This is a genomic window from Vibrio sp. V12_P9A6T4, from assembly GCF_963874835.1.
Taxonomy (GTDB): domain Bacteria; phylum Pseudomonadota; class Gammaproteobacteria; order Enterobacterales; family Vibrionaceae; genus Vibrio; species Vibrio anguillarum.
Genome location: NZ_CAWNJO010000047.1, coordinates 1 through 46098, shown reverse-complemented (window position 1 = coordinate 46098; position 46098 = coordinate 1). Strand labels below are relative to the sequence as shown.

The window sequence follows — 46098 nt, the reverse complement described above, 5'->3', positions numbered from 1 at the left end:
TCGCGGTCAGCCCATTGTGGGTTTTGTGGGTTATGGTTTAAGTGGCTACGCCAAAGCACTTCAGCGATATCCGCCATACCCATCGGTGCACCAGGGTGACCAGAGTTAGCTTGTTGAACACCGTCCATACTAAGAGCACGGATGGCATTGGCTAATTGTTTACGTTCCATAATAATTACCGACAAATAATAGAGTTAGAAAGGAAAGGGGAACGTTAATCGTTCCCCAAATTTTAATTCGTAAGTGGATTACAACTTGGCTGCAATCATGACTTCAAGTTTGCCTTGGTCAATGGCAAAGTTACGGATGCCTTCCGCTAATTTTTCTACGGCCATTGGGTCTTGGTTATGTTCCCATAGGAACTCTGCATGGGTCATTGCTGAAGGGCGTTCTTTGTTACCTTGAGAGTCAACCAGTTTTTCAACCACTTCACCTTCAGCTGCTTCGAGTTCTGCCAGTAAAGAAGGGGCAATAGTCAAACGATCACAGCCTGCTAGCTCTAAAATTTCACCAATATTACGGAAGCTTGCGCCCATCACGACTGTCTTGTAGCCATGCTCTTTGTAGTAATTGTAAATAGCAGTCACGGACAATACACCAGGATCTTCTTGCGGTGCAAAATCACGGCCTTCTTTGGCTTTATACCAATCCATAATGCGGCCGACGAATGGAGAAATCAGGAATACGCCTGCTTCTGCACACGCGCGTGCTTGAGCAAAGGAGAATAATAGAGTCAGGTTACAGTTGATGCCTTCTTTTTCAAGGATCTCTGCTGCGCGAATACCTTCCCAGGTTGAAGCCAGCTTGATCAAAATACGGTCGTTAGTAATGCCAGCATCGTTGTACATTTTGATCAGTTGGCGCGCTTTTGTCACGCTACCTTCCATATCATAAGAGAGGCGAGCATCGACCTCGGTAGAAATACGGCCCGGAATCGTTTTTAGGATCTCTTTACCGATATTGACAGCAAGCATGTCACAAGTATCTTGAACTTGTTGAGCCTTGTCTGAGCTCTGTGTTTTTGCGTATGCGATAGAAGCATCAATCAGTGGCGCGTATTCTGCAATTTGAGCCGCTTTAAGAATGAGAGATGGGTTAGTGGTCGCATCTTCTGGTTGGTATTTTTTGATTGCGTCAATTTCACCAGTGTCAGCAACAACAGTCGTCATTTTACGAAGTTGCTCTAATTTATTGCTCATATCGATCATCCTATTTCTTTGGGCCAAGCCAGATTTTGAGTTTGCTGGGCATTTGCAAGCGGGTTAGCAATCACATAGTCATGTCTTACACATGCCAGAAAAGCTAACTCAATTATTTCCAGCGACCGAACATTTGCGTTGAACATTTGCTCGATCGTTGAGTAAATGATGTAGCCATATTTATCTTATCCACTGGGAAAGTCAATCGCTGTTCTGAGGTTATAGTGATATCAATCAACTATTTTTTTGTGAATTAATCTAAGTGCTGATAAATAAACGTTTGCTTAGATTTATCAAGGGTTGAAAGCGAACGTTACTGTGCATTGATTAGAGTGAGAAAATGTAATTTCCGTGAGCAAATGTTGCAAAGTAAATGAGGCTTAACCTATGCTAGGTCAATGAGCAAATGCTCAATTGTCGTTATTCTGCGCACAATATTGACCATGAGATCCCGTATGACCACTCCCAATCAAGATATTTCTATCGAAAATACTGACTTATTAACTGAAATTTCAGTGGCTTATTACCAAGATGGTGCAACTCAAGAAGAGATTTCGAAAAAGTTTTCTCTTTCACGAGCCAAAGTAGGACGAATGCTTAAACAGGCACGCGATGAAGGGATTGTCGAAATTACGGTGAAATATCACCCTGTTTTTAGTGCCAAAATTGAGCAGCGACTGATTGAACGCTTTGGCGTCAAACGTGCGCTGGTTGCACTTGACCAACCTAGCGAAGAGTTGCAGCGCCAACAAGTGGCGGGGTTGGTTTCCAGTTACCTGACCAGTACGCTAAAAAACGGCATGGTTGTGACCGTTGGTCAAGGCCGAAATGTATCGGCCGTTGCGCGTCATATTGGCGTGATCACACCGCGAGAGTGTAAGTTTGTCTGTAGTATTGGTGGCATTCACCCAAGAGGTGGGATGTTTAATGCGGATCATATCTGTCGGCAACTGGCCAAAAAATACGGTGGAAGCTCTGAAACGCTTTATGCGCCTGCCTATGCTGAAAATCGCGAACAAAAATTAGCGTTTATGCAAAATGCAACCGTCAAACAAACCTTAGATTTAGCACGTAAGGCAGACATTGCGTTAGTGGGTATTGGGGATATGAGTGAAAACAGCTACATGGTCGACCTCGGTTGGTTTACCGCCGATGAAGTGGTGCAGTCGCGTTTACAGCAAGGTGTGGTAGGGGATTTCGCTGGTTATGATTTTTTTGATATCCACGGTAAAGCTGCCAATACGGTGATGAGCGATCGTGTGATTGGCTTAGGGATTGACGAATTTCGACCGATTGCTGAGGTGATCGCTATCGCGGCTGAAAACAGCAAACCTTTAGCGCTGCTTGGGGCGCTACGCACCGGTGCAATTGATGTGATTGCCACCAGCGTAAGCAACGCGTTAACGGTATTGAATTTAGATGAGCAGATACAAACCGTCATTGGTTAGTGGATTCAGGTTAGTGAATTTAGGCTCATAAATTAATCTGCAATAACTGTAACGTGATTTTAAGATCTGAGTTTGGCTCGCATTGGCTGATTATTTTGAAACTTAAAATATATTTCTCTGCTGTATTGACGCAAACCCAAGGAGAAACTTATGAACAAGTTGATGATCGCCCTTCTCGTTGTTGCGTCATTTAACGCCACCGCAGAGACAACCAAACCCGTCGTGGCGGGCTACTTTGCTGATTGGCAATATGAAAATGAGCAAAACCCCTACACAGTTAAAGATATTCCAGCAGAGAACTTGACTCATGTTATTTACGCCTTTTTGAGTATGTGTGGCCCCCATTCTGGAGCCAGTGAAACCGTACAAAAGCAAATCGCTAAGCAATGTGAAGGAAAAGCACCATTTAGTGCGATTGTTGTTGATACTAAATCCGCACTAGAAAAAGAGTTTGGCGCAGTCAATGTACCAGTTCCTTACAAAGGTCACTTCGCTCAACTTGCACAAATGAAGAAAGACTATCCGACGCTTAAGATTCTGCCTTCATTTGGCGGCTGGACAATGTCTGAACCGTTCCACGCAATGATAAAAGATCCTGCTACGATCAAGCATTTTTCCAAAACAGCGGTTGAACTTATAGAGCAGTACGCCTTTTTTGACGGTATCGATATCGATTGGGAATATCCGGGTGGTGGCGGTTTAACTACTTCGCCTTGGAATCCGGATACGAAATTAACCGACGAACAAAAAGAAGCAGAAAAACAGGCCTATACCGAGCTGATGAAAACATTACGTGCTGATTTGGATGCGTTGAGTAAAAAGACGGCTCGCCACTATGAACTTTCTACTGCTGTTGGTGTTGGAGCGAAAGCGGCTCAGATAGATTGGCCCGCCGTATCCCCTTATTTAACCAATATGTTTGCGATGACTTATGATTTTCTGGGTGGTTGGGGAACGCAAACGGGCCATTTAACCAATTTACATGCGACGGATCGCAGTTGGTGGGGAATGGGAGCCGATGTGTTTATCAATCAAATGATCGAATTGGGTATACCAAGCGAGAAATTGGTTATTGGCGCGGCGTTTTATGGACGTGGTTGGCAAGGCACTCAAGATTATGAGGGTGGTTTGCCTACGGCTGATCTTGTGTCTGAGCAGGGAGCGCCGTTTGGGACCGGTGAAAATGGCTATTTCATGTTCTGGGATTTGATGAAAAATTATCGCGCGGCACAAGGGTATCAATATGGTTACGATCAAGAATCGCAAGCACCATATTTATGGAATGCAGAAAAGAAAGTATTTATCTCGTATGAAGATGAACGTTCAGTGCGCGCCAAAGCCAAATGGGCAAAATCAGCGAAGCTAGGGGGAATTTTTACATGGGAACTTTCAGGTGATCCTTCAGGTGAATTGATCAAAGCAATGGCTGATGAGTTGAAATAGCACGCTTTGTAAAACATGATCAAATCCCCACAATGGTGGGGATTTGATTCAGAGACTAAAGCTCAATAGGCAGCTCAGTGCGCTGCCCCCATTCTGTCCACGAACCATCGTAAACGCACAGTTTTTCGTAGCCGCAAATTTGCGCAGCCAGCAGCACAATGCAGGCGGTTACGCCTGAGCCACAACTGAAAATGTATTGCTCTTTTCCAGCAGTCAGCGTTGCTTGAATAATAGGTTGTAGATCTTGCGGTGATTTAAGCTTATGCCCATTCATCAACTCTGTAAAAGGTAAGCAAATAGAGTGAGGAATATGGCCGCTACGTACGCCTTCTCTTGGTTCTTTCACTTGACCCAAAAAACGGGCTTGTGAACGTGCATCAACAGTTAAGCTCTCTGGGTTCTCTATTTGTGCAAGCACATAGTCTGCGTTCACAAAATAGCGAGGATCGAGCGTGCCATGGAAGTTTCCGTGTCTAAAGGCGTGTGTGTACTCTTTTACAACGGGTAAACCTTGGCGTTTCCATTCGGTTAATCCACCATCAAGAACGTATACCGACGCATGTCCCATCGCTTTGAGCATCCACCATGCCCTCGGTGATGCAAACGTTCCGCTATTGTCATAGACAACGACGATCGAATCGTGGTTTAAACCGATCGATTGTCCTAATTGATTAAAGCGCTCTTCACTAGGCATCATATGAGGTAGTGGCGATTGTAGGTCACAAAATTCACCATCATAATCAAAGCGGCGAGCGCCGGGAATGTTATGCAGAGTATCTTTCTCAGTTTCACTGGGAATTTGGAATTCAATACTGCAATCAAGAATAACGGTGCGCGGGTCGCCTAACTTTTGTGCTAGCCATTGGGGGGAGACGAGTGGTGACATGAGTTTAACTCTCCTATTGTGTGGGCTGATGCGGTGGACGAACGAGAAAGATATTATTGAGTCTTTGCCGTTCATTTACTGGCAAGTCTGGCAGTGAGCGAGTTTGATTAAGTTCATTTCTCTCCACGTCATTGAAAGAGCGTCCAATATCAAAATTTTGCCTTGTTTTACCTGCCCATATTGGGCGATCACTTTGATCGCTTCCATCGCTTGTACCGCGCCAATAATCCCGACGACAGGGGCCATTACGCCCGCTTCGACACAAGTGAGTACGTTACTACCAAAAAGAGCGCTTAAACATTGGTAACAGGGCTCGTCTGGGTGTTGATACATAAACACGCTGACTTGCCCTTCCATACGAATCGCAGCACCAGATACCAGTGGTGTTTTAGTTTGAAAGCAGAGTTTATTCAATTGGTTACGAGTATCAAGGTTATCTGATGCATCCAGCACCAAAGAATGCTGTTCAATTAATGCTTTCAATTGTGCATCTTCAAGGCGTTGATCAACGGTATTTACCGTTAAATACGGGTTAAGCATACGCAGTGACTCTGCCGCTGAGTCTACTTTTTTACGTCCAATATCGGCATCACTATGCAGCACTTGGCGCTGTAAATTAGAGAGCTCAACCACATCATCATCGATGAGCGTGAGTGAACCAACACCTGCCGTGGCAAGGTATTGGCTTGCAGCGCAGCCCAATCCTCCTGCGCCAAGAATTAAAATAGAGCTTTGTTTAAGTGCTTCTTGTCCTTCAAAATCAAACTGTTTGAGAATGATTTGTCGGTTGTAACGCAGTAGCTCTTGATCAGATAGGATCTCCATAGTGATCCTTAATACAAGCTGGGATTAAAAAGTTGGATATTGACGGTTTCGCCCACTTCCACTCGGCCACGATCTTGTTCTAACACCACAAAACAGTTGGCGAGACTCATCGAACGAAATGCCCCCGAACTTTGGTTTCCGGTAGTTTCAACAACAAACTGGCCATTTTCAATTGTGTAAATACCGCGTTGATAGTCAGTACGGCCCGGTGATTTTTTAAAGGCATTTTTAGTGATGGCTGGAATGGACTCCGGTGCTTTCCAGTGAGTGTGTCCAGCCAATTTAGCCAGCATAGGTTGCACCAAGACGTATAGGGTTAATACGGCTGAAACGGGGTTGCCAGGTAAGCCACAGAACCAAGCATGATCTAATGTTCCAAATGCAAACGGTTTGCCCGGTTTTATTGCCAGTTTCCAAAAACCGATTTCTCCGAGTTCTTGCAAAATATCTTTGGTATAGTCAGCTTCGCCTACACTTACGCCGCCAGAAGTAATAACCACATCGGCCAAATGTTGAGCTTTATCAAAGGTAGCTTTTAAAGTGGCAGGGCAATCAGCAATGATCCCAAGATCAATCGCTTCACAACCAAAATTCTCAATTAATGGTTTAATGCCATAACGATTGCTGTCATAGATTTGCCCCTCAGCAAGAGGTTCACCGAGTGGTTTTAGCTCATCTCCAGTTGAGAAAAAGGCCACTTTGGGTTTACGAAAAACGGTCACATGGCTGATGCCGAGTGTGGCAATCATTGGGATATCACGCGAAGTCAAGCGAGCCCCTTTATGTAGCACTACATCGCCTTGTTTGATGTCATCACCAGTGGGGCGAATATTTTGCTGAGGCTTTGCATTCGGCTGTAGAAAGCAGATACCATTTTCGTTTTCGGTCGTTTGCTCTTGCATGATCACCGCGTCGCAACCAGCTGGAATTTTCGCGCCAGTCATAATTCGCACGCAACTGTTGGCTGGCCACGGCCCTTCAAATGGAAGACCGGCAAAAGATTTGCCAGCCAGCGGCAGGGTGGTTGACTGTTGCAGATCAGCTAATCGAATAGCGTATCCATCCATCGCTGAGTTATCGAAAGGCGGCACAAAAATGGGTGAGAGTAACTCTTCAGCCAACACATAGCCTAACGCGTCGGCTAGCGGTAGTTTCAGCGTCGTTTGGATGGGTTTGATATTCGCTAGCATTGTCTCTAACGCTTGTTCGATAGGCATTAAGCCCGGTGAATCACAACAGCCCATGGTCGGTTCCTATAGCTTTTTTCTTTGCGAGGACTTTATCATACATTGCTTACGGGCAATAATGACCATCCTTAAAATATGGATGTAATTATTCAAAATTCCGAGTATCCTTGTCTGCCATCCGAAAGGGGTAAAAAGTAAGAGGAATCGGAATGCTAGGTCTTAGCGAATCAGCAAAGTTGGTCAAAGATGCGCTAGAGAGCCGAGGTTTGGAAACGCCTATGCGTCCAAATGAGGTTACTCGTGAAGAAAAGAAAGAAAAAATCGAACACCATATGCGTGAGATCCTCACACTACTCGGTCTTGACCTGACCGACGACAGTTTAGAAGAGACGCCCCATCGAATTGCGAAAATGTATGTGGATGAAGTGTTTTCTGGCCTCGATTATCAAAACTTCCCCAAAATTACTGTGATCGAAAACAAGATGAACGTCAGTGAAATGGTGCGCGTAAAAGAGATTACCGTGACCAGCACCTGTGAGCATCATCTAGTGACTATCGATGGTAAAGCTGCGGTGGCGTATATCCCAAGAGGCAAGATAATTGGTCTTTCTAAGATTAACCGTATTGTACGTTTTTTTGCTCAGCGCCCCCAAGTTCAAGAGCGAATGACACAGCAGATTCTGGTGGCTTTGCAAACCTTACTCGGTTCGGACGATGTCGCGGTCACCATTGATGCCACTCATTACTGCGTTAAGTCACGTGGTGTCATGGATGCGACCAGTGAAACGACCACCACAGCATTAGGCGGTATTTTTAAATCTAACCCTGCCACCCGCGCCGAATTTTTCCATGGTTTACATTAATCGAATCTCAGTTGAGTCCATCGATTAATGTTGATCAACTAAAAAAGCCCTCGCAAGTGAAGCCGAGGGCTTTTTCGTTTTACCACGCACTCTTTATTGAAACAGAGCCAAATTTTATTTAAACAGAACCAAGTACTCGCCATAGCCTTCAGCTTGCATCGCCTCTTTTGGTACAAATCGCATCGCGGCAGAGTTCATGCAGTAGCGTAAGCCGGTTGGTGCTGGTCCATCCTCAAAGACATGACCTAGGTGAGAATCTGCAAAACGGCTGCGCACTTCGGTTCTGGTATAAAAAAGCCGAGAATCGCTTTTGGTCGCAATATACGCTTCATTAATTGGCCGAGTAAAACTGGGCCAGCCTGTACCAGAACGGTATTTGTCGGTAGAAGAGAATAATGGCTCTCCGCTGACCACATCGACATAAATACCATCGGCTTTGTTATCCCAATACTCATTGTTAAATGCGCGTTCAGTACCTTCTTCTTGCGTCACGTAATATTGCAAATCAGTCAATTTGGCGCGTATCTTTTCATTAGAAGGTTTGGTGTATACCTTAACGTTGTTTTGCATTTTTTGCGCTTCGAGCAATTGACGTAAGGTTTTTGGATGCTCATTACGGTCTTTACCGAAGATGGTATCAAGATATTGGTCACGTCCGGAAGCATGACGATAGTAGGTGTAACGTACTTTGCTCTTTTTATAAAAGTCTTGGTGGTACTCTTCAGCAGGCCAAAATTGGCTGTATTGAATCAGCTCTGTTTTGAGCGGCTTTTTGAAGATCCCTAGCGCATCGATTTCTTGCATAAAGCGCTGCGCGGTCTGCTTCTGTTCACTGTTGTGATAAAAAATGGCAGGCCGATACGGTGGGCCTCTATCAACAAACGAGCCTTGATCATCCGTTGGATCAATGTGGCGGAAAAAATGATCCAATACATTTTCGTAGCTGACAACTTGCGGATCAAAGGTCACTTGAATCACTTCAATGTGGCCCGATTTTCCTGATGAGACTTGTTTATAGGTTGGATTTTCAAGGCTGCCACCCGCATAACCAGAAACAACGCTAATGACACCGTTGAGTTTTTCAAGATCAGATTCTGTACACCAAAAACAGCCCCCAGCTAATGTCGCGATTTGCTGATTACCAATGCTGGGCATGGTTTTAGACTGAGTTTCTGCTTGGCTAAATAGCGAAAACAGAATAGGCACAATAAGCGCTATTGAGAATATAAAGGGAGTAAAACGTTTCATAACCGACCTTACTTATTTTTTATTGATACTGGTAAAGAACGGTGAAAAGCGCAAAAAATTACAGAGAAAGAAAACAAATAGCGTGAAGAAAGCCTTTATGAGCCCGAAGATTTGCGCTCATAAAGGTTAATTTCGAACAATAATATCAGGTTAGGCCGATAATATTTCCTTTAGAATCAATGTCTAAATACATGAAGGCGGGTTTTTCAGGAAGACCCGGCATGGTCATCACGTTGCCGCATAGCGCATAGATAAAGCCAGCACCCGCACAGAGCTTTAATTCGCGGATCGGTACATCAAAACCTTTTGGTGCGCCTTTAATCGCAGCGTTGGTTGAAATTGAAAGCGGCGTCTTCGCCAAACAGACAGCAAGCTTCCCGTAACCTTGCTCTTGCATGTTGTGCATTTGACGTCGTGCTTTATCACTAAAAGTGACGCTTGCCGCGCCATAGCCCTTTTTCGCTACGGCGTTGATCTTATCTTCGATCGTCTGCTGTGCTTGGTATAACGGTGTGAACGTACTCACTTTTTGACACTGCTTAATGACTTTGGAAGCAAGCTCAGTCGTCCCTTCTCCTCCAAGAGCAAAACCTTCACTCAGTGCAACCTCAACCTGGTAGGGTAGTGCGTGAATCATCATTGTGAGCTGCTCAAGCTCTTCTTGGCTGTCTTGTGGAAAGCGGTTAATGGCAACCACGGCGGGTATTCCATACTTACTCACATTCTCAATATGCCATTTGAGATTTTCAAAACCGGACACCAGCGCGGCATGGTCTGGCTGAAATAGAGTGTCGGGAACTGGTTGGCCGGGACGCAATTCATACAGACCAGAGTTCGCTTTTAAGCCGCGAAGTGTGGTGACGATAACGGCGCAATCTGGCGCTTTCCCAGATGTCGCGGCTTTAATATTGCACGCCTTTTCAAATCCCATATCAGAGCCAAAGCCGCCTTCTGTTACAGTAAATTCGGCTAACCTTGTGGCGATGTCATCAGCGATAATAGAAGAGTTACCGTGCGCGATATTGGCAAAAGGCCCGGCGTGAATCAGTGTCGGTACGCCTTCTAACGTTTGCATTAATGTAGGTTCAATCGCCTCTTTCATACTGACAGCCATCGCCCCAGCGACTTGTAAATCTTCGGTGGTAATCGGTGTACCATGGTGACTATAGGCGACGACAATCCGCCCAATCCGTTGACGCAGAACGTTTAAGTTTTTGGCTAATGCAAGAATCGCCATCAGCTCAGAAGCCGCTGAAATATCAAAACCGTCTTCACGTTCAAAGCCATTGATTGATTTATCCGTTTCATTTCGGCCCACGGTGACCATGCGCAGTGCGCGATCGTTGTGATCCATCACTCGCTTCCAAACCACATTATTCGGGTCGATACGCAGTGCTTTCATTGCGGTGCGCTGCTCGAAATCGTCATAACCAAGGCGCTGTTCGTGATAGATCCGGGCATCTATCGCCGCTGCCGCAAGGTTATGCGCGGCTGTTACGGCGTGGATATCGCCAGTGAGATGCAAATTGAGCTCTTCCATTGGTGCCACTTGTGAATAACCGCCGCCAGCGGCTCCGCCCTTAACACCAAAGATTGGTCCCATTGAGGGTTGACGAATACATGCCATCACCGAATGACCCAATTTTGCCATTCCTTGTGATAGGCCTATGGTCGTGACGGTTTTTCCTTCCCCTAATGGCGTTGGGGTAATGGCAGTCACAAGGATTAACTTTCCAACCGTTTGTGTTTGCAAACGTTCAAGGCAACTTAATGAAATTTTCGCCTTAAAGCGGCCTTGGCTGTGGAATTCGCTGGCGGTGAATCCTGCTTTGTTAGCGATAGCCTCTATGGAGGTTAATGAAGTGGCGCGGCAAATTTCAATATCAGGCAGCATAAAACCCTCATTATTTAGTATTGTACGGGTTGGGGAAACGTTTGCGTCGCGATAATAACGTCAAAAAATGGGTTGTAAAGTTATTTAATGAGTGGATTATAAACTAATGTCTGAGCTTTTAGCTCGATTCTTCGTTCTCTTTTGTGTCATTGTCGTTGGGCTCTTTATGATGATCATCTTCAAGTTGATCACTATCTTGTTGATCATAATGCTTGACGACAAAGGGGGTTAACATAACGGAAGAGGGAAGAAAACGTTTCATATGGATTTCCTTGTTTGTTAGTAACTGAACATATGGTATTGAAACTCGACTTACACTGCTTTAGCTCTGGCGGCCTTTACTCTATAATGCGGCGTTTTTACTAGGCCAACCTTACCTCACTGCGGATATTTTATGATTTCAAAAAACCAACTGAAACTACTTCGTGCTTTAGGCCAAAAGAAACAGCGCAAGGCTCATGGCCTGTTTTTAGTGCAAGGCGAAAAGAACGTGTTGGAATTGATTAACAGCCAACTGACGGTAAAGCAGGTTTTTGCCACTGCGGAGTTTATCGCACAAAACCGCGTTGAGCTTAGTGTTTTTGAATGCATTGAGGCCACATTAGATGACTTAACCAAAGCCAGCACTTTGGTGAGCAATAATGCGGCAATCGCAGTCGTTGAGATCCCCGAAGTGACGGTGCCTGAAGCGAAAGGATTGATGATCGCTCTCGATGGTGTTTCTGACCCCGGTAATTTAGGGACGATTATCCGTGTCGCTGATTGGTATGGCATTAAACACATTGTCGCTAGCCACGATTGCGCCGATCCATACAATCCAAAGACCATCAGTGCCACCATGGGTAGCTTTGGGCGTGTTACGGTGAGCCAAGTGGATTTGAGCGCTTATTTACAGAGTTCAAATCTACCTGTTTATGGGGCTTTTTTAGAAGGTGAGAACGTTCATCATACGAAATTTGCAGCAGAAGGGATTTTATTGATGGGCAGTGAATCGCATGGTATTCGTGCCGAAGCGGCTCAATATGTCACCGACAAAATCACCATTCCCGCCTTCGGGGGAGCTGAGTCACTTAACGTAGCAATGGCTACGGGTATTATTTTGGATAACCTGCGCCGCCAACATCACTAGATCAAACCAAGATCACTCGATCAATAAGTAAAGCTTGAAAGTTGTTGCTTTGGATTGTCGTCAAAAAGCGTGATAACGGATGCCGTGTTTGCGCTTTTTTTATAACGCTTAGTTATAAGAAGAAAAGACTACTTCTCTAACATCCCCAGTTTGTTTGGCACGCCATTCCATTTTTCAGCATCATCCATGGCTGGTTTGACTTCGGTTTGCACCGGCCATATGTCGGCAAGCTCAGCATTGAGTTCGATGTAAATCTTCTGATCTTCTGGGAGTTCATCTTCTTGAAAGATAGCTTGAGCTGCACATTCAGGAACACATAAACCGCAATCAATGCATTCAATGGGGTTGATCACCATAAAATTGGGGCCTTCGTGAAAGGCATCTGCAGGGCATACCGCGACACAGTCAGTAAATTTACATTGGATGCAATTATCCGTTACGACAAACGCCATGATGATCAGCTCTTAGTTAGTCAAAAATGAAGAATGGGGATAATACGCATCCCAAGTTAAATTTCAACATCCAACGCTATGAATATCTAGCGTAACGTGTGATGAATTCGGGATTTAGTATGACAGATAACGCCATTTCCCGTAAAATGCGCGCCATTGTGAGCGGGCCGCTTGCGGCTTTGGCTAAGACACCGACTAAAACGAGACACCGACATGATACGTTTAACCGAAATTAAACTTCCTTTGGACCACGAGGAAGGGGCAATTTTTGCTGCTATTACTGAAAAACTTGGTATTGCTGATGAACAAGTTCTTTCATTCAATATGTTTAAACGTGGCTACGATGCTCGTAAGAAAACGAAAATCATGCTGATTTACACGCTAGATGTGAGCGTGGAGAATGAAACGGAGTTGCTTGCTCAGTTTGCTGATGATCCGCATGTGAAAGTGACGCCGGATATGGAGTACAAATTCGTTGCTCAAGCGCCAGCGAATCTTACTGAGCGCCCAGTGGTGATAGGCTTTGGCCCTTGTGGTCTATTCGCAGGACTGATTCTTGCTCAAATGGGGTTTAACCCAATCATTGTCGAGCGTGGTAAAGAAGTGCGCGAACGCACCAAAGATACCTTTGGTTTTTGGCGTAAACGTACATTGAATACTGAATCTAACGTGCAGTTTGGCGAAGGTGGAGCGGGGACTTTTTCTGATGGAAAACTCTATAGCCAAGTGAAAGATCCTAACTTCTATGGCCGTAAGGTCACTACAGAATTTGTCGCTGCGGGCGCACCTGCTGAAATCATGTACGTGAGCAAGCCGCATATTGGTACGTTCAAATTGGTGACCATGATTGAAAAAATGCGTGCCAAAATCATCGAATTAGGCGGTGAAATTCGTTTTAGTACTCGCGTTGATGACATTCACATCGAAGAAGGGCAAATTACCGGGCTTACGCTGTCAAATGGTGAGGAAATTAAAACGCGTCATGTTGTCCTTGCGGTCGGTCATAGTGCACGTGATACCTTTGAAATGCTGCATGAACGTGGCGTTTATATGGAAGCCAAACCCTTTTCAGTAGGGTTCCGTATTGAACATAAACAATCAATGATTGATGAAGCGCGTTTTGGTTCGAATGCGGGTAACCCCATTCTTGGCGCGGCGGACTACAAATTGGTTCACCACTGTAAGAATGGCCGCACCGTTTATAGCTTCTGCATGTGCCCCGGTGGCACGGTAGTGGCGGCTACTTCTGAAGAGGGGCGCGTTGTGACCAATGGCATGAGCCAATATTCTCGCGCAGAACGTAATGCTAACAGTGCGATTGTAGTGGGTATTGATCCTGAACGTGATTATCCCGGTGATCCGCTAGCGGGCGTGCGCTTCCAACGTGAACTTGAATCACGAGCTTATCAACTTGGCGGCGAAAACTACGATGCGCCAGCACAAAAAATTGGTGACTTTTTACAAGGTCGTGATCCGAGTGCGTTAGGTGATGTCGAACCCTCTTTTACACCCGGCATCAAGTTGACAGATATTTCAAAAGCGTTGCCTGATTTTGCCATTGAAGCCATTCGTGAAGCGATCCCAGCGTTTGATAAGCAGATCAAAGGATTTGCCTCTGAGGATGGTTTGTTAACTGGAGTAGAAACTCGCACGTCATCACCCATTTGCATTAAACGGGGTAAAGATTTCCAAAGCATCAACCTGAAAGGCTTTTATCCGGCAGGTGAAGGTGCAGGTTATGCGGGCGGGATTTTATCAGCAGGCATTGATGGTATTAAAGCGGCCGAAGCATTGGCGCTTTCTATGGTTAACGAAGCTGAAAAAGCATCATAATTTGCAATATTAAGCATAAGAAAAGGCTCATTGGAGCCTTTTTTATTACAGGGACGATTAGATTCGTTATCACATTGAATTTTAAAAGTTTCTTCTGATAGAGATTATCATTTAACTAAAAACAATCTAAACTAGCCCGAACATTATGAGGAGAGATCATGAAGTACGACTGGATTTTATTTGACGCTGACGAGACCTTGTTTCATTTTGATGCTTTCAAAGGTATGCAGCTGATGTTTGAGCGCAAAGGAGTGTTGTTTACTGAACAAGATTTTGCGCAGTACCAAGAAGTTAATAAACCACTGTGGGTCGATTACCAAAATGGTGATATCACGGCGGCGCAGTTGAAGCATACTCGTTTTGCAGAGTGGGCAGAAAAGCTCGCGACGACAACCACGGAATTAAACAGCGCATTTCTTGAAGCCATGGCTGATATCTGCACTCCACTACCAGGAGCAAAAGAGTTATTGGATGCCCTTACAGGTCGAGCGAAACTTGGCATCATTACTAATGGTTTTACCGAACTTCAAGCGATTCGTTTGCAAAGAACGGGGATGAGTGAATACTTTGACCACGTGATTATTTCAGAAGAGGTTGGTGTAGCGAAACCCGATCACGGGATTTTTGCCTACGCGTTAGACAAAATGGGCAACCCTGCTAAAAATCGTGTATTGATGGTAGGGGATAACCCGCATTCCGATATTCTAGGTGGCTTGAATTTTGGTATTGAGACCTGTTGGCTAAACTCTACTGGCGCAAGTGCTGTTGAGGGTATCGAGCCACACTACCATGTGCGTTCATTGCACGAACTTAAAGATATTTTGGTCGCATAATTATTTACAATGATGTGGCTTGGGGTGTGGAGTGATGATATCGACCTCCACACCAACAAATAGATTCGTTAGCGGTTGAATTCACCGTCACGCTCAGGTTGATAAACTACATCAAGAATCTCAATCACTCTTTCTCTACCACCTGGCATTGGCCAACTGAGCTGTTGACCAACAGCTAGGCCCAACAATGCACTGCCTACTGGGGCAAAAACAGAGATATCTTGACTGCTTTTCACTTCATGCGGATACACAAGATTTTTTTCGATCACTTCATCACTGTCGATAAACTTGAAGCGTACGGTCGAATTCATGCTCACCACATTATTTGGCATCTCTTGTGGGGCGACAATGGTGGCTCTATCCAACTCAGCCTCGAGCTTTTCTAACTCTGGCGTTAGTTTAGGCATGCCATCCAGTAATGCGGATATTCTGTCCATATCAAGGCTTGAAACTAAGACAGGTGCTAAGTTTGACATTTTTAATACTCCAAAAAGAAATACCGCCCAAAAGCTAGGCGGTATAAAAATTAACGTCAATGTTATTGCGATTCAGGCTATGACATTAATCTTGTTCGACATAGAATGCAAATAATACGGTATCAGTTTGTTATAAATTTGGCATGCACGTATTTAGGCTGGGAGTGGATGTTGTGCAGTACGTAAAAATTAAAGATGTGATTGTTGAACAAATCGATGCTGGCATGCTTGCCCCTCGTCAAAAATTACCTTCTGAACGAAAACTTGCAGAGTCGTTTAATACCACACGCGTTACCCTGCGTGAGGCTTTGTCTCTGTTGGAAGCGGATGGCAAGATCTACCGAGAAGATCGGCGAGGTTGGTTTATTTCTCCCGAGCCGATACGTTACGACCCAACCCAAACTCTGAATTTTACCAACATGGCTTTAGCACAAAACCGAGTACCAAAAACGGAACTGATGAGGGCAAAAGCGCTATTAGCCAATAAACAAGCATCGCTCTTATTGGGATTAAAGCCATTTTCGGATGTTTACCAAATTGATCGTGTGCGTTATTTAGAAGATCGCCCCGTGGTCTATGTGACGAATTACGTGCGCCCTGAATTGTTTCCCAACTTGCTGACTTTCGATTTGTCTCAATCACTGACGGATATTTATCGCGACCATTTTGCCGTGGAGTATCAAACAGTCCGTTATCGAATTACCACTAGCTCTTTGCTTGGTCATATGGCGCAAGCGCTACGCGCTACATCAGGCACTCCGGCGATGGTCGTTGAGCGCATTAATTATAATCAACAGGGTGAACTGATCGATTGTGGCATCGAATACTGGCGACATGACGCGATTTGTATTGAGTCGTTAGCCAAGCTCACTGTGGCCCGCTGAGGCTATGTCCGTTAAAGCTAGGTTTGTTAAAGCTAGGTCTGTTAAAGCTATGTTCGTTGAAAATTGAGCGCATTCAATGAAAAAGGCGACCTCTATTAAGTCACCTTTTTACTGTGTTATTGCTGTTTATGACTGAGTTTGTGCATCCGTTTGTTTGAGCTGTTTATGCCCATCTTCACTGACGCCACGTTTCCAGTAGCTGCTGATATAAATATAGTCTTTGGCTATCTCTTTTTCATTGCGAAAATACTCTCTTAGCGCGCGCATGGTATCAAATTCACACGCACACCATACCGAGCCATTCTCACCCAGCCAATTTTTCTCGATAACCGAAGTCGCCAAATTGGTGCTGCTGTCTTTCACGACCCAAGAGATCTCTATGTTCTCCGGAGCCTGTAGTGCCTGTTTGTCATCCACATGCTCAATTTCAATTACTGCATAACCTTTTGCATCACGTGGTAAGCGTTTTAATTGAGCTGCAAGAGCAGGGATCGCGGTCATGTCAGCGGCTAAGAAAAACCATTTCCCATTGGGATTCAACCCTTGAGCTTTACCTGGGCCAGCGATTGAAATTGTATCACCAATGGCCGTATGCATCGCCCATCTGACTGCAAATCCGCACTGCTTATCTTCCGCTTCGTGCCGTACAAAATCGATTTCAATGCGATTGTTGGTCGCATCAAAACTTCGAATGGTATAAGTGCGCATTATTGGGCGCTGATCAGGGGTTAACCGTGACAAATCAGTGCCACCATCTTCACTAAACAACAGCTTGATATAATCGCCTTCGTTTTCAAGTGTAAAATGCTCAATTGAGTCACCCTGTAACGTAATGCGTTGCAGGGAAGGCGAAATCTGCTGACTACCCACAACCGTGAGTGGATAGAAAGAGCGTTTAGGTTCTGTTTCTTTTTTCATTAGTCTCTAGATTACCGTTTTGTCTTTTGTAGGTATAACCTTAAACTGAGTGCTCAATTGATTCAATGATAATAACTATCATTTACGTTATTTTACTTTGAAGAGATGGGAATATGTAACTTTGCAGATAAAAAGCCCCATACGCATAATGGTATGAGGCTTAATAATGCTCACATTTTGCTGATGTTTAAACTTCGTTAGGTGCAACTTCTGTAAGTTCATCCCGTTCGTTCATTTTTGATGCTTCAAGCATTTGTCGAACAACCAATGAAGCGACGATGGCCACTGCTACCATCACTACGGCTAAGATCGTGAGCATTTTAAAGTAGTCGCCATAAACGCTTTGGACGATATGCTGACTGATCACTTGACCTTTTTCTAATGCGATGGAGGTTGAGAACACCGCACCCACAATGCCGCTTAAGGCGATGGCGACTGAAAAGAGGCTAACCGAAAAGTTTTCGATGTGCTTGGGAGCCACTGACAAAATGAAGGCCACTACTAAACTACCAACAATGACTTCCGCAAAAGCTTGGAAGAAGTGGATCACCAAAAAGACTTCTGGTCTGATGACAACATCAGCACCAATATTCATGACTGCCATGGTTAAAATGCCAAATGCAATGGCGGTAAAGATGAATGCAAAGCCAATTTTAGTGGCTGTTGAAAAATTAATGCCTCGCTTTTCCAGTGAAGAGAAAGTCATAGCAATGACTGGCCCAGCAACAATGCACCACAGTGGGTTCATCGCCATTGATGCTTCAGGAGCGATTGGAATTAATCCAAATAAGTCACCACGCATCGTATTAATGGTTACCATGGTCATGGAGGTCATCATTTGCCCGTAATAGACAAAGAAACAGGTGGTGAGCACCGTCATGATAAGAATAGTGCCCATTTTCAAGGTATCGGATCGATTCGCTTTAAACATCAAAAAGATGAAGTAAAAAATGGCAGCCGCACCAATGGCATAAACGATGTTTTGACCGATGTCCATATTAGAAAACATGAAGAAAACTAGCCCAACCATCGCGCATGATACTGCACAAAAGGCGAGCCAGTTTTTCACGCTTACGGGAGCTTGATCAATCTCAGCTGCAGCATTCACTAATGATTTGTTAAACACAATTAAAGTGGCAAAGGCGAACGCTGCCAAAATGGCTGAGAGCATAAAACTACCGTGAAAACCGATCACTAAAACAAACATCGGGAATAAATATTGACCAAGTAGTGCCCCCACATTGTTTACCGAATAATTGACAGGGTAACAGTTTTCAAAATGTTCTTGGGAGCTAAAAGTGCGTTTATATAAACTGGGGTAAGAAGGAGACATTAATCCGCGTGCGTAGCTCGCTAAAGCGATGCCTGCTAATGCCATCGCGACGTTGGTTGTTGAGGCACCCAGCACCAGTAGTGTGTAACCAAGAGCAAAAGCGCCGTAGGCAATGGTTAATGAACGATAAGCGCCAAGGAACTTATCGGCAATAAAACCACCAGCGATCGCAAAAAGGGGGCCAATGGATGAAAATGCTCCTACCACCATCATGGTATCGGCTTCGTTATAATCCAAATCTTCTAGAAAAAAACGGGTTAGGATAACCATTACCCCGTAAAATGATAAGCCAAACATCATTTGGCAGAACATCATTGATTTATTGAGTTTATTCCACATATTAATCTCTCCATGTAGTGGATTTTTAGAGTTTATTCCTGTGGATTTTATCATCGGTAGTTATAAATAAATTGAAGCAATTATCGCAGAAACCTTACTTTATGCACGAGCATTTCTAATGCGTGGCTATCGTTTGAGTAATGTTTAAAAAGCGATTGTTTATTTTATTTTTTGACTCAAGCACTATGCACATGTAGGAGTATTTACGTGTTACCAAACCATACGTTTTAATGCTGCTGCTTTCTTGGTGTCGATTGCTATGACACAAGTTTTATGGTGGCTGGAATGGAGAGAGAAAAATAACGATGGTAGCCGAGCATCTTTATATCGTATTGGGTAAACGACTTGTTGATCAGCAATTAACATTAGAAGGGCGTAGCCGTGTTGATGGCCTCGTTAAGGCGTTACAACGTCATGACATCGATCATAGTGTCATTGCTTTATGCGGTGGGCTCACGCTAGGGCAACAGATTTCTGAAGCCATTATCTTCAATCGGAACTTACTCGGCTCAATGTGTCACTTTCGAATAACCGCATTTTGCTGGAAGAGTACTCAACCAGCACGGTAGAAAATATCGAAAACGTCGCGTTAGAGCTGCAAAAAACGGTGGTATTGATACGCAAAAAACATTACCTGTCACTTTCATTTCTAACGACTATCACTTGCAGCGTATTTTTGAAATTCAGCAACTAATGGATGAACAAGGGTTACTGCGAGTGCTAAAACAACGCTGTGAAATGATGGAGATCACGCTGGCTATTTCACCGGATCTGCACGATCACCTAGCGGTGAAATACCCTTATACGCATTTAGCCGCGGAATTGTTTCTATTGGTCGATCAACTAACGACTTACCGTGTCTATCTTGAAGGTGTTGTAGCGGGCTCATTTTTGCGCGATCTCACGCAAGTGAGAGCCATTCCCTACCAAATCGCATATGAGGCTATTTTAGCGATCAACCATAAAATCGCAGACAACCCAAAGTGGGTTTTTGTTCGCTGCCTTACGGATTTATTGATGCAGTGTATCAATGCCACAAAGGGGGCGTTAAGTGTCAGTGAGATTCAACCTTATCTCATTTTGTTCGACAGCAACTTAACGTTATTGAATCGATATCTTGATCCTGAAAACCCATGCGTCGGACGCTGGTGGCGTCAGGGATAGTAACAAGCGAAATAGATGAATCAAAGAGACCCCGCAATGCGGGGCCTTTGCTTTTTAGTCAAGCGACTTATTTCCTGACCAAAAACCATTTTGAACAAAACAACGTGTTAAGCCGTTTCTAACGTACGCTCTTTGACCACGCTTAGACGCTCGCCATAAATTGGACGTAGTGCTGCCAGTACATGGTTACGAGTTAGCATACCGACAAACTTGCCATCTTCAAGGACGGGGAGATTTTGTGGTTTGTTCACTTTCATGCTTTTTGCGCGCTCTTCTAAAGAGAGTGAGCTAAAACGAGTAGCAATACCCATGCTAGTGGTAGGGTATAGCTGTTCTTTATCGATGCATAAAAACTCGGCGATATCAATCAGACGGTCAGATGCATCGATGGCGATAACATCGCGGCTCATAAGATCCACCACTTTTTGCCCTTCGGTAGGGAGGTAGTCTTGGCACCATAAATCCACCATGACATCGTGAGCTGAGAAAAACCCGACCAAACGACCAGCCACATCAACCACAGGAGCACTATCGAGCTGGTTATCCAGCAACATATCAATCGCTACTGCGGTTGGCATTTCCACGCCTAGAGTTACAGGTTGGGTGTTCATAATGTCTTTAACTGTAATTGCTTTATTCATTTTCGTTTCCTTCACTGACGTAATTGTTGCTGTTTCCGTAATAGTGCTAATGTTTGCGGCTTTAAGTTGTGGACGGCGGAAAATAGACCAGTTGGCGAGACCAACCAACACAGCACCGCCGACAATATTGCCCAAAGTCACTGGGATAAGGTTTGCCACCACAAATTGATGAATATTCAAATCTGCGTAATGAGTGGCACTGATACCGATCTGCTGCCAGAAGCTCTCTGGTGCAAAGTTTTGAATCACAATGCCTAAAGGGACCATAAACATGTTGGCTACGCAGTGCTCAAAGCCGCTAGAGACGAACATCGCCACAGGCAAAATTGTCATTGCGGCTTTGGTCATTGCATTGGCAGAGCTAAACGTTAACCAAATAGCAAGACAAACCAGTAAGTTACATAGCACCCCAAGAGAAAATGCTTGAACAGGTGTATGGTGCAGTTTGTGCTGTGCGATGTTCAGCGCATTCAACCCCCATTGACCATCATCCAACTGATAGAGACCAGCCCCAGTAACCAAAAGCAGTAAGAACATGGCACCAATGAAGTTACCGATATAAACCTTGCCCCAAATGGATAACATTTTGCTAAAGCTGATTTGTTTATTGGCCCAAGAAATGCTCGACAATACGGAACTGGTGAACAGTTCACCGCCACAAATCACGATTAAAATCAGCCCCATGCTAAAGGCTAAACCACCCGCTAACCGACTGAGCCCCCAACCTGCGTTAGCACTGCCTGTGGTGACAGTGATGTAGAACAAAAATGCTAAGCCGATAAAAGCACCAGCCATAATGGCAAGGCTCAGTGTCATACCGCTACTTTTCTTGGCTTTGCTTAATGCAAATTTCTCGGCTTCTGCCATCATCTCAATCGGTGAGAACAGCTGTTTATTTTCAGAGTAGGCTGCAGACATACACGCTCCCAAAGCTCAATTTCATAATTACCTCCCAAGTTCAAACAAAGCGTCATGCCTTGCTTCCCATACAGACTAACGAACGAGTCATGAAGTAGTAAAATTGATAATTTTTAGATTACTCATCAAATGAATTGATATGAATAAATGAAAGAGTAGAATGAAACCGTTTGCGCATATTAACTCCCTTGAAATTAAAGGTGTGGCGCGCAGTAGATGAAAGCTAAATAGGAAAAGCAGTGCGGTATTCACTCAAACAATTAGCAGTTTTCGATGCTGTTGCCGATAGTGGCAGCGTCAGTCAAGCTGCGGATAAATTAGCGTTAACTCAATCCGCGACCAGCATGTCGCTAGCACAATTGGAAAAAATGTTAGGTCGCCCTTTGTTCGAAAGACAAGGAAAGCAGATGGCATTAACTCATTGGGGAATGTGGCTTAGGCCGAAAGCGAAGCGTTTATTACAAGATGCTCAGCAGATCGAAATGGGCTTTTATGATCAGCACTTGCTTAGCGGTGAAATCAGTATGGGGGCCAGCCAGACCCCTGCCGAGCACCTCGTTCCAGACCTTATCAGCATTCTTGATAACGATTTCCCAGAGATGCGTATTGAGCTTGGTGTGAAAAGCACCAAAGGGGTGATCGATGGCATCCTCGACTACAAATATGACCTTGGTATCATTGAAGGTCGATGCGATGATAACCGTATTTCCCAAGAAGTGTGGTGTCGAGATCACCTAACAGTGATAGCTTCGGCTCATCATCCTTTTGCCAAATGTAAAACGGTGAGTCTTGCACAGCTTGAACAAGCTAAATGGGTGTTAAGAGAGCACGGTTCTGGCACTCGCAATATTTTTGATAGCTCGATTCACCATCTTATTTCCGATTTAGATGTGTGGCGAGAGTACGAACATGTTCCTGTGCTACGCAGTATGGTTGCGAATGGTCCGTACTTAACTTGTTTACCTTACCTCGATGTAGAACGCTTTATTGAGAATGGCCAACTGGTAGCGCTCAATGTGCCTGATCTGAATATGGAAAGAACCTTGTCGTTTATTTGGCGAGCAGATATGGCTGAAAACCCGTTGGTTGAGTGCATTAAGCGTGAAGGACTGCGCATGATGAAAGGACGACCAAGCGTACTTTAAGCTTGTTAATCTTGGTTATGATTTACTTTGTTACTTCTCAATATGGGGTGTGATAAGTGAAGCTGTTGAGTGTTCGCATTTAGCATCATGCTACACTCCCTCATCACCTAATCTAACGCTCATGCTTGATTAAAAAGCACTTCAAATGTGTTGATTTATCGTTTGCGTCAACATTTCAATGAAATAAGTGCAGTCATTGCATTTATTTCATGACTTAGGTCACTAGTCATCTGTGGTTGAAGCTTTTAATATCGGCACTTGATTTATTGATGTCGCTATAGCAACGGCTTGTTAAATGACAGGCAGATAGCGGCTAAATGAGGGCGCTATGAGCACACTATTTGCAATTTCACTAACGACAGGCATTCTTTCTGGTGTTTGGGGCTGGATAGCCGTTTCGTTAGGCTTACTATCATGGGCTGGCTTTTTAGGATGTACGAGTTATTTTGCCTCTCCAACCGAGGGTATTAAAGGTCTTGCAGAAAGTTTGATAACTAATATCAGTGGCGTTTTTTGGGCAATGGTCATTATTCATTCATCCAGCTTGGTGAGCTTGGATATTTTGGGTTACGTTGTCACTGCGGTAGTGGCATTTTTAATGTGCATTCAAGCGTCGAAAGCGTGGCTTGGTTATATCCCTGGAACCTTTATTGGCGCTTGTGCCACTTTTGCTGCGGGTGGAGATTGGCAACTGGTTATTCCATCACTTTTATTAGGTGGCCTTTTTGGTTTTGCGATGAAAACAAGTGGTATGTGGTTGCATCACCGATCTAGCCAGCCAACGCTGAGCGATAGCGTAACTGTTGAAACGCGCTCTAAATCCTCAACTTGTTAATTTGTGTTTAAGGCTAATGCTGGTGAAATCCGCATTGGTAAACGTTACCCCCAATTGATCCGTATCGATTCATCAAAATTGTTGATATACCCATTCAATATAAGATTAGTCACATATAGCTAAATGGAAATGATACGAGGCACACAATCATGTGTGCCTTTTTTACGTGTGGCCATTGGCCATCGTAATCACTCGTTTTAGTGTCCAGCGCAGCAGTACAGGAATAAAGTCCACACCTTGTTGTTCACAATGGGAAACGATGGCGAGCGCCAAATCAGGTTTCGCGTGTTTTTTCAGCACACGTGTGACCACTTTTTTCGCAGGGATTGGATGATCGTAAGGTATTTTAATCAAATCTTTGAAGAAGTGTTCAAAGCCATGAGAGTACAGAAAGTGTTCGATATCTCGATCGGGAAGTTCGGTCAGGCGATGCCGTTCTTGATCACCTGTCAGCATACCGCGTACTGTTGACGAATATTTTTTGCCAGCAGGATCGCCATCAGTCACGACATGCCAGTCAATGCCAAATGCTTTCGCCACTTTAATTAAGGACTTCAGACCAGACTGAGCAAATTCAACAATTTGTACTCCTTCGGCGGCTAGGTTATAGCCACACTGGCGAGCCAGCTCACTAAACAGCCACACCTCAGTTTCTCCTTCAACCAACAACCAACAGCGAGCAAAAAGCACCCCTGAGCGATGAAAGCGAATATGGAAACCGATACGTCGCAGTTCGTCCTTACTCAATCCACGGGAGATCATCGAAGTTGCAATGGTACGGTCAGAAGTACGCACCAAACGCCGAATCGAATGAAGGGGAACAGAGCCAAGCAGATCACCACTGTTCGTTGTGAGGATTTTTTGCATAGGCAATAGTTGAAGTAAACTCCAAGCACGTGCCAGATGAGTAGGGTGCAATCGACCTTCCGGATCTTCGATAATCAGCAGCGGCCTAGCGCAACGTCGTAGGTCGGTCGGGCCTTTGGCTTGGAGATAAGCATTGAGTAAACCCATCAACAGCAAACGAGTTTGCTTATTTTTAGTCTCTTCAACAAATTGGCTTATGTTTTTATCGGCGGCTGGGTTGGAATAGACTAAGCTGTCACGTTGCTGTCTTGGGTTTTTACGTGTCTGACTTTTGAATGAAAAATAGTGATCAACTAATACATTCATTGAGTTAAGGCTACTTCTCATTTCGCCTTTGTTGACATGCCCAGGGATGGCCAGTAAACGACGACAGGTATTATCAATGCGTTTTTCGGCGCGAGAATTTTTACCGTTACCATTAACGAAAGGTCGCTCGAAACGTCGTGAATCTTTCAAACGGATCACTGGGTGTAAGCTCATCAGCTCTTGTGCTAATTTTTCGGAATGATGCAGCGGTAGTGGATTGCCTTCGAGGTCTAAAAACAGGTAGCGAGTGGTAATATCATATCGCTCACGAGTGGCACTGATGCGATAGAATATCCGTTTCGTACCCGTTTCATCTTCAACCCAAATCGGCCTCAGCTTACGATAACGGCCGGATCGAGATTCATTTTTGTCTGTAGAAACAAAGCTTAAGACAATTTGTAAATGCTGAGTTTGAGGATGAGCGATAGAGTAATCGACGTGGAAATCTTGCATTTCAAATTGATAAGGTACACCGTTGGCTGGTAGCACTACTGATAAGGCGTCCAACAATGAGGACTTACCCCAAGTATTTTCACCGATCAATGTGGTGAGTTCATCAAAAGCGAGCGATAAACGTTTGATTCCTCTGAATCCGGAAATTTCAATTCGCTCTAGATGCATAGGCAGACTCCTTTTATAACTCAACAAGTTAGCTTCTCGCTGAGTCTGTTTTTCTTTAAGCATAATGGAAATTATGCAGATAAGTAGGCTGCTGGCTCACATATCAAGTGTTTATGTAGGGGCAGCCGAATGAGACAAAGGCTACAAAGCGTGATGAGGTTGACTTAGCGTAATTATATTTTCAAACTCGTTTCATAAAAGTCACGATTCTGTCATGATTCTTCAGCTAGGATAGAGTGGAAAAAGAAGAGAAAGATAAATGATGCATAAAAAGAATAGACCAGCATCAATTATGCTGGCACACATTAATGACACTCACTCATATTTTGAACCGACATCGCTGCAATTGACTCTCCACATCCAACAGCAGACTTTAACACCGTATGTAAGCGCTGGCGGCTTTGCACGAATTGCAACACGAGTTCAGCAATTGAAAGAAGATGCGGCGCGTATGAAGCGAGCCTTTGTATTTTTACACGCTGGGGATTGTTTCCAAGGCACGCTCTATTTCTCGCTATTTAAAGGTAAAGCCAATGCGGACATGCTCAACGCATTGAATCTTGATGCGATGGCATTAGGCAATCACGAACTGGATATGGGTAATGAACCCGTTGCCCATTTTGTTAAACGTATTCAATTTCCATTGCTAGCTGGCAATTGGGATCTCTCCAATGAAAGATCGAATAAGCCTTTTCCAATAGCCAGTAGCCCGCAAGTGATAAGTTATCAACCTCAAGGTAAATACGCTCGCTGGATAGAAAAACAGGCTGGTGATGAAACGGTTGCAATTTTCGGCTTGTCACTCGATAAAATGGCTGATATTGCCAACCCAGATCTCGATACTCCATTTATTAACGCTATCCAAACGGCGAAAAATACGGTTGCTGAAATACGCGCTAAAGGGATCAACAAAATTGTTCTACTTAGCCATTTAGGTTATGAAGCGGACATTGAGCTCGCACAGCAAGTGGAAGGCATTAGTGTTGTCGTCGGCGGGCATAGCCACCGATTACAAGGCGATTTTAGTGCACTAGGGCTGATGAAAGATGACGAGTATGGTTTAAGAATTAACGACACTTATGTCGTCCAATCCGGTTATCATTCTTTGAGCTTAGGTCATTGTTATATCGACTTTTCAGCCGATGGTAAAGTGGACAAATTTCAGGGTCGTAATGAACTGTTACTTGGCCGTCGACTGTTTCTTGATGCCAGCATGAGCGAAGCGGGCACCGATAACACCCATTTAGCGGCGTGCGAATTTTTAAGCCAGCACCCTAATGTGGTGGTGTGTAAGAAAGATCCGCAGGTCCAAGGAATATTGATCGATAAATACATGCCGCGAGTACGTCAGCTGCAACAAAATATTATCGCACATGCTGATCGTTTCTTAAGACACGTCAGAATTCCTGATGAAACTGGGCCGAGTGAGTTGGCTCCTTTGGTGGCTCAATCATTCGTCTATGCCATGCGGCAAAGAGGGCACCCCGTGCAGTTTGCAATACATAACGCTGGTGGAGTCAGAAACTCGCTCAACGCCGGACAAGTTTCGGTGGCAGACATTGCCGGAAATTTATTGCCTTTTGCCGTTCCTATTGGTGTCTACCGAGTGCAGGGAGAAACCTTAATTGAGATGCTTGAAGGGGCGATTAATAATGCGCTGGGCAATGGGGTCGACGGCACAGGTTCTGGCAGTTATCCTTACACCCACAATCTCTCGTTTACTTATGCCGCCGATCGGCCTGTAGGACAACGCATCACAAATGTGTTGTTATTTGATGAGCAAAAAGGTTGGCAACCAATTGATCTTAATCGTTATTATTGTGGAACCTCTTCGGCCTATACCATGAAAGGCAAAGAGGGATATGATGCGATACTGAAAATGAAGGGAGAAGGTTTTGTTTCGAATGTGTCAATGGCCGATGCGTTTATTGAACTGCTGACGGAAAAACCTGAAATACTTAACCACGCAGGAACTCAACCCCAACATCATTATCAGTAACTCGGTTTGACATAAATTTACTGGCATAGACTTTGCTTTTTAACTTTCAGTCTTAACGCATCTTCAACCCGATGAAGGTGCATGAAGATGTGAAAGGGGAAAGTATAATGTGGATTAGAGATTGGTTAGATGCTGCTGTCGTCGTTGCTTGGGTCAGTGCATGGTCTGTATTGGTGTATTTATTACCACTGGCAGGCGTATAAAAATCTAAGCTAAAAAGGAGCATAAATGGCTCCTTTTTTTGATCACGGCTATGGACCTTTGCATCCAATAGGCATAAAATCCGCGCTGATTGGGGAGTAGTCGCCTTTGTTTACTTATCGTCAGCTCGTTAAGCGCATGCTTATCCGGTAAGTATAAATAGCCTTCTGTTAAAAACGGAATGCTTATTTCGACGAGACCAACGCATTCAGCTCTGTTCATTATGATGAACAGCGGTTTTTGTTTGCGGAAGGTTTCGATCGGTTAATCCCATCTTATCCTTCCGCCTTTGGAGGATATATGACCCCAACAACCTATCTCAGCTTTGCAATTCTGACTCTATTTCTTGTTGTTATCGATATTTGGCAAACCCGTGGTGGTAAAGTCACGATCACTAAAGCTGCCGTTTGGAGCGTGATTTGGTTTATGTTGGCGTTTGCATTCGCCGCGAGTATCTATTTCTTTTGGGATAGTTACGCACCAACCAGTTCATACAGTGCCGAAAAGGCGACGATCTCGTTTATTACTGGTTACTTGTTAGAAAAATCGTTAAGTGTTGATAACTTATTCGTCTTTGCGATTATTTTTCATCAATACGCCGTCCCAGAGCATTTACGCCCGCGGGCTCTATTGTGGGGAGTGATCGGCGCTTTGTGTTTACGAGCGGTGATGATTGTGATTGGTGCGCAGCTGCTTGAACAATATCATTGGTTACTTTATGTGTTTGCATTATTTCTTATGTGGACCGGTATTCAACTTGCGCGTGAGAAAGGCGATGAACAGCTAAACCCAATGCCGGAGAAGCTGATTCGACGTTGGTTCAATGTGACGGATCATTACGAAGGGAATGCTTTGGTTGTGAGCCGCAATAAGCAATGGTTTGTGACTCCAATGATGATTGTGATTGGCGTGATTGCTTTTATGGATGTCATGTTCGCATTAGATTCAATACCGGCTATTTTTGCCGTGACCCGCGAACCCTTTTTAGTGTTAGCAGCGAACGTGTTTGCGTTACTTGGTTTGCGGTCTTTGTACTTTGTGTTGCAAGGGATGATGGATAAGTTTATTTACCTAAAACCAGCGCTTTCCTTCATCATGATCTTCATTGGTATTAAGATGATGCTAGTCGGTTCTGCGTGGGAAATTCCGACACCAGTCTCACTGGGCGTACTGTTAGTCACTATGATTATTGCGGTGTTGGCTTCTGTCTATAAGCAGAGAAGTCCATTACCTGCTACTCATAAGTCATAATATAAGTAAACAGAGGTAAGTGTTTGACAATACTTACCTCTCTCCTTTATTTATCCTTTATCTAACCGACGATAAAAATATTAATGTGAAAATTTTGTAAATAACCGGTGTTTTTGTTTTTCATTGCGATTTAAATTCGCCAAATCAAACTTAATGTGAATAAGTAGTCGATTATCGTGGATAATAAAAGCATGCGTTGTTATAGGTTTGTTTCATTAGAATAACTAATTTGAATGTGGAAAATTTGTCATTTTTTAACCAAAAAAATATCACCTAGAATTCATTTCAACAAAGTAAGTTATCGAATTAACAGAGAGGCTATCATGGCACAAGCAATGAATATGGGTACGATTACAGCACCTACCTCTATGGATAAAAAAACCTACGCGGTTAACTTCAAAGGATTGATTGCACATTTAGTTGATATTCTGTTTGTCGACCACAGCGAACCTCGCAGCTACTACGCGAATAATTTGTCTGGTCACATGCAGAAAGATATCGGTTTATACCGTTAATTCAATGTGTAGAGATGTAAAAGCCGACGGATTAAATAGTCGGCTTTTTTGTATTTAAAATTTACTAGTTTCACTGCTCATGAAAACAACGGTTTCCGAAAAACAAAGGCGCAAACTAAGTTGCGCCTTTGTTTTATTCGTCAATGGCTATTATTTTTTGCGACAGTATTCAGCAATGATATACATCGATTGGCCATTAGCTTTACCAGAGATCAACTTAGGATCGTCGCTTAAACTGATACCGCGAACCACAGTACCCTGTTTAATGACTTGGCTTGAGCCTTTGATAGGGAGATCTTTAATGATGGTTACGTCGTCGCCTTTTTTCAGTTCTACGCCATTCACATCACGAGGCTTTTCTGCATCATCATCCATACCAATTTCAGCCCATTTTGCAGCTTCTTCTTCAAGATACATCATATCAAGTAGGTCTTGAGCCCAACCCTCAGTGGCCGCAAGGCGCTTAAGTTGACGCCACGCCAGTACTTGAACGGGTTGTTCTTGGCTCCACATGCTGTCGTTCAAACAACGCCAATGGTTCACATCTACTGTTTCTGGGTTCTCAATTTGGCCTTTGCAGACATCACACAACATAACGGCATGGTCAACAGTAACCATAGTGTGTGGCGCTACCACAAATGGAGCTAATGGAGATTCTGATGAACAAAGCTCACATTTTGATTGGCTGCGTTCAAGTAAAGTTGCTTCAGTAGACATAGTACCCACCTTGTAAAAATATGTAAGCGCGTATTATCCACGTTACGACTGGAATTAAAAGGGGAGATGGCAAAAAGCTTGGTATTCGTGAGGGAATTGAACTAAGTCATCGTCAATAGTAAGAAAATGGGCATCGTGCTTTACGCTGTTATTGCCCAAAGGCATAATGAACGCCGTTTTTATGTTTGTATGTAGGTATCACTGTGGAACTCCTTTCCGCTCCATTTTTAGGAAAATCACTTCGTCTCGAAGGTTCAATGTCAGGCTGGCAGCAACTCTATTGGGATAATCAACTGGTCGCGCAATGCGATGCGACAGGGAATATCGAGGCGACAACGACCCATAGATTTCAGTTGTTAAGTGGTGAAACGCCGATCCAGTGTGAGCTGAATGTTAATCTGAGTTGGCAACCTTTTAAACTGAGTTATCAGGCATTGGTGAATGGTGACATTGTCACGCAGGGCGAGCGTTCAGAAAAAGACATTGAAAAACAAACACCTTATAGCCCGCCAAAGCCGGAGCGACGTTTTAGCCTTATCGGTCTAGTCTCACTTGGTATGAAAGCACTGAAAAGTGCCAAGCTGATTAAAGTTGTTCTGGCGTCAGCAAGTATCGCAGCCTATTCGTGGTTATTTTCCTTCCAGTTTGCTATGGCGCTTATTGCCTGTTTGGTGTTCCATGAATTTGGCCATATCAAAGCGATGAAGTATTTTGGTATGAAGACTAAAGGCATTTATCTCATTCCATTTCTTGGTGGCTTGGCATTAAGTGATGAAAAAATCAATACACGTTGGCAAGATGTAGTGATCTCAATTATGGGGCCATTTTTTGGTTTGCTGCTCTCGGTTGTGCTGGTTGTCGTGTACTGGATCACAGGAGAGATATTTTTTGCCGACCTTGCTGTTCTTAATGCCTTTCTCAATCTCTTCAATCTATTGCCTATATTGCCGCTTGATGGTGGTCACGTGTTAAAAAGCATCAGCTTTTCTATGAACAGCACTTTGGGGATTGCGTTGTGTGCTCTTGCGGCGATCGCTGGTGTCATTTTGAGCTATTGGCTTGGATTAACCCTGTTCGGCTTTTTATTGATTATGGGCAGCATTGAAATTGTAATGGAATGGAAGCAGCGTCATCAAAGTCATTTGCTACCTCTGAATCGATATGGACAAATTGTAGCTTCACTTTGGTATGTCAGTTTAGTGGCTGCGCTTATCGCTATTATTTGGGGTTTTGCAACGACAGGGGATGAGCTGCTACAACTGCCATTACGCATTTTAGGTACTTGAGTCGGTACGTTGACACTTGTAAGCCATGTATCAGAGCACTTTTTGTGCTCATCTTTAAGCGCTTAAATGACATCTTTGTATGAAGAGGCTTCTTAGCACCGATAAACGGCTAATGACAACACTGCAGTTAATATTTATGAGCGATCGGATCTGTCTCTAAAATGTTTAGTTGGCAGGATCTCAATCGCTGGAACTGACTGATTACTCGCTGCAAGTTGTTACCTTTTAAGTATAGAATGAATCTCTTTTACGATGAATGAGACAAAAAAGCATGGATATTTGGAAGAAGCCTATCGATTTAATAACATTAAACGCCACCTCCAAAAACACCTTGATAGAGCATCTCAATATTATTTATACCGATTATACTGATCACTCTTTGTCTGCGACCATGCCTGTTTGTCACTTTACCCATCAGCCGCTTGGTATGCTGCATGGTGGCGCCTCGGTGGTACTTGCGGAAACCCTAGGTTCAGTTGCCGCGAACTTCAGTGTGGATCAAGAACACTATTGTGTAGGGTTAGACATTAATGCTAATCATATTCGCGCCATGCGAGAGGGGATGGTTATAGGAACAGCGACACCTATCCATCTTGGTATTTCAACGCAAGTATGGCAAATCAATATCACTGATGAGCGCGAACGTTTGGTGTGCACCAGCCGTTTGACGGTCGCAGTACAAAAAATTCGTAACCGTTCTCAAGCTATCAAGGTTGATTTATAAAATGGTGATTGAATTTTCAGGTGGAAAAATCATCGTAACACCCCATGAATTAGTGGTACGAGTATTGGGTGATCTGGCCATCACGCTACAAGCCCAAGCCGATGCTGTTCAGCTCATTGGGAGAGGGGCGAATGTCATCTCTGTAAATTGCTCAGAAAGTAAATGGTCGATTAAGTTGGACAACGAAGAGCAAATTCAGCAACTTTCTCAACAACTCGGCTGTAATATTCTTTAAACAGTGATTAAGACTATTGCATAACCAATATAAAATGAGGAAACTATCTCTGTATTTTATAAACTGAGATTTCCTCTTTATGAGTAGCCCACGACTTCGCGTTCAATTTGAATCCTTATTTGAGCACTTTAACGGCCAAGATGTTGGTGTCCAGCTAGAAGAGATCACTGAGATCCTTTTCTGCACACGCCGTAATGCGCGTATTGTTCTAAATAAAATGGAGGATGAAGGCTGGATAGAATGGCGTCCTGCGGCGGGGCGTGGAAAATTATCCGATCTCATTTTTAAACGTAGTCGCAGTGATGTCAGTGAAAACCTTGCGCGTCGATACTTAGATGAAGGTAAAATTGGCCATGCATTTTCAGTACTGGATCAAGATGCTGCGAAACTGACGCAAGTGATCCAAAGCTATCTTGGTGTTCAGCATCAAGAAGGTCTGCAAGTCATACGGTTGCCTTATTATCGCCCGCTTTCAATGCTAAACCCGCTAAAATCCATGCGTCGATCTGAGCAACATATCGTAATGCAAATTTTTAGTGGATTAACGCGGCTAGATGAATATGAACAGCTGCAGCCAGATCTCGCACATACATGGGAATCGGTGACAGCAACACATTGGCGTTTTTATCTTCGCCCAGGGGTTCGTTTCCACAATGGTGATTTGCTTACTACCGACGGTGTTATCCAAAGTTTGTGGGAACTGCGATTTCTGAATTTATTCTCTCATCTTGATAGGATCAGCTCGCCCTCCAACTGGGTTATCGATATCTTTTTACAAAAAGCGGATAGCCGCTTACCGCTTCTTTTATCTGAGTCATGTGCCAAGATTTTACTACCAGAGTCCAATCGTAGTGATAATTTTGATTTAATGCCGATTGGTACTGGCCCTTATAAAGTCATTTTAAATGATGAAAAACGCTTAGTTTTGCAAGCGTTTGATGGATATTTTGGATTTAGGCCTTTGCTTGACCGGGTCGAAGTGTGGGTGATTGACGAAGTACATTCTTCGATGGTTTTTCCTAGCTTATCGCATCCGATAAAAACAAAGCGAGGTTCATTCACAGAAGACGTGGATCTTGATCCCGGCTGTACTTATTTGTTACTCAATCGAAAAAATGGTGTTGCCGCTGATGAAAATTGGGCTCGCTACCTCAGTAATAAACTCAGTACTCTCAACCTATTTCGTCAATTACCAGAAGACAAAGTGGTCGAATTGGGGGTGTTACCTGCTTATGGTTTGAAACCGGGCTGGTATCATCAGTCATCGGGAGATGTTGCCGCTACACCGCCGGGCGAGCGTTCGATCACCATTGCATATCATGCTCAACATCCTATGTTTCCAAGCTTAGTGAAAACAATACAGCAGCTGTTAAAAGAAGATGGAATTTCGGTGGAGCTTGTTAAATATGACTTGACGGTTGAAGACACCGATGCTGTCGATGTTTGGGTCAAACCGATGGGAATTGCTAACCATAGAGAAGATGCGTTAGCAGGATGGTTACTTGATTACAGTGATATCGAGCATTTAAGCCGCGCTGAAGATTTTTCGTATTGGTGTCAGTTAGTGGATGAATGGCGCGCCGATCCAAATGCCATATTTCCGGCCAAAGAGATTGGCAAGTCTTTAATAGAAAAACAGCAAGTTATTCCGATGTTCCACTGCTGGTTAGGAATAAGCAAAGATCAATGTGGTGCATTACAAAATGCGAAATGCAATGCTCTAGGCTGGTTTGATTTTAGCAATGTTTGGGTTAAACCAGAGTTATAACAAATCACAGTGATACCCAAACGACTTGGAGTTACAAGTAGGCGGCTTGTCAGTGGCCGTAAATAGCAGAATCTAAATTATCCGTTGTTGCCGTCATTTCTGGCGGCAACAAGTATCAAGAATTATGACGTTGGTTTGATTACGCCGCAGCTAACAACTTCTGTTGATGAGCCAAGTATTCATCGTACGTTCCTTGGAAGTAGACCAACTGTTTGTTTTTCACATCAATGATCGAAGTGGCCAGCGAAGAGACAAACTCGCGATCGTGGCTAACAAAAATCAGTGTCCCCGTGTAGGACTTTAGCGCGTTATTGAGCGCTTCAATCGCTTCCATATCCATGTGGTTGGTTGGCTCGTCCATGATCAGCACGTTGATATCTTGCATCATTAGTTTGCCAAATAGCAGACGGTTCTTCTCACCACCCGAGCAGTTTCTTGCTTTCTTATTCACATCATCAGCTGTAAAGAGTAGTCGGCCAAGAATGGCACGTACCATCAAATCATCATGTTTTACTGTGCGCCACTGCGAGATCCAATCAAAGATAGTCAGATCGTTATCAAAATCGACAGTACTGTCTTGAGGGCAATAGCCAATGGAGGCGTTCTCAGACCATTTCACCACACCTTGGTTGGCCTGCAGCTCTTTGACTAAGCAGCGTAGAAAGGTCGTTTTACCGACGCCGTTTTCACCAATTACCGCCAAACGCGAGCCCGCCTCAAGCAGCAGATTACCACCGTTGAAGAGCTGTTCATCGTCAAAAGCGTGGCCGAGATTTTGTAGTTCAAGTGCAAGGCGATGCAGTTTCTTACCTTCACCAAAATCAATCGAAGGACTGATGCGGCTTGAGGATTTCACTTCATCAAGCTTGATCTTGTCCATTTTTTTTGCGCGTGAGCTAGCCTGTTTTGCTTTTGAAGCATTGGCACCAAAGCGGTTAACGAAGTCTTGCAGTTCGCTGATCTCGGCCGCTTTTTTCGCGTTGCCAGAGAGTAGCTGCTCTCGAATCAAGCTCGACGCTTCAAGAAAATACTCATAATTACCCGGATAAATACGCAGTTCACCGTAATCAATATCAGCCATATGGGTACACACTGAGTTCAAAAAGTGACGGTCATGGGAAATAATAATCATGGTGCATTTACGCTGATTAAGTTCTTCAGCCAACCAACCAATGGTGTGGATGTCTAAGTTGTTGGTTGGCTCATCAAGCAGCAAAATATCAGGGTTGGCAAACAAGGCTTGCGCCAACAAAACGCGCAGTTTCCAACCAGGAGCCACTTGTTGCATCAAGCCAAAATGAAACGATTCCTCAATACCCGCTTTTAACAAAATATCACCCGCGCGACTTTCGGCGGTGTAACCATCCATTTCAGCGTATTCGCTCTCAAGCTCGGCGACTTTCATGCCGTCGGCTTCGCTCATCTCGGCTAATGAATAAATGCGGTCACGCTCTTGCTTGATCTCCCATAGTTTACGGTCACCCATAATCACGGCATCAATTACCGTATATTGTTCGAAAGCAAACTGATCTTGGCTCAGCACACCCAATTTTAGCCCTGGTGTAATGGAGACGTTGCCTGAGCTGGGAGTTAACGCGCCACTCAAGATCTTCATGAACGTCGATTTACCACAGCCGTTAGCGCCAATCAAACCGTAGCGATTGCCGTTACCGAATTTTGCAGAAATGTTTTCAAATAAAGGCTCAGCGCCAAATTGCATGGTGATATTTGCGGTAGAGATCAAGAGAGTTTTCCTAGGTATTCAGTTTAGCGAATCAGTGATGTGCAGACGCCAAATCAGCAGAACATAAACAATGGTTAAATAGGCGGCGAATTATACAGAGTTATTACAAAAAGAACAGATGTGAGAGATAGCTCACAGACGGAAATTGCTCAACGTCGAATTGCCTATCGCTATTGGGGAGAAATGGGTGAATAAAAAACACGCTTCACCACATTTTACAGAATGAAGACTAGTGTATGCACATTCACTTTTATCATTAAAGGGATTTTAACAAGGTGCCACCAGCTCACTGTAGCCCGTTTGATTATCAAATTCTCGCTCAAACACTAAGTCAGGGTAGGAATGTAAAATCAGCTCTGCGGTAGTATTGACAAGACAACCATCCAAAAGATGACCCCCGATCACTTTGCCTGTTTTATCTGCAACCGCAATGTGCAAGTGTTGATGAGATGCGGTTAGTGTGCCAATCAAAGAGACAATTTCAAATGCATCAACAAGATGTAGCTCTGAAGAGCCATCAGCGAGGCGGATGTGCACTTCAGATAGGCACCCGACACAAGAAGCGATGTTACCCGCTTGTATGTTCTGTTGCTTTATCAACGCGGCAATAGATTGCTTTAAGTCGTGGCCTTTTATTAAGCGAGACACTGTCACTTTTATCATAGATAATTCGTTATAAAATTATGGTTGTGTTTAGTTTATCGTGCATGAGAGTTTACGTCTAAAGAGATTACTGCTTATATATCCTTGTTGAGACACAAAGTGGCAATTTTGCTATTTGCTTAAATCCGTTGAGCAACGCCCATCATTTCACCGAGGAACCGACGAATGATTGAACTGTATACCGCCGCAACGCCGAATGGTCAGAAAATCTCCATTGCATTAGAAGAAATGGGGCTGCCATACAAGGTCAACGCTTTTGATCTTTCAACCAATCAGCAAAAAGAGCCTGAGTTTACGGCCATCAATCCGAATGGACGTATTCCCGCAATTGTAGATAAAGATAACGATGATTTTCCAGTATTTGAATCTGGGGCAATTTTGCTTTACTTGGCAGAAAAAACGGGAAAATTTCTACCCGTAGATCCGAAAGCCCGCTCTCAAGTGATCCAATGGTTAATGTTTCAAATGGGTGGCGTAGGGCCGATGATGGGGCAAGCTAATGTCTTCTTTCGTTACTTTCCAGAAAAAATACAACCTGCCATTGATCGTTACCAAAAAGAAGGGCGACGTCTATTTGAAGTCATGGATAGCCAATTAGAGCATCACCGTTATCTTGCGGGTTATGAATACACCATCGCCGATATCGCAACATGGCCATGGGTGAGAATTTACGAATGGAGTGGCATTAATATTGACGGGCTTGAGCACCTACAACGTTGGTTGGCGGAAATCGCGCAACGCCCTGCAGTGATTAAGGGGCTTACCGTGCCACCACCAAGTCAAGAAAGCGATGAACAGCGAGCGGAACGCATTCAGAAAATGGTGACGCGGTAACTTGAGTTGTGTGAGTATGACAAAACGGTGGGCTTATCAGTTCAGTTGAAGTATTTAACTGTGGTTCCTAATTTGTGCATTTAGCATTACACTGCGTGAAAATTCGTGATAAGAAAAACGTAATGATTAACGATAAAGACACATTAGAAAACGAAGAAATTGAAATAGAGGCGATTGGTATTGAAGTTTCGTCGCAACCTATTGAGCTTTATAAGGTGTTAAAGATTGCTAACCTGGTGGATGGTGGCGGGCAAGCAAAATTCCTGATTAGCGATGGTTACGTGGCAGTCAATGGAGAACTTGAAACTCGAAAACGACGTAAAATGTACAATGGGGATTTTCTTGAATTTAACCAGGAGTACTACGTTGTATTGTGTGATCAACCTGTGACTGAAGTACCTGAAACTGATGTGACGTCGGTAGTGGCAGCAACAAATGTGCCTAAGCCGAAGCAAAAGGCGTCAAAAACCAAACCGGCTAGAAATAAGCCGACGACCACAAAGAAAGAGAACTCCGATGCACCTAAAAGCAAAGATGCTGAAAGTGGCCGTAACTCAATAGACTTTTTCTAATTTTCTGTTTTTAATGATCTGATAAATAGACGGGAGCGATGTGGCTCCCGTCTTTTATTCAGCGCCATTCGTCATTTGTCGTCGAACCGCTATTTAACCCATTAGGATCATCATCAAAAGGGTGTTGTGCCTTATACAGTAACACTTCCAACTGATGTTCTAACTGATTGACTGTCTCATAGTCACCTTCAGAACAGGCTACATAAATTTGTTGTTCTAGTGCTTCAATGCTGTCGCGTATGGTCATTTGGCACCTCTCATCTCACCCATTAAAGGTGACTTTTATCTGTTTTCAAATCTATTGTAGTCAAGTAAACCAGATTCGACAGGTTGATTTTTCCGATACCATGCATGAACTTTATCGCTGAACGGCCAAAACTTCGAAGAACTGCGGCGAATGGCGAACCTATCGAGCAACTTAACGTAGTCCTGCTCATTTTGCATTTTACTCAATAGCATCACCAATTCTGCGATCTCGTGTTCATGCAGTGACAAATAAGCAGAAGGGTAACTGCCAATGACACCTCTCACTAGAGTCAAATCATCATTCGCTGGGTCACGGTTGCTTTGTTCATCAAATAGACTTGAAATATTGAGATGGGCGTTATTGTGTAACAAAGTAAACAGTTGATCCTCTCCGTTTTCAGCCGTGATCATCAACATCATAATTTGTGGCACAGCCAACAACCCTTCACCTTTGATCTTATTAATGCTATTTAACATCTGTTCACTACGCTTTGAAAAACCAGTGTCAATTATCGAATAACGATTTGATAACACAGGTTGAAGCTCAGACTTCAAAAGATCAAACAACTCAGATTTTGGATCTTGCGTGTGGTAAACAATACTGGTCGGTTGATCAAAAGGGGCAACGTTACGTTGCAAAAAGTCACTGAGTTGAGTGCTTTGATTTTGATACCAACTTGACTGCTCTTGGTGCCTTATCTCTCTAGGCAGCAGAGAGACAAAATTACTTTCACCTTCAAGACGCAGAAAATCCATAAACATGCGAGTAATGAGCTGGTGACCGAAATTGCCGTAAACATCAAAACCCGCCACCAGTAAATAATGGATTCTTTCTAGTAGCGCATAGTCTAACACCCATGCTGTTTTGGGTTTTTCTCCCACCAAACCTTGCACTACCGATGCACTATCGAAATGCCTAAAAATAGTCAGTGCCGCATTCGGGTTATAGCCATCACCCATCCACAGTACATCCGTGGTTAAGTTCTCGCCATTTTTGAACCACTGATTAGTAAATTCAGACTTTGCTTTCAAATAACGTGCTTGTTGATGTGCATAACGGACCCAATGAGTAATAGGCAACGTGTTACTTTCCAGCTCGCTTGGCAGTTTTAGATTCGCGGCTTGCGATCGATAAAATTGATTCACTTCGGGTAAATCAGCTTTCTCTGGGTCTAAAAAGAACACCCAAAAATGGTCGTTAATAACATTCAGGGCTAGCTGGCCACGACACACTGGCCCTTTGATGAAAGCCATTATGGTGTTTTGAGCATTGTCTAACATAAATCGAAAGCGTGCTTTAACCGGAAGGGCATCAAATGCCGTCATCGGATTGGCGGCAACTTCAATATCATAGCTAGGCAAAACCGAGACTTGATAATTAGGCCGAATGAACCATGCCTGCCAATCATCTAGACGTTTTTTATTCAACGCATAGGGTAAATGAGTTTTATCTACGATACTGCCTTGCTCAGGGATCAAACGGTAGTAGACGCGTTCTACACCAGGATTATCGTAAGGACGCCTTGTCGCAATTCGGTTAACCGGCTCGCCCGGGGGGGTTGTCGAACGTATCAAAGTGAAAAATCTAGGCTGACCAGCAAGTTCAGAAAAATAAAGGTGAGAAAGAAAAAGATGCTCGTAGATATAACGAGCCATTAACTGATTCTTTGCTGTACCTTCATTTAAAAAGTTTTCGTATTGCGCAACCGATTTCTCCTGATCAGAAGTGAGCGGAATATGGCCATTCATGATTGCGCCATCTCTGAGCCACGTGAGTAGCGTATTGTATTCAAGAGGGCTAAGATTTGGCATGCCATAAGGCATTCCCCACGTTGGGTGATCTTGTTTGTACTGTCCGTACTCTTCAATTGTTGGACAAACTTGTTCGCGATCTATCGAAAAATCAAAACCTTTTAGCTGATCTTGTTCTGGTAACGGATGTTCCTCTTTTTGCATTAATAATTTCGCGACTAATCCTGCTTCTAGATTCGCGGTTGGCGTTTGAGATCTCTCGTTCAGCACAGGATGAAAACCAAAATCTCGCCACTGCTCTGTGTATTGTGCATCTTCAAACAAACGGGTAGGAGCCGACGCCGTCAGACGCGTACCATGATAAACCAACGCTTTACTGGCTCCACGATCAATCCCTTCAACTGAAGACATTTTTAGCTGGCAGGGCGCATCATAACAGGCGTGACAGACCACGCAGCGCTGATCGATGATGGGTTTAACATCATTTAAAAAGAAAGAGGCTTCTTTTGAATCTACTGGCGATTGTCTTGACTGAACGCTTGCTTCACCAAACAGTTGGTCATAGTTCAAGCCCGCATACATTGCACATCCTGAAAAAAACACGATGCTAAGAATAATAAGTCGATGAAAAGACATAACATGAGAAATTTAGGAATATTTGTCCCAATTAAAGCAAAGATTAACAAAATGCACCACAAAACGATGAAAATAGCGCATTAGGGATGATAAATCGCCCGAGTGGAATAAACGCCACAACTGAACGCACAATGCTCAATTTAGGGTTATAAGACGAGTATACGGTAGACTCGCATTGGCTATACGCATTTAATAAACCCATTGAACCCGCTATAGTTAAACGAAGAAAATTTTGAGGAGTCAAAGGATGAAACTCTCGATATCAGGGAAGTTGCAATTAAGTTTTTTATTGCTGGTGGTGCTTCTTATCATTTCGACCTTTTTTACCTATCGCAGTATTACGCAAGTCGAAACTCACACCAATTCATTGCTGCAAACGGATCTGCCAACCGTGAATACTAGCCGAAATATTCAGCAGTCGATGCAAGAGGTTATTTCAACGTTACGCGCCTATTTATTGGTGGGTTCTCAAAGTGCAGTGGGTGCAACGCAACTGACAAAACTTGAAACTATTATTGGACAGATGGACAAAACGGTACCGGTGTTAGAAACGCTGATTCTCAGTGAGCAATACACCGCGATCATAAGCGAATGGGCAGCAATCAAAGCGCATATCCAAGGCATCGTATTACTGAGCCAAAGTGAGGATAATTTACCTGCCCACACATTATTCATTAACGAGGCCGCCCCCATAGCAGAAGTTGCCCTTGACCAGTTACAAGGGCTGATTAACGACGAGTCGACTAACAAAGAAGGAGGGGAGCGGAAACGTCTCTTTAAATTGTATGCTGACAGCTATAATTCGTTAGCTAATGCACTGGCATCGTTGCGAGATTTCTTACTGTATGCGAAGCCTGAACATCTCGAAAAATATCAAGACCTGATTAACTCTCATAACCAATCTGTTGCTGAAATTGTGGAAAAGTCCTCTTTGCTATCGGATGATGAACAGAGTCTGTGGTCATTATTTAATGAGATGCAGCAGCTTTATTTCCCACTCGCACAGCAGGTGATTGCAATACGCCAATCTGAGCAATGGAACGGCGTCAATCAAAAAATGGCCACACAACTTATGCCTGCCGTAGATAAAATGACTAACCGTCTTGAAGATGTTATCGCCACTCAACAATCAAAAGCAGAGCAAAGTGGCGAAAGGATGAGTCGTAGCATTAGTAATGTGATTAACGTGTTATTTATCATGATTGCCGTGACTGTTTCAGTTGCTGTTTTGCTTTCCAATTACTTAGGTAAGAATATCGGCCGCAGAGTGAGTCGAATTGGAAAGAGAGCCGAAATTATTGCGGCAGGAGATGTCTCTCAACCAGCACTTTTGTGTGAAGGTAGCGACGAGCTCTCTCAGCTTACCGCCGCGATAAACAATATGAACAACTCACTGCGAACGATCGTTCAGGGAGTCAGTACCAAAGCGCAACAGGTCAGTCAAAACATGGATGAGCTTCTGAACTATAACTCAAACACTCGGCAGCAAGTACAGCAGCAGCGAGCAAGTATTGAGCAGGTTACAGTACGTTTGAGCGATGTGGCGCAGTATTCTATGGCGACCGCAGAAAAAGCTGAACAATCTACGCAATCTCTTTTGTTATCACAAAATGAGCTCAAAGAGGGAGCCTCGGCGCTAGAACAAAATAGAAAAAGTATTGATAAGCTTGATCAAACCATACAAAAGGCAACGCAATTGGTGCTCGATCTTAGTCGAGAAAGCGAATCGATTGGGCGTGTGACCGAAGTAATAGAGGGATTAGCGGAACAAACTAACCTTCTGGCCTTAAATGCGGCGATTGAGGCCGCAAGAGCCGGAGAATATGGACGAGGCTTTGCTGTGGTAGCGGATGAAGTTAGGCTGCTGGCGACTCGAACCACTCAATCAACCACAGAAATTAACACTATTATAAACGCCATACAGTCAGCGACTGCGGCTGTGGTCAATGAAATTAACATGAGTCAGAACCTTGCCAATGAGGGTGCGGCGCAGACCATCCACGCCTTCAACAAAATGATGGACGTACAAGGAAAAATAACGGCGTTAGATAAGGAAATGCACCAGTTATCCTCGGCGGCCGATCTGCAACAACAATCAACACACCAAATGACTCAATTCATGCAAGAAGTTGTCAATTCGGTGGAAAGTGTGGCAAGTATTAGCCAAATCTCAAACCAAACGTCAGCGCAAGTAAAAGATAATGTCACTGTACTCAATCAAGAAATGGAAAAGTTCAAAATTTAAACGCAAGAGTAGATATTCAATTGAGTTAAAAATAACCAAAAGCACACAAATCTCAACCAATTGAATTTACTTTGTTTATTTACTGTTCGCTTGAACGGGTTTTGATAAAAAATGGGTTTTCTTTTTTGCTAACTGTGGCATAGTGACAGCGTCAATTCGGTGCGCGGGCATCGTATAATGGCTATTACCTCAGCCTTCCAAGCTGATGATGCGGGTTCGATTCCCGCTGCCCGCTCCAATATTCTCGTATTTATCCAGTCTACTAGAAACAAAAAATCCACCCTAGAAAGAGTGGATTAGAGTCGTTCTTTTTAAAAATTTAAACGGGACTGACGCTCTCTGCTTGTGGCCCTTTTTGACCATCAGTGATTACAAAACTCACCTTTTGGCCATCGACTAAGTTGCGGCGCCCTTCACCCGTAATAGCGGAAAAATGTACAAATACATCTTTGCTGCCATTATCTGGGGTAATAAAGCCAAAACCTTTATCTTGGTTGAACCACTTTACAATTCCGTTTACTTTTTCACTCATAATCTTACTCTTGCTATGTTGTTTTGACGTTGCGAAACAGTTGCAACATGAATAACTTAACCAAAGTATTTTGCACAATCTAATGAAGTTTCTGTGAATGTGATGTACGCCTTGTTGAATATCACATTTTGCGATTTCTATACCAAAATGTGATGCATTAAATCAAGGTAACTGTTCATACTTCAACTCTATTTCTGCCATTTTGTTTAGCTTTATAGAGCGCTTGATCCGCAATTTTTAACACTGCTTCAGGTTTTTCTGAGGCGTAGCTATCAGCAACGCCAATACTAACCGTAATAGAGACAAGATTTGATGGTGTTTTCTGCTCACGCTTCTTGGAACCGAGCTTATCGTCTTTTGGTCTGTCTTCTGCGTTCCTAATGACCATTTGGTACTGTTCAATATCTTTGCGAAGCAAATCTAAGTAGATTGCAGCTTGCGGTGCATTTTTTCCTTTAAATAGGATGGTAAACTCTTCACCACCGTAGCGATAAACACGCGCGTTTCCTTGAGTCAATAATAAACGGCTAGCAATCAACTTAAGCACATCATCGCCAGTGTCATGACCATAGCGATCATTGAACTGCTTAAAATGGTCTATATCTAGCATCGCTATCGCATATTTTTTGCCTAAGTATTTGATGTCAAGATCTAAGGCGTGGCGACCTGGGATACCCGTTAAGCGATCAATAAACGCCATTTTATGACCCGCCGAAATTAGATATAAGATCAATAAAACCCCGGCTAGAGAGAAAAGTGTGCTTGAGATATAACTCACGTGGAAAAAAATAAAGGTGACGGAGGAGAGTAAAATACTGGCGTAAATGCTTGTGTCTAAGATCTGGTTTCGCGTGAGCACAAATATTGCGGAGACCCCAATTAATGCCAAGAGGTACATCACCAACAAAAATGGCAATTTCGATATTTTCGGTATAGTTACTAAAAAAACTTGGCTAAAATTCTCAAATCCGCCATCACTGACGTACATCAAAGTAACAACGGCCCAAAACATTAACAGCAGCAAAATAGCGATGTATAAGCAATAAGTTTTACTCAATACAGTAGCATTACTTCCTAACGCATAAGGTACTAAACACAAAACGGGTAATAACAAACTTAATAACGAAAGCTCTAGCAAGGTTGTTCCCGTAGAAAGGGGCATCTGTAAGCGCCACTGGATGATTGCGTAGGCCACCATCATCGCTGTCGAGATCATAGCCAAACGCCCTTGCTTAAAAATGTGTCCTAATGCGATTGCTACCGTGAAAAGAATATAAGGCAGGTTACTAGCGAAGCCAATATTGGCGCTAGTGATCAGAATGACGTTTTCCATCCCCAACATAATGGCTATTAGCAACCCTATTGGGAATAAGAATCGAAACCAATGAGATGATACAAAACTTGTCGGCATTAATAATACAAATATGACCTTTGTGGCATTTAAAATTAAAATTGATAATAAGGCCCATAGCATACTTTTATTTAATAGATTGCCAAGCTTTTTGCTAGACTTACTAAATGAAAGCGAGCACTTGAACAAAGTTTAGACGACAACGCATCTAAAAGTTGTATAAAATCACCAAGGTACGCTAAGTTGTTACTGCTAAGTTCTATCTAAATATTTTGATTAGTACGAAGAGGAAGGAGTGTAAGGATGCAAATCAGTGTTGATGTACATAATTACATGGAAACACTTGTCGGACGCGTATTGGCTGAAGATAAGTATGTAAATCACTATGATAATGAGCAGCTTGCCGATCTCGCTTGCTTATCCCTTGCTCAATTGAGACCGATCTATATTCGATACGACATAGATTTTCTCTCTGCGCTACCTGAAGAAAAATTGGTCATACTTAAAGAGAATGCACAAGTTGCCGTTGAATCGGCGGAAAGCATGATCGTTAATGATCGACGTAGACACAGAGAAGATGATATTCCTATCATTCTAGGCCAATTGCGCTTTGACGATAACTTAGAACTAGAGTGGTTCGAGAAGCCGATTATTGAAACAAACAAGTCTTAAAGGAGCTCTTGTGGGATTTTTTTCTCGTTTATTTAATCAAGGGTCAGGCAATGACTCAAAAATGAAGCTTTTAGATCCCATTGAATATAAAGGTTTTTTAATTTACCAAGATGCAATGTCTGAATCAGGGCAATATCGTGTCGCTGGTAAAATTAGTAAAGATATTAATGGTGAAATATGTACTCACCGTTTTATCCGCTCCGATGTCGTAGCTAGTAGAAGCGACGCTGATGAGCTTATGCTTAAAAAAGCAAAAATGCTCATCGATCAGATGGGCGAGAAAATCTTTTCCTAACATCGTCCAACTTGATAAAAATCATAATGAATATCCTCATTAGTCGATACCCTTATTCATTGAGTAAAATACATGGCTAATATCCTGTTTTTATAGAGCTTTGTGATAAGTGGTTCGACCTCTGCTTTGTTTGGATGTCGTTGTGTTTTTGTCTTTCACCTATGACAATCACT

The 46098-nt window shown here is 43.5% G+C and carries 44 protein-coding genes and 1 tRNA gene; 24 read left to right on the top strand and 21 right to left on the bottom strand.

Translation table 11 applies throughout. The features are described from left to right. Nucleotides 1-170 (bottom strand): hypothetical protein (locus AACQ42_RS07055; RefSeq protein WP_141138100.1); only part of this gene is annotated, 170 nt, incomplete at its 3' end. A gap of 78 nt (nt 171-248) precedes the next feature. After that, nucleotides 249-1199, bottom strand: a complete 951-nt coding sequence (gene tal / locus AACQ42_RS07050) for a transaldolase (protein WP_094164986.1) — start codon at nt 1197-1199, stop codon at nt 249-251. Nucleotides 1200-1654: 455 nt separating this feature from the next. Here tal and AACQ42_RS07045 point away from each other — a divergent pair, with 455 nt between their 5' ends. Then, a complete protein-coding gene (locus AACQ42_RS07045; RefSeq protein WP_094164984.1) occupies nt 1655-2647 on the top strand; it encodes a sugar-binding transcriptional regulator in 993 nt (330 codons plus the stop codon). Nucleotides 2648-2809: 162 nt separating this feature from the next. Beyond that, nucleotides 2810-4090: a glycoside hydrolase family 18 protein gene (locus AACQ42_RS07040; protein WP_441351189.1), complete on the top strand. Its 1281-nt coding sequence runs from the start codon at nt 2810-2812 to the stop codon at nt 4088-4090. Between the two features lie 55 nt (nt 4091-4145). Here AACQ42_RS07040 and AACQ42_RS07035 read toward each other — a convergent pair whose 3' ends face one another. The 3 genes from AACQ42_RS07035 to moeA all read right to left on the bottom strand — a co-directional run bounded on the left by AACQ42_RS07035 (nt 4146) and on the right by moeA (nt 7045). Beyond that, nucleotides 4146-4976: a sulfurtransferase gene (locus tag AACQ42_RS07035; RefSeq protein WP_176429639.1), complete on the bottom strand. Its 831-nt coding sequence runs from the start codon at nt 4974-4976 to the stop codon at nt 4146-4148. Between the two features lie 75 nt (nt 4977-5051). Next, a complete protein-coding gene (gene moeB, locus AACQ42_RS07030; protein WP_017046935.1) occupies nt 5052-5801 on the bottom strand; it encodes a molybdopterin-synthase adenylyltransferase MoeB in 750 nt (249 codons plus the stop codon). Between the two features lie 8 nt (nt 5802-5809). Beyond that, nucleotides 5810-7045 carry a molybdopterin molybdotransferase MoeA gene (gene moeA, locus AACQ42_RS07025; RefSeq protein ID WP_013867839.1) on the bottom strand — a complete coding sequence of 412 codons (1236 nt, stop codon included), beginning with the start codon at nt 7043-7045 and terminating at the stop codon, nt 5810-5812. A 152-nt stretch (nt 7046-7197) separates the two neighbouring features. On the opposite strand from moeA, the gene folE reads away from it, so the two are divergent. After that, nucleotides 7198-7851 (top strand): GTP cyclohydrolase I FolE, encoded by a 654-nt coding sequence (gene folE, locus AACQ42_RS07020; RefSeq protein WP_013867838.1) that lies wholly within the window; start codon nt 7198-7200, stop codon nt 7849-7851. Between the two features lie 114 nt (nt 7852-7965). On the opposite strand, the gene msrB is transcribed toward folE, so the two are convergent. The 3 genes from msrB to AACQ42_RS07005 form a co-directional block, all read right to left on the bottom strand. Continuing rightward, a complete protein-coding gene (gene msrB, locus AACQ42_RS07015) occupies nt 7966-9099 on the bottom strand; it encodes a peptide-methionine (R)-S-oxide reductase MsrB (protein WP_094164978.1) in 1134 nt (377 codons plus the stop codon). A gap of 145 nt (nt 9100-9244) precedes the next feature. Next, on the bottom strand, nt 9245-10993 hold the full coding sequence (locus AACQ42_RS07010; protein ID WP_094164976.1) for a formate--tetrahydrofolate ligase: 1749 nt from the start codon (nt 10991-10993) through the stop codon (nt 9245-9247). A 118-nt stretch (nt 10994-11111) separates the two neighbouring features. Further along, a complete protein-coding gene (locus AACQ42_RS07005) occupies nt 11112-11255 on the bottom strand; it encodes a hypothetical protein (RefSeq protein WP_013867835.1) in 144 nt (47 codons plus the stop codon). 132 nt (nt 11256-11387) lie between these two features. On the opposite strand from AACQ42_RS07005, the gene AACQ42_RS07000 reads away from it, so the two are divergent. After that, nucleotides 11388-12122 carry an RNA methyltransferase gene (locus tag AACQ42_RS07000; RefSeq protein WP_019283145.1) on the top strand — a complete coding sequence of 245 codons (735 nt, stop codon included), beginning with the start codon at nt 11388-11390 and terminating at the stop codon, nt 12120-12122. Nucleotides 12123-12250: 128 nt separating this feature from the next. Here AACQ42_RS07000 and fdxA read toward each other — a convergent pair whose 3' ends face one another. Then, a complete protein-coding gene (gene fdxA / locus AACQ42_RS06995) occupies nt 12251-12574 on the bottom strand; it encodes a ferredoxin FdxA (protein ID WP_010318513.1) in 324 nt (107 codons plus the stop codon). Nucleotides 12575-12787: 213 nt separating this feature from the next. Between fdxA and AACQ42_RS06990 the strand changes: the two genes are divergently transcribed. Continuing rightward, the gene (locus AACQ42_RS06990) at nt 12788-14407 is read left to right on the top strand and encodes an NAD(P)/FAD-dependent oxidoreductase (protein WP_038171574.1); all 1620 of its coding nucleotides are present in this window, start codon (nt 12788-12790) and stop codon (nt 14405-14407) included. 158 nt (nt 14408-14565) lie between these two features. Next, a complete protein-coding gene (gene yjjG, locus AACQ42_RS06985; RefSeq protein WP_017045536.1) occupies nt 14566-15240 on the top strand; it encodes a pyrimidine 5'-nucleotidase in 675 nt (224 codons plus the stop codon). 68 nt (nt 15241-15308) lie between these two features. Here yjjG and rnk read toward each other — a convergent pair whose 3' ends face one another. After that, a complete protein-coding gene (gene rnk, locus AACQ42_RS06980; RefSeq protein ID WP_026027712.1) occupies nt 15309-15716 on the bottom strand; it encodes a nucleoside diphosphate kinase regulator in 408 nt (135 codons plus the stop codon). Between the two features lie 173 nt (nt 15717-15889). On the opposite strand from rnk, the gene phnR reads away from it, so the two are divergent. Next, the gene (gene phnR / locus AACQ42_RS06975; RefSeq protein ID WP_094164974.1) at nt 15890-16600 is read left to right on the top strand and encodes a phosphonate utilization transcriptional regulator PhnR; all 711 of its coding nucleotides are present in this window, start codon (nt 15890-15892) and stop codon (nt 16598-16600) included. A gap of 126 nt (nt 16601-16726) precedes the next feature. Here phnR and AACQ42_RS06970 read toward each other — a convergent pair whose 3' ends face one another. After that, entirely contained in the window at nt 16727-17518 is a 792-nt protein-coding gene (locus tag AACQ42_RS06970; protein ID WP_094164972.1) for a siderophore-interacting protein, read from the bottom strand. Nucleotides 17519-17705: 187 nt separating this feature from the next. Further along, nucleotides 17706-19190, bottom strand: coding sequence for a peptide MFS transporter (locus tag AACQ42_RS06965; protein ID WP_094164970.1), 1485 nt, complete (start codon nt 19188-19190; stop codon nt 17706-17708). A gap of 305 nt (nt 19191-19495) precedes the next feature. Between AACQ42_RS06965 and AACQ42_RS06960 the strand changes: the two genes are divergently transcribed. Then, nucleotides 19496-19759, top strand: a complete 264-nt coding sequence (locus AACQ42_RS06960) for a hypothetical protein (protein ID WP_254918555.1) — start codon at nt 19496-19498, stop codon at nt 19757-19759. Between the two features lie 94 nt (nt 19760-19853). Next, nucleotides 19854-20354 carry a hypothetical protein gene (locus AACQ42_RS06955; RefSeq protein ID WP_254918554.1) on the top strand — a complete coding sequence of 167 codons (501 nt, stop codon included), beginning with the start codon at nt 19854-19856 and terminating at the stop codon, nt 20352-20354. 107 nt (nt 20355-20461) lie between these two features. Here the strand turns inward: AACQ42_RS06955 and focA are convergent, their stop codons facing one another. After that, on the bottom strand, nt 20462-21913 hold the full coding sequence (gene focA / locus AACQ42_RS06950) for a formate transporter FocA (RefSeq protein WP_094164968.1): 1452 nt from the start codon (nt 21911-21913) through the stop codon (nt 20462-20464). A 239-nt stretch (nt 21914-22152) separates the two neighbouring features. Between focA and AACQ42_RS06945 the strand changes: the two genes are divergently transcribed. After that, entirely contained in the window at nt 22153-23058 is a 906-nt protein-coding gene (locus AACQ42_RS06945; RefSeq protein ID WP_013867825.1) for a LysR substrate-binding domain-containing protein, read from the top strand. A gap of 328 nt (nt 23059-23386) precedes the next feature. Then, nucleotides 23387-23893, top strand: a complete 507-nt coding sequence (locus tag AACQ42_RS06940; protein WP_094164966.1) for a DUF1097 domain-containing protein — start codon at nt 23387-23389, stop codon at nt 23891-23893. A 162-nt stretch (nt 23894-24055) separates the two neighbouring features. Here the strand turns inward: AACQ42_RS06940 and AACQ42_RS06935 are convergent, their stop codons facing one another. After that, nucleotides 24056-25687 carry an ATP-dependent endonuclease gene (locus AACQ42_RS06935; protein WP_094164964.1) on the bottom strand — a complete coding sequence of 544 codons (1632 nt, stop codon included), beginning with the start codon at nt 25685-25687 and terminating at the stop codon, nt 24056-24058. Between the two features lie 259 nt (nt 25688-25946). Here AACQ42_RS06935 and AACQ42_RS06930 point away from each other — a divergent pair, with 259 nt between their 5' ends. The 3 genes from AACQ42_RS06930 (at nt 25947) to AACQ42_RS06920 (ending at nt 29653) form a co-directional block, all read left to right on the top strand. Next, nucleotides 25947-27686, top strand: a complete 1740-nt coding sequence (locus tag AACQ42_RS06930; protein ID WP_094164962.1) for a bifunctional metallophosphatase/5'-nucleotidase — start codon at nt 25947-25949, stop codon at nt 27684-27686. Between the two features lie 501 nt (nt 27687-28187). Further along, nucleotides 28188-29138: a TerC/Alx family metal homeostasis membrane protein gene (locus AACQ42_RS06925; RefSeq protein ID WP_170900230.1), complete on the top strand. Its 951-nt coding sequence runs from the start codon at nt 28188-28190 to the stop codon at nt 29136-29138. 323 nt (nt 29139-29461) lie between these two features. After that, nucleotides 29462-29653 carry a hypothetical protein gene (locus AACQ42_RS06920; protein WP_017042819.1) on the top strand — a complete coding sequence of 64 codons (192 nt, stop codon included), beginning with the start codon at nt 29462-29464 and terminating at the stop codon, nt 29651-29653. A gap of 150 nt (nt 29654-29803) precedes the next feature. Here the strand turns inward: AACQ42_RS06920 and AACQ42_RS06915 are convergent, their stop codons facing one another. Beyond that, nucleotides 29804-30370, bottom strand: a complete 567-nt coding sequence (locus tag AACQ42_RS06915; protein WP_026027787.1) for a PhnA domain-containing protein — start codon at nt 30368-30370, stop codon at nt 29804-29806. Between the two features lie 203 nt (nt 30371-30573). On the opposite strand from AACQ42_RS06915, the gene AACQ42_RS06910 reads away from it, so the two are divergent. From AACQ42_RS06910 to AACQ42_RS06895, 4 genes are all read left to right on the top strand, one after another. Further along, entirely contained in the window at nt 30574-31656 is a 1083-nt protein-coding gene (locus AACQ42_RS06910; RefSeq protein ID WP_094164960.1) for a site-2 protease family protein, read from the top strand. Between the two features lie 271 nt (nt 31657-31927). After that, complete coding sequence (locus AACQ42_RS06905) at nt 31928-32380, top strand: hotdog fold thioesterase (protein ID WP_172859069.1); 453 nt, start codon at nt 31928-31930, stop codon at nt 32378-32380. Nucleotide 32381: 1 nt separating this feature from the next. Continuing rightward, complete coding sequence (locus tag AACQ42_RS06900; RefSeq protein WP_010320752.1) at nt 32382-32615, top strand: DUF3389 domain-containing protein; 234 nt, start codon at nt 32382-32384, stop codon at nt 32613-32615. Nucleotides 32616-32694: 79 nt separating this feature from the next. Further along, nucleotides 32695-34383 carry an SgrR family transcriptional regulator gene (locus AACQ42_RS06895; protein WP_094164956.1) on the top strand — a complete coding sequence of 563 codons (1689 nt, stop codon included), beginning with the start codon at nt 32695-32697 and terminating at the stop codon, nt 34381-34383. 139 nt (nt 34384-34522) lie between these two features. Here the strand turns inward: AACQ42_RS06895 and AACQ42_RS06890 are convergent, their stop codons facing one another. Together AACQ42_RS06890 and AACQ42_RS06885 are read right to left on the bottom strand one after the other, a co-directional pair. Continuing rightward, on the bottom strand, nt 34523-36127 hold the full coding sequence (locus tag AACQ42_RS06890) for an ABC-F family ATPase (RefSeq protein ID WP_017042824.1): 1605 nt from the start codon (nt 36125-36127) through the stop codon (nt 34523-34525). A 267-nt stretch (nt 36128-36394) separates the two neighbouring features. Then, a complete protein-coding gene (locus tag AACQ42_RS06885) occupies nt 36395-36790 on the bottom strand; it encodes a PPC domain-containing DNA-binding protein (protein WP_094164954.1) in 396 nt (131 codons plus the stop codon). Between the two features lie 165 nt (nt 36791-36955). Here AACQ42_RS06885 and AACQ42_RS06880 point away from each other — a divergent pair, with 165 nt between their 5' ends. Then, complete coding sequence (locus AACQ42_RS06880; RefSeq protein WP_094164952.1) at nt 36956-37624, top strand: glutathione S-transferase family protein; 669 nt, start codon at nt 36956-36958, stop codon at nt 37622-37624. A gap of 122 nt (nt 37625-37746) precedes the next feature. Next, nucleotides 37747-38196 carry an RNA-binding S4 domain-containing protein gene (locus AACQ42_RS06875; RefSeq protein ID WP_206211628.1) on the top strand — a complete coding sequence of 150 codons (450 nt, stop codon included), beginning with the start codon at nt 37747-37749 and terminating at the stop codon, nt 38194-38196. Nucleotides 38197-38254: 58 nt separating this feature from the next. Here the strand turns inward: AACQ42_RS06875 and AACQ42_RS06870 are convergent, their stop codons facing one another. Beyond that, a complete protein-coding gene (locus tag AACQ42_RS06870) occupies nt 38255-38443 on the bottom strand; it encodes a hypothetical protein (RefSeq protein ID WP_013867807.1) in 189 nt (62 codons plus the stop codon). Between the two features lie 35 nt (nt 38444-38478). After that, nucleotides 38479-40830 (bottom strand): fatty acid cis/trans isomerase, encoded by a 2352-nt coding sequence (locus AACQ42_RS06865; protein ID WP_094164950.1) that lies wholly within the window; start codon nt 40828-40830, stop codon nt 38479-38481. Between the two features lie 247 nt (nt 40831-41077). On the opposite strand from AACQ42_RS06865, the gene AACQ42_RS06860 reads away from it, so the two are divergent. Together AACQ42_RS06860 and AACQ42_RS06855 are read left to right on the top strand one after the other, a co-directional pair. Further along, nucleotides 41078-43075, top strand: coding sequence for a methyl-accepting chemotaxis protein (locus AACQ42_RS06860; protein ID WP_029189957.1), 1998 nt, complete (start codon nt 41078-41080; stop codon nt 43073-43075). 163 nt (nt 43076-43238) lie between these two features. Continuing rightward, a tRNA-Gly gene (locus AACQ42_RS06855) sits at nt 43239-43313 on the top strand. A gap of 81 nt (nt 43314-43394) precedes the next feature. On the opposite strand, the gene AACQ42_RS06850 is transcribed toward AACQ42_RS06855, so the two are convergent. Together AACQ42_RS06850 and AACQ42_RS06845 are read right to left on the bottom strand one after the other, a co-directional pair. Then, nucleotides 43395-43607: a cold-shock protein gene (locus tag AACQ42_RS06850; protein WP_013867804.1), complete on the bottom strand. Its 213-nt coding sequence runs from the start codon at nt 43605-43607 to the stop codon at nt 43395-43397. Between the two features lie 175 nt (nt 43608-43782). After that, a complete protein-coding gene (locus tag AACQ42_RS06845; RefSeq protein ID WP_094164948.1) occupies nt 43783-45147 on the bottom strand; it encodes a GGDEF domain-containing protein in 1365 nt (454 codons plus the stop codon). 114 nt (nt 45148-45261) lie between these two features. Between AACQ42_RS06845 and AACQ42_RS06840 the strand changes: the two genes are divergently transcribed. Continuing rightward, nucleotides 45262-45630, top strand: a complete 369-nt coding sequence (locus tag AACQ42_RS06840) for a late competence development ComFB family protein (protein ID WP_013867802.1) — start codon at nt 45262-45264, stop codon at nt 45628-45630. A 10-nt stretch (nt 45631-45640) separates the two neighbouring features. Beyond that, nucleotides 45641-45925 carry an HlyU family transcriptional regulator gene (locus AACQ42_RS06835; RefSeq protein ID WP_176429638.1) on the top strand — a complete coding sequence of 95 codons (285 nt, stop codon included), beginning with the start codon at nt 45641-45643 and terminating at the stop codon, nt 45923-45925. Nucleotides 45926-46098: the final 173 nt, after the last annotated feature.

Coding starts and splice junctions, on each gene's coding strand:
- tal (WP_094164986.1), bottom strand. CDS start 1,199: ATGAGCAATAAATTAGAGCAACTTCGTAAAATGACGACTGTTGTTGCT.
- AACQ42_RS07045 (WP_094164984.1), top strand. CDS start 1,655: ATGACCACTCCCAATCAAGATATTTCTATCGAAAATACTGACTTATTA.
- AACQ42_RS07040 (WP_441351189.1), top strand. CDS start 2,810: ATGATCGCCCTTCTCGTTGTTGCGTCATTTAACGCCACCGCAGAGACA.
- AACQ42_RS07035 (WP_176429639.1), bottom strand. CDS start 4,976: ATGTCACCACTCGTCTCCCCCCAATGGCTAGCACAAAAGTTAGGCGAC.
- moeB (WP_017046935.1), bottom strand. CDS start 5,801: ATGGAGATCCTATCTGATCAAGAGCTACTGCGTTACAACCGACAAATC.
- moeA (WP_013867839.1), bottom strand. CDS start 7,045: ATGGGCTGTTGTGATTCACCGGGCTTAATGCCTATCGAACAAGCGTTA.
- folE (WP_013867838.1), top strand. CDS start 7,198: ATGCTAGGTCTTAGCGAATCAGCAAAGTTGGTCAAAGATGCGCTAGAG.
- msrB (WP_094164978.1), bottom strand. CDS start 9,099: ATGAAACGTTTTACTCCCTTTATATTCTCAATAGCGCTTATTGTGCCT.
- AACQ42_RS07010 (WP_094164976.1), bottom strand. CDS start 10,993: ATGCTGCCTGATATTGAAATTTGCCGCGCCACTTCATTAACCTCCATA.
- AACQ42_RS07005 (WP_013867835.1), bottom strand. CDS start 11,255: ATGAAACGTTTTCTTCCCTCTTCCGTTATGTTAACCCCCTTTGTCGTC.
- AACQ42_RS07000 (WP_019283145.1), top strand. CDS start 11,388: ATGATTTCAAAAAACCAACTGAAACTACTTCGTGCTTTAGGCCAAAAG.
- fdxA (WP_010318513.1), bottom strand. CDS start 12,574: ATGGCGTTTGTCGTAACGGATAATTGCATCCAATGTAAATTTACTGAC.
- AACQ42_RS06990 (WP_038171574.1), top strand. CDS start 12,788: ATGATACGTTTAACCGAAATTAAACTTCCTTTGGACCACGAGGAAGGG.
- yjjG (WP_017045536.1), top strand. CDS start 14,566: ATGAAGTACGACTGGATTTTATTTGACGCTGACGAGACCTTGTTTCAT.
- rnk (WP_026027712.1), bottom strand. CDS start 15,716: ATGTCAAACTTAGCACCTGTCTTAGTTTCAAGCCTTGATATGGACAGA.
- AACQ42_RS06970 (WP_094164972.1), bottom strand. CDS start 17,518: ATGAAAAAAGAAACAGAACCTAAACGCTCTTTCTATCCACTCACGGTT.
- AACQ42_RS06965 (WP_094164970.1), bottom strand. CDS start 19,190: ATGTGGAATAAACTCAATAAATCAATGATGTTCTGCCAAATGATGTTT.
- AACQ42_RS06960 (WP_254918555.1), top strand. CDS start 19,496: ATGGTAGCCGAGCATCTTTATATCGTATTGGGTAAACGACTTGTTGAT.
- focA (WP_094164968.1), bottom strand. CDS start 21,913: ATGTCTGCAGCCTACTCTGAAAATAAACAGCTGTTCTCACCGATTGAG.
- AACQ42_RS06940 (WP_094164966.1), top strand. CDS start 23,387: ATGAGCACACTATTTGCAATTTCACTAACGACAGGCATTCTTTCTGGT.
- AACQ42_RS06935 (WP_094164964.1), bottom strand. CDS start 25,687: ATGCATCTAGAGCGAATTGAAATTTCCGGATTCAGAGGAATCAAACGT.
- AACQ42_RS06930 (WP_094164962.1), top strand. CDS start 25,947: ATGATGCATAAAAAGAATAGACCAGCATCAATTATGCTGGCACACATT.
- AACQ42_RS06925 (WP_170900230.1), top strand. CDS start 28,188: ATGACCCCAACAACCTATCTCAGCTTTGCAATTCTGACTCTATTTCTT.
- AACQ42_RS06920 (WP_017042819.1), top strand. CDS start 29,462: ATGGCACAAGCAATGAATATGGGTACGATTACAGCACCTACCTCTATG.
- AACQ42_RS06915 (WP_026027787.1), bottom strand. CDS start 30,370: ATGTCTACTGAAGCAACTTTACTTGAACGCAGCCAATCAAAATGTGAG.
- AACQ42_RS06905 (WP_172859069.1), top strand. CDS start 31,928: ATGGATATTTGGAAGAAGCCTATCGATTTAATAACATTAAACGCCACC.
- AACQ42_RS06900 (WP_010320752.1), top strand. CDS start 32,382: ATGGTGATTGAATTTTCAGGTGGAAAAATCATCGTAACACCCCATGAA.
- AACQ42_RS06895 (WP_094164956.1), top strand. CDS start 32,695: ATGAGTAGCCCACGACTTCGCGTTCAATTTGAATCCTTATTTGAGCAC.
- AACQ42_RS06885 (WP_094164954.1), bottom strand. CDS start 36,790: ATGATAAAAGTGACAGTGTCTCGCTTAATAAAAGGCCACGACTTAAAG.
- AACQ42_RS06880 (WP_094164952.1), top strand. CDS start 36,956: ATGATTGAACTGTATACCGCCGCAACGCCGAATGGTCAGAAAATCTCC.
- AACQ42_RS06875 (WP_206211628.1), top strand. CDS start 37,747: ATGATTAACGATAAAGACACATTAGAAAACGAAGAAATTGAAATAGAG.
- AACQ42_RS06870 (WP_013867807.1), bottom strand. CDS start 38,443: ATGACCATACGCGACAGCATTGAAGCACTAGAACAACAAATTTATGTA.
- AACQ42_RS06865 (WP_094164950.1), bottom strand. CDS start 40,830: ATGTCTTTTCATCGACTTATTATTCTTAGCATCGTGTTTTTTTCAGGA.
- AACQ42_RS06860 (WP_029189957.1), top strand. CDS start 41,078: ATGAAACTCTCGATATCAGGGAAGTTGCAATTAAGTTTTTTATTGCTG.
- AACQ42_RS06850 (WP_013867804.1), bottom strand. CDS start 43,607: ATGAGTGAAAAAGTAAACGGAATTGTAAAGTGGTTCAACCAAGATAAA.
- AACQ42_RS06840 (WP_013867802.1), top strand. CDS start 45,262: ATGCAAATCAGTGTTGATGTACATAATTACATGGAAACACTTGTCGGA.